This window comes from Corynebacterium sp. HMSC036D02, from assembly GCF_001836165.1.
GTDB lineage: Bacteria > Actinomycetota > Actinomycetes > Mycobacteriales > Mycobacteriaceae > Corynebacterium.
The window spans coordinates 1-54,837 of sequence record NZ_KV827693.1; the positions used below are offsets into that span (position 1 = coordinate 1).

A 54,837-nucleotide genomic window follows, 5' to 3' on the forward strand; every position below is an offset into this window, starting at 1 on the left:
GACGTGTCTACTTTCCGGGGGTCAGGCCCGGGCGCATTAGTGCATGGCTTGAGCATGCTTTCAGCGATGATGAAAGCATGCGTATTTCCCACGAAGCGATCTACAGTGCCTTATACATTCAAGGCAAAGGCAGCCTGCGAGCCGAGCTTGAAGCAGTCATGAAGACTAAAGACGTACTTATCCGCGGCGGCGCAACACGCAAGCGTCGTGCCCGAAACGCTGGCGTGTTAACCGGTCGCCCTTGGATCAAAGGTGCTGAGATCACCCACCGCAGCCCGGAAGCTGATGACAGGGCTATCCCCGGGCACTGGGAGGGCGACCTTGTCATTGGTAAAGGTGGCAAAAGCGCGCTGATTACCCTAGTAGAGCGCACCAGCCGTTACACCCTGCTTGGACACCTTCCCGATGAGCACAGTTCACACACCGTGGTCGCAACCCTGCAGGACATGGTCAAAGACCTCAACACCGAGCAGCTAAAGACCATCACATGGGACCAAGGCGCAGAAATGGCTGTCACAGCACAAGTCCAGATTAAAGACGGCTGCCAGGTGTTTTTCTGTGAACCGCACTCACCGTGGCAGAGACCAACCAACGAGAACACCAACGGCGAGAACAGGCGCAGGTTCTACAAAAAGGGCACCGACTTTGCCACCGTCACACCCGAACATGTCGCGTGGGTGCAAAATGAGCTCAACGAAACACCCCGACAAATCCTCGGCGGCGCAACCCCACGTGAAATACTCAACGAACTATTCAAGCGTGGCGCATCCACCGCTTGATTCCGCCCTGCGAGTATGCACATCCAGGTCTGCACATTTAGAACCTGCTGAACCCAGTCCAACGTGGCCAGGCCCAGGCCCGTCCAACAAAGTTTTGGTGCACGCAGCTGGGCCACGTCTGTCGGTCCTGGAGAAAAGCTGTTCTGTTCGGCTTCCTCGGCAGGGTCAGTTACAGTTACGGCTGTGGCGACTGGAGAAATTAGCGCAGACCGTCAAAGTTGGGGGCGTTGCGTTTGAGCGACACGTTTGACCTTTGGGAACTTCCCTATGAGGGGAAGACTGTCTACGTCCTGTTTTGCAGCACGGGCGATCGTTTCTGCTTTAACAGATTTAGACGACACTTTAAGCCTTTCTACTTCGGGCGAGATTCGGTCGCGGGTTGCACAGTGTTCCATACCCCGTGGATTGATGGATAAGGTGCCGGCTGCATGTCTTATACGTGAGGGGCAGGTCGTTTCGCGCGTGAAGGACGTTGATCATTCGTTGGTCTTCAGGGAGAACGCGGCGTCAGGGTGGGAAGAGGACGGCCTGAGCCACTTCTTCGCGGGCAAGACTGTAGATGTCCTTGAGCCCGGTAGTCGTGCGGCGCGGGTAAGACTCCGTGATGGCTTTAAGCGGATCGACTTTCTTCCTGTTGGCAACGAGTCAGTACGGCAGAGGCGCGTTGAATTAGCCACACATCCCCATCGCGCGGGCGCGTGGGAAGTCAGCAGGAAGTTCGCATTGGCGGCGCTGTCCTTCGTTCTTTTGTTTTTCGGGCCGGCGATTCGTGACCGCCTAGAACCAGTGATTGACCCCGTGGCTAAGCGTGTTCCGGACATGCATAGCCGGGGTGAGTTCTACGGCATGGTGTTTGAGTTCTTCCAGATTGACCATGTGATTGATTTCGTGGCGTCTCTGTTCAGTTCGATTGGCGCTGTCGTCATTCCGCTCGCAGGCTTGGTGGTGGCCTACGTTGCCGGCTGGAAGGGCGCGCGGGACACGGGCACCTGGTGGGAGGCGGCCGGGCGTGCCCTTGGAAATGAAAGCGAGCTTCCGGCCTTCGAAAGGTGAGACGAAGCCCTTAACGGTGGTTAAAGGTTCCTAATTACGGGCTCAAAAAATGGTGGGATTCAAGTGGTAGTTGAGAGGAGAATTCTCGGGGCCCTCCTGTTAAAGGATCGACAAAGGAAATGCGTGTTGCCGTCAGATGCATGGGAATCCGCATGTCTTCGGCCTCTGCCGGGAAAATCACCGGGTATATGGGATCACCAATAATGGGGATGCCTGCCTGAAGCATGTGTAGGCGGAGCTGATGGGTCTTTCCGGTATGTGGTTTGAGCGTGTATCGCGCCAACGCCGGAAGCGACCCATGCAGCATTTCGTAGGGGTTCTTATCTACTGGTTCCACGGCGGCTACTTCGGTGATGGCGTTGACCTCGCCCTCGACGATGCGCCCTTGTAGCTCCCCCGGGGTCTTCTCCATGCGGGAGCGCCAGATGGTGCCGGGGGAGACGTCGGCAAGCGGGGCGATGGCCTCGTAAGTTTTGGTGACGCGGCGCTCGGCGAACAGCGTTTGGTAGGCGCCCCGAACAGAGCGGTCCTTGGTGAAGACGAGGAGGCCGGAGGTGAGACGGTCTAGACGGTGCGCAGGCGAGAGGTCGTTGTTCCCGGTCTCCCGACGCAGGCGGACGGTGGCAGTCTCCGTGATGTGGCGGGCGCGAGGCATCGTGGCCATGAAGGGCGGCTTGTCGACGACCAGGAGGTGCTCGTCTTCGTGCAGGATTGGGATGCCGTAAGGGACGGGTTGCTCAGGAGCGGGTATGCGATAGAAGTACACCACCGCGTTGGTGGCGAGGATGCTGTCGGGGCGAAGAGGGGAACCATCTTGGCGCACAACTTCGTTGGCGTCGAATCGTGTCTGAAGAGCGGCCTCGTTGTCCTCGGGATGACGATGGCGCTGCGTGGTGATGAGATTGTGTACGAAGTCCCACGCGGTGATTGGTCCGTCGGGCACGCGAGCGTGGGTAGGGTTTAGCCCATCGCGGATAGGAAGTGGTGTTGCGCCACGCCTTTTTTGCGATATTCTTTTTCCCATGGATTTCAACTCTATTCTCGCGCCCGTCATCGATTTCTTTTCCAATGGTATCGGTGCCGTGATTCGTGACATTGTCGTGGCCGCCTACAATCTTCTTTTCCCTGCCAACGCAGATGCTGCGACCACCCCACAGGTCTAGTAATAGGTATTAGACTGAAAGTGTAAGCACTTCGAAAGGAAAGGTCATGGCAAAGGAAGACATTGTCGTCGTAGCCGTCGATGGTTCGGAAGCGTCGAAGAACGCCGTCCGCTGGGCTGCCAACACTGCGGTGAAGCGGGGTATCCCACTGCGTATCGCATCGAGTTATACGATGCCGCAGTTCCTCTACGCCGAAGGCATGGTCCCGCCGAAGGAGCTTTTTGATGACCTCCAGGCGGAAACCTTGCAGAAGATCGAGGAGGCCCGCGCCGAGGCCCACAAGGTTGCCCCGGATCTGAAGATTGGTCACACCGTGGCCGAGGGTTCCCCGATCGACATGCTGTTGGAGATGTCCAAGGACGTCACCATGATTGTGATGGGTTCTCGCGGTATGGGTGGTCTTTCTGGAATGGTCATGGGCTCGGTTTCTGCCTCCGTGGTCTCCCACGCCTCATGCCCGGTGGTCGTAGTCCGTGAGGATAACCACGTCACGGAGTCCACCAAGTATGGTCCTGTCGTCATCGGCGTCGATGGATCCGAGGTATCCCAGAAGGCGACGGATTACGCCTTCAAGGAAGCGGATGCCCGTGGCGCAGAGCTGATTGCCGTTCACACGTGGATGGATATGCAGGTGCAGGCTTCCCTGGCCGGCCTCTCCGCCGCACAGGCTGAGTGGGCTGAGGTGGAGAAGGAGCAGGCAGAGCTGCTGACTGAGCGCCTGGCTGAGTTCCAGGAGAAGTATCCGGATGTTCAGGTCAAGAAGGTTATCGCCCGTGACCGCCCGGTCCGTGCGCTGTCCGAGGCTTCCGAAGGTGCACAGCTGCTGGTTGTCGGTTCCCACGGCCGTGGTGGCTTCAAGGGCATGCTGCTTGGCTCCACCTCCCGCGCGCTGCTGCAGTCCGCACCGTGCCCGATGATGGTGGTACGTCCGGACTCGGAGTAACCATCGCATAACCCCGCTATAACGATTCGGACCCATCTATTGGATATATGGTGGGCCCGGGTCGTTTTGGTGTTTTAACGCGTACGGTGGGGGTACGTAGATAAAAGCTATTTACTGTTTAGAGAAGGAGTGAGTGACATGGGACTTGGTCTCGGTTTCTTTGGTTCGATTGTTGTTGGCATCATTGCGGGTTGGCTCGCAGAGAAGATTATGAAGCGTGACCAGGGGCTGTTCACTAACCTCATCGTTGGTGTTATCGGCGGCCTCATTGGTGGCGGTTTGCTGGCGCTCTTTAACAAGAGCGTTGGTGATAGCTGGTTCTTGATGATTATCACTGCGACCGTCGGCGCTTGTATCCTGCTGTGGATTGTGGGAGCCATTACGGGCCGCAAGAAATAATAATTCGCATACATACCGGTTTGTCTATATTGTATAGATGAACCGGTTTTGTCATGTAAGGAGAAGAAATGGCCGAAAAGAAGTCGCGACGCAATCGCCCGAGTCCGCGTAGCCGACTACTCGAATCCGCCACGCGGCTCTTTACCACCGAAGGTATTCGCGTCATCGGAATCGACCGCATTCTGCGCGAGGCAGATGTGGCAAAGGCTTCGCTCTATTCTCTTTTCGGCTCCAAGGATGCCCTCGTTATCGCATACGTCGAGGCCCTTGACGAGGAGTACCGCGCGGATTGGCAAAAACGCACCGAGGACGCCACCGACCCAGAGAGCAAGATCTTGGCTTTCTTTGACAAGGCCATCGAAGAGCAGCCAGCCATGGAGTTTCGCGGATCGCACTTCCTTAACGCGGCTGGCGAATACCCACGCCCAGAGACAGACGCCGAGCGGGGCATTGTGTCTGCTTGCGTAGAGCACCGCACGTGGATTCATTCCACCATCACGGTGCTGCTTAACACTAAGAATGGCTACCCCTCAGAGGAGCAGGCGAGCCAGATTCTTATCTTCCTTGATGGTGGCCTGGCCGGCGCGCGCCTGACCCGCGACGTTGCCCCGCTCGTTACCGCGAAGCAGCTGGCTATTCAGCTTCTGTCGGCGCCTCCGGCCGATTATTCGATTTAAGAATCTTTCGTGCCTCCGCCACAATCGCTGAGTGGCGTTTGCGGGCAGCAGCCACTTCTTCCTTGTGTTTGGGGTCTTCCTTAAGGCGCCGTTTAGCGGCCTTCTTCTCTTTTTTCTCTTCCTTATCCCGCCAGCGTCGAATGCTCTCGCGCCGTAGTTCGTGGACAGCTTCTGGTAGAGGATAACGGCGGCGCAGGATGAATTCATACACCAAGGTCTGTAGCAGGGTAAAGAGATAGGTGCAGCCCCAGTAGAAGATGATTGTCACGGGGATGGGGCCGTTCCAGGCCACTGACCACAACATCCAAGGGATCAGAATCACCATGAGTGCCATGAACCATAGCAGGCGGCGCGGTATTTTCTGATCGAAACGCGTGGTGAGGTAGCTGCGGTAGAGCGTGATCAGGGTGTTGAGGGATGTAAACACGAGCGCCGCCAGAAGCATCGGCAGGATCAAGTCGTGATGTTCGCGAGCGAAATCGGTCAGGGGGACCCCAAAAACTGTGGAGTTGCGGAATGAGGAGACGTCGTCAAGCGTGAGCATTCCTACTGGTTCATTCGTGGAACCGGAAACCCTAAGCACCACTTGGTAGAGCCCGATGAAGGCCGGAGTGATGAGAAATATGGGAAAGCATCCCACCGCAGGGTTGTGCTGAAAGCGTTTATTGAGCTCACGCTGCTGGGTCAGGATAGTAACGGCTTCTTCGACCGAATCAGCCTGGTTGAGCTGTTCGTCGAGCTTGGTCATCTCCGGGCGTATGAGAGCGCCAATGCGGCCTTGTTTTACCGAGAGCCAATTGAGCGGGGCGATGATTCCGCGGACTGTGAGTACCAAGAAGACGATGGTGAGAATCCACGCCATCGAACCGTCCAGGAAAGAAGCAAATAGTAGGTTCCAAAGTTTCATGATTCCGGAGACCGGGTACATGAAGATGCTGATCATCGCCTTTTCCTTTTCCTGCAGGGTGGTGGAGCATCTACACATTACAGGGAAGCTAAGATGCTGGTATGCCTCACCCCACTGCACGCACTCGACCGACCGTAGGTACCGTCATCGGTGAGCTTATGCTGACGGCCGGCGTGCTGTTGCTGCTTTTCGCTTTCTATGAGTCCTATTGGACCAACATTAAGTCTGGCCAGATGCAGGACCAAGCCAATGAGACGCTTGAGGAAGAATGGCACAACCCGCGTGGAGGGGGTCACGCCCCGAAGCTTGGTGAGGCCTTCGCGCGCCTCTACATACCGGCCTTTGGCTCGGATTTCGCTTTCGCGGTCCTGGAAGGTACCAACGAGGATGACCTATTGCGTGGACCCGGCCGCTACACGGAGACGCAGATGCCCGGTGAGCCGGGAAACTTTGCTGTAGCTGGGCACCGCGTGGGCAAGGGCGCTCCTTTTAATGATCTGGGAAACCTGGACACCTGTGATGCCATCGTCATCGAAACCGAAACGGAGTGGATCACCTACCGTGTTTTGCCCATTGATGGTGTCCCGGGCGACTGTTTTAGCCCAGAGCAACAGGCCAAACCGGAGTACCAGCCGGTGCAGGGCCGCCATATCACGCTGCCGGGCGATGTCAGCGTGCTCCAGCCCATCCCCGGTGCGGAGGGGGTTGAGCCCAGCGAATCCCTACTCACCCTCACCACCTGCCACCCGCAGTTTTCCAATGCGGAGCGCATGATCATTCACGCGATGGAGACCGACCGGGAAGCTAAAGCACCCGGCTCAGATGACAATGACCGCCCCGCCGTCTTGGAGGAGAACTAATGTATCGCGCACTCTGGAACTTGTTGCCTGGCCCCACCGCGGTGAAGGCGTTGTTGGCGCTGGCTCTTGCCGCGGGGGTTTTCTTCCTGCTCATGGAGGTTATTTTCCCCTGGGTAGCGGCGCAGATGCCCTATAACGACGTCGCCGTTTAGGCCTTTTACCGTTTAGGTGTTTACGTGCTTAGGTCTTTATAGACCTAAGCGGTTGATCGCTTCCTGCGCTATGAGCTGGGGTTTGAGGGTCTGCAGCTGATTCGACCACACCACGACGGCATGGTTGTCCTTCTGCACGGCATAGACCGTGTGATCCTCAAAGACACCGCGTCCGCCTGACCACCCATCGAATTCGGCGAGCTCCGTGTCCTCCACCGGTGCAGCCCAATCCACGACCGCCCGGGCCTCCTCCACGCTGGGCATCTGCCGCACCAGGACGGTGGCTTGTGGGTCCTCAGGGTAGGACCAGAACACGCAGGCGGGGGTGCTAAAGCGCTTGTCGACGCCCCACCGTGTCATCCTTTGTCCATTCGTATCGGCCACCCACTGGGTATCCAAGTAAGGGCAGTCTTCCCAGTCGCTGACCTCGGCGGTAGCGTCCGCGGGCAGGCCGTCGCCTGCGTTGAGTTCTGGCGCGGGGCTGGTGGTGTGGGCGCTGTTGGTGAGGTCCTGAGCCTCCGAGCACCCCACGGTGGCTAAGCCGATACCGATCAGGCAGGCGGCAAACGAGGGAAGTAGGCTGTGGCGCATGACGTCCACATTAGACCAGCGCTCAGTTGAATCGGATGCCCTGCGCAATGGTATTCACGTCCTGACAGCGACGCTGCTGGTGGTGGCGATTTTTACCACGGTGCGCCTACCGCTGTGGCAGGGCGTGTTGAACCTCCTGCTCCTGGTTTCCTTTGCTGTGGTTTACTTCGGGGGATCGGCTTACTTGGAGGTCCTTCCGCGCGTCGCGCGTTATGGCTGGATGGTCATCCTCACGGTGTTGTGGCTCGCTGATTTGGCAGTGGCGCCCGCGGCCATCTACCTGGTGTTTTCCCTGTACTTTGTCTACCTCTACGTGCTGGAGATGATCCCCGGTGTCATCTGCGTTATCGCGGCCACGGTGATGACCGTGCTGGTGCAGATACCGGGTGGGCTGTCCTTCGGCGGCATCATGGGCCCCGCGGTATCGGCCCTGGTGACAATCGCGATTACCTACGCCTTCCGCGCGCTGAGCCGTATGAACCAAGAATTGGTGAAGACCCGTTCGCAACTCGTGGAGTCTGAGCGCACGGCCGGAATGACGGCAGAGCGCCAGCGCATCGCCCACGAAATCCACGACACCCTGGCGCAGGGCCTGTCCTCCATCCAGATGCTGCTGCATGCCGCTGACCGTGACCTCGACCAAGAAGATATTCCCAAAGCACAAGAGCGCATTGAGCTCGCGCGGCGCACCGCAGCGGATAACCTTCATGAAGCGCGCGCCATGATTGCGGCACTTCAGCCGGCGGCACTATCGGAAACTTCCCTGGGAGCTGCCATGACGCGGATGGCGGATAACTTCGCGGCAACCGGTGGGGTCGACGTGTCTGTGGACGTTGAGGGCGATACGCAGCAGTTGCCCATGAAGGTGGAAGCGGCGTTGCTGCGGATTGCGCAGGGGGCGATGGGGAACGTCGTCAAGCATGCCCATGCCAGCAAGGCGCGGGTCACCGTGACCTATGCGCCGGATGAGGTGCGCGTGGACGTGGTGGATAACGGCCAGGGCTTTGACGTCGCGGCGGTGGAGAATAAGCCGGCGGGTTTGGGGCATATTGGTCTATCGGCCATGCGCAGGCGTGCAGAGGAGCTCGGCGGAGAAGTCGTGATTGAATCCACGCCAGGCGGCGGCACGGCGGTCTCAGTTAGTGTGCCCTTAGATAACGATGTAGATTAGGAAATTGTCCACACCGTACCAATGAGGAGGAAGCCCGTGATTAGGGTCTTGCTTGCCGACGACCACGAGATCGTACGCCTAGGTCTACGCTCGGTGCTCGAGGGGGCAGAGGATATCGAGGTAGTGGGCGAGGTAGCTACGGCTGAAGCTGCTGTGTCCGCGGCGCAGGCGGGCGGCATCGACGTCCTCCTCATGGACCTGCGTTTTGGTGCGGGCATCGAAGGCACGCGCGTGATGGGTGGCGCGGAGGCAACCGCTGCCATCCGCTACTCCATGGAGAATCCCCCCAAGGTACTCGTGGTGACCAACTATGACACCGACGCGGATATCCTTGGAGCGATCGAGGCTGGAGCGGTGGGCTACCTGCTGAAGGATGCGCCACCGGTCGAGTTGCTCGCGGCGGTACGCTCGGCGGCCGAAGGAGATTCGGCACTCTCGCCCGTGGTGGCCGATAAGCTGATGACCCGCGTGCGCACCCCGCGCACCTCCCTTACCCCGCGCGAGCTTGAAGTATTGAAGCTGGTGGCGGCAGGATCCTCCAACCGTGAGATCGGTGTGGAGCTGATGTTGTCAGAGGCGACGGTGAAGTCCCACCTAGTCCATATTTACGATAAATTGGGCGTGCGCTCCCGCACCTCCGCCGTGGCTGCTGCCCGCGAGCAGGGCGTTCTTTAAAGGTTGTTGGCGTTGCGGTACGCCAAGATGACATCGTTGGGGATCTTTCCGCGCTCAGCTACCTGATAGCCGTGCTTGGCAGCCCACACGCGGACATCGGCCGGCTTATAGCGGCGGGTGTCCTTTTTGACGGGGTGGCGGGCAGCTTTCACGAAGGGTTCCAGTGCCGCGTGGAACTTGTCGGCGTTGTCCTGGGACACGTCGAGGAGATAGTCCTTACCGTCAACGCTAAAGCGGATGACGATCAGCTCTTCCTCGCTGAGGGGCTTGTTATCGATATCGTCAAAGAATTGAGTGATTTCGCGGCGGGCCATGAATCTCCATTCTGGCTTAACAATGATGATGCGCCGCGACGGCTGCCCTCCCCGCCCGGGGGAAGGTAAGTGCGGCCTGGAGGTAAGAGCGTGCGCGCCACAAGGCTAAGCGCGCAGCTTGGACTGGATTTCCTCGTTCAGCGAGTCGATCTCTCCGGAGATGGAGCGGTGCGCGCGCTGACGCTGTTGGTCGGTCATGTACTCGGCATTGTCAATCGCGGAGTCAAGCTCGTTGAGGCGCTCCTTGACGTCGCGCTTGAAGCCAGCGGGAAGCTGCGCGTCCTTGAGGGAGTTGCGGATGCCAGCCGTGCGGGCCTTGAGCGGCGCGCCGTGACCGGAGAAGGACGCTAGCTGCTCAGCGCTGACTCCGGCCTTCTGCGCGCGCTTCTTCTCCACCTCGCGCTGGGCAGCGGTGATGCCGCGGTAAAGCAGGGGCAAAAGAAGAGGTGCTGCGGTACGCAGGGCGCCGGCATAACGCTTGACGTTGTTCTTATTAAAACGGCCCTGCTTAATGCGTTCGAGTTCCTTCTTGGCCATTTTGTACTCGTGCTTGCGGCGATTCTTCAGGCCCTTTTCCTCAGACTTGATAAGCGCCTTCTCTTGCCTAGCCAACAGCTTTTGTTGGCGGTGCTTGGCCTTATCCGCAGCCTTGACCTCTGCCTTTGCGCGGGTCTTAGCGGCCTTGATCTCAGCGCGGGCCTCACGGCGGGCCTTGCGGATCTTCTTCATAATGCCCATTGAAACGTCCTTTTATTTAGCTATCTTTAGGGTCTCGCTACAACTCTAGCAAGGTGGTCTACTAAGCTCACCTGCTGTGAAGGATGTGCTCGTTGCCACGGATCTTGTGGGCTGCCGTTATCGCTTAGTGCAGCGCCGCGCGCATCCTGAGATCCCACGCACCGCGGTGAGCCAAGCCCGGGCGGAGCGCCACGCCGCGGCCATTGATGCTGCACTTAGCCGCCTCCCCAAAAAGGGGCCGGGCCGGTTCCGCCGGATCGACCTGGAGGGGGATGATTTCGAGCGGGCGCTTGCCACGCTGGAAGCACTTGTTCGCGGCTATACGCACATTACGAACGCGGTCTTTTCGACCTCCGAATGGATGGTGCGTGTGGAGCTCCTCGTGCGTGACGGGGATAAATACAGTCCTGTCATCGTCTCCGATCACCGCGTGGCCCGCCCGCACGAGGGATCGCGCACGCTGGTTGTTCCCACCCACCGCTTGGGGTTGAGTGAGCCGCTCCCGGCGAAATACAAAATTCGACACCATGCCGTCGACGGCTACCGCTTAGCCTTGGCCGCGCGGGGTTTGGAGGAAGTGGGCCTGAACTCTGGCAGGGGCGCGGCGATTGGCCAGGACCGTAGCCAAGCTTTTGTCACGGATACCTCGCGGTTCGCTATTGATGAGGCATTGGCGCAGCCACTTCCCACTGAGCCGCGCCGCGTCAAAGAGTGCGCTTCCTGCCGCTTCTGGCCCTTGTGTCAGGAGGAGCTCGAAGCCCGCGATGATATCTCCCTCTTCCTGCCGGGCGACCGCGCTAACCCCTACCGCGAGCGTGGCATCACGACGGTGCAAGGGCTTATCGACGCCTCTCTCGGCGCCCCCTCCGCCCTCGCCGCTGCCTGGCGCGAAGACATCCCACTGTTGCGCCGCGAACGGGTTAGTGTTCCCCGAGCGGATGTCGAAGTTGATGTCGACATGGAGGCCTACCTGGATCAAGGCGCATACCTCTGGGGTGCGCTCCTGGACGGTGAGTACCATTCATTCGTTACATGGGAACCGCTCGGTGGCCGCGCGGAGGCGGAAAATTTTGCCGAGTTCTGGGAGTGGCTCATGGGGGTGCGTGCTGAGGCACATGCGGCTGGAAAGACCTTCGCAGCCTACTGCTACTCCGCCCACGGTGAGAACCATTGGATGCGCAGATCCGCCCAGCGCTTTTCTACACCGAACCTGCAGGAGGTGGAAGAGTTCATCTCCTCGGAAGAATGGGTAGATATGTTCGTCCACGTCAGGCGCAGTTTCGCCGGTACTGCGGGGCTGGGTCTGAAGACCGTGGCACCGGTTGCGGGCTTCGAATGGCCGGAAGAGTTTGACGGCGAGGAATCCGTTAATGCCCGCCGCGCCGCACTTGCCGGTGACACAGACGCGCGTGCACAGATTCTGCGCTATAACGCGGGCGATGTGCGCGCTACCCACGCCGTCCGAGAGTGGATGTCCGATGACGCGCCGGGAGTATTACCCCTCGAGCCCTAGCAGGCCCGCCTTATCTCCTGTTTGCACACCCCCAGACCTGAAACCCGCAACCTGCAGGTGGGGCGTCGCCAAGCGCTTGCCGACGCCCACCGCTCACCAGGAGGTTGCGGGTTTCAGGTCTGGGGATCTACACAATGAGGCTGATTCCGCCGAGGATGATGAGTACCGCAAGGGCCACCCAGGCCTGGTCCCAGTCTGTGGTGTTCGTCGGGGCTGGACCTTCAGCCTTCTTGAGCAGCACGGCTTTCTGGGCCTTGACCGCGCGGGCGGTGAGGATGGGGAAGACAGCCAGGGAACCAAGGCAGAGCAGCGAGGCAGCAACCATGGTGAGGGAACTAGAGGTGGCTAGCCACAGGGCGAGTCCGCCATTAACGAAGACGGAGCGCCCCAGGCCCCAGCGGTTATACTCGCGCAGGCCAGCTCGCACCGCTGAGGGGCCGCCGCCCATAGTGGTCGGGAGCATGTAGCCCATGACGCCGATGAGCAGTTGAGCGCCAAAGCCTACGACGAGCGCGAGCATGGGAATCTTTGGCTCGCTGGAGAAGAAGTGCTGGGTGGTGAAATAGATCAGACCGCCGAGCAGCCAGAAAGAGGAAAAGAGCACGGAAAGTGCCGGGAAGCTAATGCGTCCGCGCGGGTCATGGAGCACGGTGAGGACGTTGACTAGCCAGCCCTGCAGGCTGAGCGCCCAGCCCAGGCAGTAGAGGATGAGGCCTACCTGCGGAATATTCCAGATGCTGCCCACCAGAGTGGCGATGACGCCCAGGCCCAGCAGGGTAAAGCTTAGGCCCATGCGCGGATTGATTCCTTTGGTGCGCCAGATGGACGGGAACAAGATGGTGAGTGAACCGGCCGCCGCTAGACCCACGAAGCCGCCAATATTGGCGGCCACGTGCGCGATGAGCAGGCGCGGATGGGAGGGATGCGTTGCGAGGAAAGCGCCGAGACAAGCACCCACGGCAAGGAAGAGGGCTGAGGCCACGTAAGCGGCAACGACGGGACGGAATCGTTTGGATTCCGCGCGGCGCCACAACATAAAGAGGGTCATCCCGTGCCAGGACACCGCAAGAGCCACAAGTGTGGCGCCGATCTGCGTGAGTACCCAGTGCAGATCCCAGAATTCGGTAAGGAGCTGACCCACGAGGGTGAAGATAACGCCTGTGTTCAGCAGATAGATGCGTGCGAGCTGCCTCGGGCGGGCCGACATCGGAACTTTGAGCTGCACGAATTTTTCGGTGAGGTGCTGGGACCACACCACGATGCTGTTGCTGAGGATGCCCAGCGTGAAAAGGTGGATGAGGACCCAACGGTAGTTCGGGATAAAGGTATGGATTGCGCCCGCGAGAAGAAAAACCATCATCCACAGGCTGACAGGGCGGGATGCTTTCCTGTGCCACGTGCGCGGCGACCACTTATCCATAAAACACGAGTTTATCCGGTTTTTCTCACCATCCAACTCAGCAGCGCGATACCAGCGGCGAGGGCAGCGTAGACGGCGATGAAGCCGGTCCACGACAGGGAATCAAAGAGCACGCCGGCCAGCGCGCCCAGGATGGAGCTGCCGAGGTAATAGAAGAAGACATAAAGGCTGGAAGCCTCCGCACGGTCATGGGTAGCGATGTGGCCCACCCAGCCCGAGGCAGTAGAGTGCGCGGCGAAGAAGCCGATGGTGAAGAGCACGATGCCCAACAGGGTGGGGATGAGCGACCCCATGCAGAGCGCGATGCCCACGGCAAAAAGCAGGCACGACAGCAGCAAGGTGTTGGCGTGGCCCACTTGGCTAACCAGCCGGCCAGCGCGCGCCGAGGACCACGTTCCGGTGAGGTAGAAGAGGAAGACCAAGCCGGCCAAGCCCGGCGAGAGATGGAAGTGGTCGATGAGCCTGAAAGCTAGGAAGTTATAGAGGGAGACGAAGGTACCCATCGCCACGAAAGCCACGATGAACAAGGGGATAAGGCGGATATCCCGGGCATGGCGAAAAATCGCGCGCAGCTCTGATCGAAAGTGGATTTCCTTGGGCGTGAAATTCTGCTGGTAGGGCAGCAAAATAGCGGCGATAATAGCGAGGATGAGCGTGACCAGGCTGGAGCCCGCTAGAGCCCAGCGCCAGGATGTGAGCTCGAGCAGCCCGGTGGGGATGAGGCGGCCGGTGAGCCCACCGATGGTGGTGCCGGCGATATACAAGCCCATGGCGCGGGCGACGTAAGAGCTTTCCAGTTCCTCTGAGATCCAGGCCATGGCGGTAGCGGGCGCGCCGGCGATGACGGCCCCCTGGAGCGCGCGGGTGGCGATGAGGATCTCTGGATTGGGGGCCAGCGGAACGAGCATGCCGATGAGCGTGGCCGCGATGGTGGACACGAGCAGCAGTTTTCCGCGGCCGATGCGCTCGGAGATGATGGACACGGGGATGACGCAAATAGCCAGGGCACCCGTGGCCGCGGAAATGGTCATGGCGGCTTCCGTGGGGGACATGCCCATGTCCTCCACCAGGGTAGGCAGCATGGCTTGGGTGGGGTAGAGGCAAGAAAAAATTGCCAGGCCCACGAAGAGCATGGCAATGGTGGCGCGCCGCGTTCTGGTCATGCACCAAGCATGGCCTAGCGCGGATTATGTGTAAAATGTCCGAAAGTTACATAAATCATGCGAGGTGTGCATGAATCTGGAGGATGTCCGCGGAGTCGTCGCCGTGGCCGACCATGGCCTCGTCGGCGCCGCTGCCGACTCCCTCGGGCTCTCCCAATCCGCGTTGACCCGCCGCGTTCAGCGTATCGAGACGGCCGTGGGGGCCAGCCTTTTTGAGCGCAGCGGCCGACGCCTGCGGCTCAATGCGCGCGGCCGGGCCTTCGTGGACCATGCGCGGCGGATGCTCTTGTCGGAAGCCGCCGCGCGCGATGCCGTCTCCCGACTTATGGATCCGGAGCGCGGCACCGTGCGCCTCGATTTCATGCATTCCCTCGGCACGTGGATGGTTCCGGAGCTGCTCAAGGCCTATCGCGCCAGGCACCCCCACGTGGATATTCGCCTGCACCAGGGCGCGGCCCGCGAGCTCGTGGACAGAGTAGCGGCCGGCGAATCCGACTTGGCGCTCGTCGGTCCCCGGCCTATAAGCCCGGGCCCGCTGGGCTGGCACCAGCTCAAGCTGCAAAGACTCGGACTCGCGGTGCCGGAAGGGCATTGGGCTGCCGGAAGAAACAGTGTGCGCATGGAAGGCTTTCGCGATGAGCCCTTCATCGGCATGTTGCCTGGCTATGGAACACGCATGCTTCTCGATTCCCTAGCGAGCGAGGCCGGTTTTAGCCCGCGCCTCGTCTTCGAATCCATGGAGCTGACCACCGTGGCCGGCCTCGTGGCCGCCGGACTGGGATCGGCGTTGCTGCCGCTTGATGACCCGTACCTGAAAGCCCGCAACCTCATTCCCATAGAACCCGAGGCCTATCGCGAGCTGGGGTTGGTGTGGCGCGAAGGCGATGATGCCCCGCCGGTTGAGCACTTCAAGGATTTCGTGGTGGCCCGCACCGCCGAGGGCAGTAGCTTGGTCGAGGCCGATTAGCTGCCGAAGGGAAGCTCGGCGGCCAGGGCGGCGAGCGCCTCGGGGGTGGATACCTCGTGCGGCAGCCAAGGCAAGGTGTGTACCGGCTGGCCCGGCAGCTTTTCAGCGAGCAGCGCCAAGGCTGCATCCTCTGAGGAGCGGCGCTGTTGAAGAAACTCTTCCGTGCTTTCCGGAGTGCGGCGGTTGACCAGCAGTCCACCGCAGTGCACGCCATGGGAACTCAGTTCCGCGAAGAACTCGGAGGTTTCCAACACCGGGGTGCGATCCGCGGTGAGGACGAGGAAGAAGGACGTGGTGGCTTCGTCGGAAAGCACGGAGCGCAAACGCTCGAAGCGGCGGCGGCGCTTGAGCAACGTGGAGCGGATCTCCTGGTTACGGCGGTCCACCGGGTCCTGCGAGCTGGCGGATACGGCCTTCTCCGCCGAGGTCATGCCGCGCACCACCGCGCCGAACTTATCGGATTTCTCGCGCCGCGCCAGCAGTCCATCGGTATACGCGGCCATGATCTCCGGCAGTGCCATGAGCCGCGAGGTGTGGCCGGAGGGCGCGGTATCGAAGATGATGTGCTCAAACTCCCCACCAGCCTGCTGCTCTTCGACGAGCTGCGCGATGCGCTCCAACATCGCTGCCTCGTGCGTGCCAGGCGAGTGCCGGGCCAGGTCCACGTGCCGGCCGACCTCGCGGTGGAGGCGCTCCGGCATGAAACGACGCATCTGCTTGGCGACGCCCTCCAGGTGCTCCTCCGTTGCCCGCGCCGGGTCGATCTCGATGACGCTTAAGTGGGGGCGGATGGTTGTCGGGACGTCGCCAAGCGCGGTGCCAAAGATATGCCCCAGGTTGTGCGCCGGGTCCGTGGATACCAGCAGCACGCGCTTGCCTTCCTGGGCCAGGCGCAGGGCGGTGGCGGTGGCCAGCGTGGTCTTACCCACCCCGCCCTTGCCGCCAAAGAACATGATGGGGGCTAGCAACATGAGATTCCGTTCAACGGTGAGCGCTCCATGCCCATGCGCGTGTGCCAGGCATGGAAGTCTTCATACATCAGCGGCAGCAATTCCAGGGTGTAGTAGCTGGCCGGATTCGGCAGGCCGAGGGCTTCCGAGAGGACCAACAACATGAAGAGATCGTCTTCCTCCTGCTGCGCTTTGGCAAAGGAACGCCGATAAGGCGCGGAGTAGAACTCGTCCAGACCGCGCCCAAAAGCCTTCAGTTTATCGAGCATCGACCGGCAGGGGAGGCTCGATGTCTTCGTCCTTCCACACCACCTGCGGGGCCGTGCGCGCACGGGAAATGGCGGTGATAGCCTCGGCGATGACCCAGATGGCGGCGACGATGATGACGGCATCGATAACTAGCAGGAGCCAGTTTCCGGCCTGGAACAGCGTCTTGAGCTGTAGCACCGCTGCCCACAGGGACATGGCGGTAACGAAAACCAGCGGGAGCAGCACTGGCCACGTTGGGCGGCGCAGCTGGGTCAGGATGACCACGATGATGGACAGCGTGAGGCCGGCCATGAGCTGGTTCGTGGTGCCGAAGAGCGGCCAGATGAGCATGCCGCCGGAGCCGTCAACACCGGTGGAGAAGGTCAGGCCCAAAGCGCAGGCGACGGCGATGATGGTGGCCACCAGGCCGCTGAGCTTGATGTCCATGAGCTCGGCAGCCTCCGAGACCACCATGCGCTGCAGGCGCACGCCGGAGTCCATCGTCGTCGCGGCAAAGAGAACGGCCATGGTGGCCAGGATGGTGGCGGAGAGCGAAGTAGGGATGCCCAGGCCTTCGTTCATGAGGGCACCGCCGCCCTGCACGAAGGCCTCGACGCCTCCGGCATTCCATTCGTTGTAGACGGCTTCCCAATCGGCGGCGGTCTTGAAACCAGATGTGGTGGCCACGATGGTGCCGAGTGCGAGGAGTCCCTCGCCCACGGCGCCGAAGTAGCCGACGAAGCGGGCGTCGGTTTCCTTATCCAGCTGCTTGGAAGAGGTACCGGAGCTCACCACGCCGTGGAATCCAGAGACGGCGCCGCAGGCGATGGTGACGAAGAGGAGCGGGAAGATGCCTGGCGTGCTGTCCGGGACGTGATCCGACACGGTCGGAGCGACAACCTCGGGGCGGGTGACGAGGAAAGAGCCGTAGAGGATGATGAGGCCGACGAAGAGCTGCAGGCCGTTGATGTAGTCACGCGGCTGCAACAGGACCCACACCGGGAGCAAGGAGGCGATGAAGGCGTAGACGAAGAGCAGGATGATCCACACGCCGCGGTCCGGGATGCCCAGGACGGTTTCCGGGAGGGCCAGCGGGACGCGGTCACCGATGATCATCAGCGCGTAGAGCGCGGCGACCCCCACGATGGAGACGATGGTCAGGTTCCAGCGGAAACGGTAGATGGCCTGGCCGATGAGCAGGGCGACGAGGATGGCACCCCAGGTGGGGATGACGGCGGTGGGCGTCGAAATCAGCAGGTTGGAGATGACCACGGCGAAGGCCGCGTTAACCATGAGCAGCAGCAAGAAGATCACGACGAGGAAGAGCGCGCGCCCGCGGGCGCCGATATAGCGTCCAGAGAGCGTGCCGATGGACTGCCCGCGGTGGCGCTGGGAAGCCCACAGCGCACCCAAGTCATGCATTCCGGCGAAGAAGACCGTGCCGAGTGTGACCCAGAGGAAGGCTGGCAGCCAGCCCCAAATCACGGCGACGGCGGGGCCGATGATGGGAGCCGCGCCCGCAACCGAGGTGAAGTGGTGGCCCCACAGCACGTATTTGTTAGTGGGGACGTAGTCGACGCCGTCCTCCATGGTGTGGGAGGGCGTGGAAAAGCCCTCGGAGAGTTGGTACACCTTCGATGCGAGGAAGCGCGAGTACAACAAGTACCCCGCCAACATCATGGCGAGTCCGATAAACACGAGAAGTAGTGAGTTCACAAAACCACCTGAAGAGAGTCAATTGAGATGGCGCATCAGCGTTGACTCCTCAGCAAGAAAATCAAGCCTGTAATACGCATCCCTGCGTGCAGGTGGTGTGAATTATGCCATAGCTATTTTCTGAAGGTGGGTTTAATTTCTAAATCTCTATAGGGAAAGTTGGGGCGGGTGGGGCAGAAGGGGTGTAGGTCATCACCGCCCACGGTCTGCAGACGGTGATGAAAACGCGAAACCGCGCCGAGCCTCAATGAAGAGAACTCAGCGCGGTCGAAGCTACATGGCCTTAAAGGAGGCCACAGTGCTTACTTGGTGGCAGCAGCGTAACGCTCAGCAACGTCATCCCAGTTGAAGACGTTCCAGACAGCCTTGACGTAATCAGCCTTCACGTTCTTGTACTGGAGGTAGAAGGCGTGCTCCCACATGTCCAGCATCAGCAGCGGGGTGAAGTTCACAGAAATGTTGCCCTGCTGATCGGTCAGCTGCTCAATAATTAGGCGGCCAGCAACGTGGTCGTAGCCCAGAACTGCCCAACCGGAGCCCTGCAGGCCGGTAGCAACGGCGGAGAAGTGAGCCTTGAACTTCTCGAAGGAACCGAAGTCGCGGTTAATAGCCTCAGCCAGCTCGCCGGTGGGCTCGCCGCCGCCGTTCGGGGAGAGGTTCTTCCAGAAGATGGAATGGTTGGTGTGGCCACCCAGGTTGAAAGCAAGGTTCTTGGACAGTGCGCGGATAGCGTCAGCGTTAGCCTCGCCGTTGCGCTGCTCCTCCAGGGCCTCGAGCGCAGCGTTAGCGCCAGCAACGTAGCCAGCGTGGTGCTTGGAGTGGTGCAGCTCCATGATCTCAGCGGAGATGTGCGGCTCCAGAGCGTCGTATGCGTAGTCGAGTTCCGGAAGTTCGTAAACAGCCATTTGTGTCATCCTTTCTTTGGGGTACGAGGCCCCATGGTAGGGCGCGGATGAGGATTTGGCCACAATATTTTTTCTATGGGAGAGGCCCTGAACAAAAACCTGGATTGTGGGCAGCGCAGCGGAGTATAAGGGGAGGGCAAGACTAAGCGAAGGAGAACCCAGCATGTTTCTTTTCACACCAGAACCCAAGCTGGTGGCGGCGGAGGACGCCCTTCCCGGGCGCGCCGAGCCCGTCCTGGACAACCCACAGCCCCACGCGGTGCTAGGCACTCCGATTACCGGCCCGTGGAAAGAGGGACAAAAATCCCTCATCATCGCTATCGGCTGTTTCTGGGGCGCGGAGAAGATGTTCTGGGAAACTGAGGGCGTGGAGTCCACGTCCGTGGGCTATGCGGGAGGTACCACCCCTAACCCGACGTACTACGAGGTGTGCCGTGGGCTGACCAACCACGCGGAGGCGGTGCAGATTACCTATGATCCGCAGCGCGTGAGCCTGCGCGACCTTGTGGTCAAGGCCTTGGAAGCTCACGATCCGACTCAAGGATTCCGCCAGGGCAACGACGTGGGTACGCAGTACCGCTCGGCCTTTTATCCAGAGACTGAGGAGGAACGCGAGGTGATCCAGCAGCTTGTGGATTCCTACGCAGGCAAGCTTGCCGACGCCGGCTTCGGCGCCACCACCACCGAAGTCACCCTCCTCAGCGAGACGGACTCGGGGGAGTATTACCTGGCCGAGGACGAGCACCAGCAGTACCTGCACAAGGTGCCCAACGGTTACTGCCCGCACCACAGCACCGGCGTCAAGTGTGGCTAGCGCAGTGAGCGCACGTGCGTGCGGCTAGAGCTGTTTGCGTACGTGCGTGCGGAAGTCAGAAGGTTTATTGAGCTGGTCGCGCTCCACAAAATCCCGCATGCGCTCAGCTAGCTCCGGAGTGAGCTGGGTGCGCGTTTGGGATCCGAGGACGGAATCCCAGTACCAGAAGGTTTCCTCGAAGTAGTTATGCCCGTGGCCGCCCGGCACGTTGAGCGAGTTGATCTGGTCCAGTGCTACCTGCCAGAAAGTGATGAACGGGTGCCAGCGCAGGTTTTTAAAGGTATCTGCGTACAAGGTCTGCGGGGTCGGCTCGTGGATCCAGTTGGGGCGAGCATAAATGAGCTTGCTATCCCACCACACGATGGCATCGGAGGCGTGCTGTCCTATCGCCACGCGCGGGCGCTCCCAGGGACCGTAGGGTTCGCCGAAAGCATCGTGTTCCATGTGGGCGGGGACAGCGGCGAAGCGGAGGTGCCGGCCGCCGTCGACAAGCGGCAAGCGCTCCAAGGAGCCGCGTTCACGGTGCAGGCGCCGCATGAAACTGGTCATCCGGGGCGGCCCAGTGAAAACCGCACCATCGCACGCCGCCAGCAACTCTTCGACCGTCTCGTAGTTTTCCACGATGGCATAGCAGCCCAGGGATTCGCCGCTTAAGTACAGCTTGGGGCGATTGTCCTCGGGCAAGAGCTCGAGGCGGGCGTGAACGGCGGCAATGAGCTCGCGCGCAAAAGTGCGGGAGAGGTTCTTATCCACCAGGTAAGAAAACATGGAGGGCAGGTAGTCGAATTGCAAGGCCACGGTGGCGCAGTTGCCGCGCGTGAGGAATTCATAGCCACTGACCGAATAATTATTGATCCAGCCTGAGCCGGAGGGCATCTGCAGCACGATGGTGTCGCGGTGGAAGGCCCCCGTGCGGTCCATCTCCGCCACCGCGTGGCGGGCAGCGGCGTGCGGACCGCGGCCGCGGATGAGGCCGATGTAAATGCGTATTGGTTCGCGTGCTCGGTCAAAGTGCATGACCTCTTTGATGTCCTGGGCGCGGGGGCCGCGGTCGAGAAAAACCCGGCCTTGAGAGCCGACAGCCGTCCACTGCTCGTGGGACCATGGACTGCCAGAGCGCTCCGGCTCCCAGGGCATGACGGAGCCCGGATAGACGAGCTTGTTGAGGGCAAGGCCCTGGATAGTGGCCTTGCGGAGCAGCCGGCGCCAGACCATGCGGTCGCTGGCCACAGCCGCGGCGAAGCCCACCGCGCCGCCGGCTAGGGGCCAGGCAATCCACCGGGGCAGCCAGCGCTGGACCTGGAGGGAAAGCTGGGTGACGGTGAGCTGGGCTGCCTCCCCCACGATGAGCAAAGCGCCGTAGCCGGCGGTGCCCGCCACCATGCCTAGTGCGGCGGATTGCGGGCCGCGGTCATTGAGCTTGCCCACGAGGCGGGCCTGCTCCGTTTGGTTGCGCAGGGAGCGTATGCCCGCGATGAAGGTTCCGAGCCCCAGTAGGTAGTAGGAAAAGCGCCGAGTGGTAGGGCCGACGCGGTCCTGGGGGCGCCGGCCAGCGTGGTGTAGCGCGCGCTTGGCCGCGAAAGCCGCGGTGGTGGCGGCGAGGTGTCCCGCGCCTTGGCCGATGGCCACGTTGGCAGCGGTAACCCACCACGGGCGTGGCAAGAGCGACGGGGAGACAGCTGCCCAGGTCGCGACTTCGGCGCCGAAGAGCCCGGGCCACATATTTTGGGGCAGGCGCCGCCTGCCGGTCATGCGCATGCCGGGGGTGAGATCGCTGATGAGCTCCAGCGAAAAGATGGCAGCCTGAAGTCCCGTGCGGGCGGTCCTGAGGGCGATGCGGCGCGCAAGTTGACGCATGCTGGCCATTGAACCAGCTTTGGGGCGGACGTGCAGTGATGCCACTAATCAGACCCAATCGGGCGTAAAAATGTGAGATCGGACTACCGAACCTGTGAATTCGGGCGCATAACGAGCAAAACTCGGACATTAGGGGCACAATAGGAGTCATGGGAAATCATGTTGGAAACAAAGTAGTACTCATCGGCGCTGGCGATGTTGGAGTTGCTTACGCCTACGCTCTGGTCAACCAGGGCACTGTTGATCACCTGGCCATCATCGACATCGACGAAAAGAAGCTCGAAGGCAACGTCATGGACCTCAACCATGGCGTCGTCTGGGCCCCGTCCCGCACTCGCGTGACCAAGGGCACCTACGAAGACTGCAAGGACGCCTCCATGGTCGTCATCTGCGCCGGTGCCGCACAGAAGCCCGGCGAGACCCGCCTGCAGCTCGTGGACAAGAACGTCAAGATCATGAACTCCATCGTGGCGGACGTCATGAAGAATGACTTCGACGGTATCTTCTTGGTCGCCTCCAACCCGGTGGACCTGCTGACCTACGCAGTGTGGAAGGCCTCCGGCTTCCCGCACGAGCGCGTCATCGGCTCCGGCACCGTCCTGGACTCGGCCCGCTACCGCTACATGCTCTCTGAGATGGATGACGTGGCTCCGACCTCCGTCCACGCCTACATCATCGGCGAGCACGGCGATTCCGAGCTGCCGGTTGTCTCCTCCGCCAACATCGCAGGTGTCTCCCTGTCCCACCGTTCTGAGAAGGACCCGGGCTACAACGAGCGCATCGAGAAGATCTTCGAGGACACCCGGGACGCCGCCTACCACATCATCGACGCTAAGGGCTCCACCTCCTACGGCATCGGCATGGCCCTGGCCCGCATCACCCGCGCGGTCATCCAGAACCAGGCCGTCGCCCTTCCGGTCTCTGCTTACCTGCAGGGCGAGTACGGCCACGAGGATGTCTTCATCGGCACCCCGGCCATCGTTGACCGCTCCGGCGTTAACCGCGTTATCGAGCTGGCCCTCGATGAGCACGAGAAGGAGCGCTTCGAGAACTCCTTCAACACTCTCAACACCATCAAGGAAGAAATCTTCGGCTAGTGAAGATTGTCGCCCACAGGGGATACTCCGGGAAATATCCGGAGCTATCCCCTCTTGCCTTTGAAAAAGCGCTCGAGCTTCCCATTCACGGCATCGAGTGCGATATCCGCCTGAGCAGCGACGGCAAGGTGGTGGTTCACCACGATCCCACGCTGGACCGGACCACGAATGGCTCAGGTCGAGTGTCTCGCATGACATGGGAGGAGCTGCGCCGCCTCAAGATTGGCGGCGGCCAGCGCATGCTGATTCTCGACGAACTCCTCGACATGCTCGGGGAAAAGAAGCACCACCTCTACATTGAGACCAAGCATCCCTCGGGGCAGGGCGACATCCTCGAAGAACAGATGGTGCTGCGGCTGCGCTACGCCGGGCTTCTCGACGACCCCCGGATCCACATGATTTCCTTTTCCCACCGGGCCATCCGTCGAATGGCAGCGCTCGCCCCGCACGTCGACCGCATCTATCTGCGTCGCGATTGGGAGCGCCATTTCAATCGCCCAGATATCCTGTTATCGCAGCCCACAGGCTTAGGTATGTCGCTGTTGCGCGGCAAGCTCCAACCTGGTGCCATCGGCGCGCATGGTCTGCCCACGTACATGTGGACCATCGATAAACCTGAGGACATGAAGTGGGCATGGGCCAATGGGGTGGATATTCTCGCCACGAACCAACCGGAAGTGGCCCTGCATGCCATTGAGCTGTAATGAACAGGTAAGTTGTTCAGTATGGCCAAGAAGAAAAAGAAGAACGAACAGCTGCCGGAGGGCATGTCCCGCCGCCAAGCTAAGCTCGCTGCCCGCGCCGCCGAGCGCGCTGCCCTGGAAAAGGACCCTCGCCCCTTCGGTGGGCTCGCCGCTGAGGCTAGCCTCGTCGCCCTGCAGGAATTTGTTCCTTCCGCAACGGCGAAGCTGTCCGTCAAGGGCTTTGACAAGGATGTCTATGTCGCCACTGTGCTGCCTGGTGCTACCGCGGCGCTCATCCGTGAAGAGGAGTCCGGTGGTGAGGCTTTCGTGGGCCTGCAGGTGCAGTCCCACACGCACAACCCGGGCCGTGACCTGGCTTTCGCCCTGAACTGGGTGAAGAACAACGCGCCGGGCTCCACCCTGGAATCCACTGCTGCTGATGGCTCCCAGCCGGAGCTCAAGGAGCTGCTGGAGGAGGACGCCGAGCTGGAGATCAACGTCTACCAGGACTTCGCGTGGTGGATGCCGGAGGGCGCGCAAGTTCCTCCGCAGATGGCGCAGGCTCTGCAGCGCGCCAACGATTCCGTCATTGAGTCCTACCAGGTGGGCCAGGAGGCCGAGGGCTTTGTGGGCACCGCCTTCTGGGCTAACGCCGGTGGCGGCAAGGCGCACATCCGCTGGGTCCGCCCGTGCGATGACGAGAATGCTTTCCTCAACGCCCTCGCGCGCATTGCCGCTCGCGGTGAGCTCAACCTGGGCGAGAACACCAAGTTCGCCGGTGTCTTCCGCACCCACGGCCTGATCGCCCCGGTCTTTGACCTTGACCCAGAGGTTGCGCACGACTCCTACGAGGCTGAGCTGTCTCGCGTGAACAAGGCGTTGGAGGAGGAGATTTCCAACGACGCTAACCTCGACGCCGATGAGCGCAAGCAGCTGCAGAACATCAAGTCCCGTCAGGTGACGCTGCGCTAATTCTTCGGTGCCTTCGCCCCCGAGGCGCGGGTACGAAACGATCAAATAAGGCTCCAAAACCACAAGGTTTTGGAGCCTTATTTGATCGAAACGACCGGCCGAAGCCTTAGCGCATGGAGTCCCAGAGCGCTTGGGCCTCGGCGTCATCCCAGAGGACGACGTTGCCCACGACCGTGTCCTCGAAGCCGCCGATGGGAACCGTCTTCGTCTCCACGCCCGAGGCCATGGATAGCGCCACGCGGGCGAGGTGCCAGACGTGGTCCTTCTCGTTGACGATGAAGGAATCCGCGGTGTGGTTGACCAGGGAGACGGCCTTGAAGGGGTTGCCAATTGTCGAGAAGGACGTTGCCTTATCCAGCAGCGCGGCGAAGAACTCGCGCTGGCGCTCGACGCGGTCCAGGTCACCCATCGCGGTAGCGCGGGTACGCACATAGCCGAGGGCATCTGGGCCGCGGAGCTTCTGGCAGCCCGCTTGGAGGTCGATGCCCGCGAGCGGATCGTTGATGGGCTCCTTGACGCAAATCTCCACGCCGCCGACGGAATCCACGACGTTTGCCAAGCCACCCATGCCGATCTCCGCATAGTGATCGATGTGGAGGCCGGTGGCTTGTTCCACGGTTTGGGTCAGCAGCTGCGGTCCACCGTAGGTGAAGGCAGCGTTGACCTTGTCCATGCCGAAGCCAGGCACGTCGACGTAGCTATCGCGTGGAATGGAGACCAGCTGGGCCTTTCCGGATGCGGGAATGTGGAGCAGCATGATGGTATCGGTGCGGCCGACGCCTACATCGCCACCGGTACCTAGCTCCGCTTGCTGCTCTTCAGTGAGCCCCTGGCGTGAGTCTGAACCCACCAAAAGCCAGTTCGTCCCGGAGGTCTGTGCCACCTGCTCGGTGGGCAGGGCGTCAATACGGGTCAGGCGTGAATCCGTCCACAAGGTGAAGGCCACCATGAAGACGAGGGCGATGACGACAAGCCAGCCCAGGCAACCGAAAGCCTGCTTGGCCGGGTTGACCTTTTTACGACGGCTATGCGGGCGCCCCGTGGGACGCCCGCGGGACGGAGCCTGCGGGGAATAGCTGCGCGGCGGTGCGTCGGGGCTTCGCCGGTAGGCGTCGGCGGCAGGCTCCCGGGTGGGCGCGCTCTGGCGGGGCGCCGGGCGTGCGGGAGAGTGCTGAGCCATGTAGGCATCTACGTCGAAGCGGGTTTCCTCCGGCCGTGAGCGACGCGGGCTGGGACGCTGGGCGCGTGCGGAATGATGGGACGGCGTGCTGCGCTGTGTGGAGGGGCGGCGGCGCACGGGGCGGCCATAGCGATCACGCAAGGGCTGCCCGTCGGCACCAAGGACAAATTCGCCTGCGTCCTGCCCGGCAGCATGCGAAGCTCGCGGGCCAGCCGGGTCGTGGGGGCGGGAAGAGTTCGCTGAATCAGCGGAGCCCGCGCGGCGCGGCGTGCCGTGGGGCTCGCCGGCACGGCGAGCTTCGCGCTCTGGGTCGCGTCCTTGGTAGGTCATGGGGAACACTGTACCGCGAAATCACTTCCGCCCCATCTATCACACAGGGTGCGGGCGTAGTCTTTGTGGCGCCACGAACTCTTGGCCCGTGCTTAAGCCCCGAAGAGCAGTGCGTAGCCCACGAAAGCGACGGCGTCGATCAGAAAATGCGCGATGACCAGCGGCCACACCTTCCCCGTGCGGTGGAAGTACCAGCCATAGAGCACGCCCATGATGATATTGCCAAAGCCGGCGGAAACGCCCTGGTAGAGGTGATAGGAGCCACGCAAGATAGAGGAAGCAGCCAGTGTTGCGGGCAAGGCCCACCCAGACTGCCTGAGCCTGGTCATGAGCCAGTACACCACCACCAGTTCCTCCGCCCAGGCGTTGGCGAAGGACTTGATGAGCAGCACAGGAATCTCAATCCACGTATCGAAGGCCCCTGGGACGACCTCCTTGGTCCAACCGAAGTGCAACGCTACGTAATACAGTACCAACCCCGGAAGGCCAATGACTGCCGCTAGCGCTGCGCCGTGCAGGCCGTCCCGCCACTGCGGGCGGGGTGGAGAGGAAATCAAGTACAGAGCAAGCGCTCCCCACGCGAAGAGAACCGCGGCACTGCAGAGCTGGAAGGCGAGGTCGAGCAGAGTCGTCGTCGACTGCGAGGCGTTGATGGTGACCGATTGCTCGTTGAGCGGCGCCGGGTTGAGCAGGGAATCGGTCAGCCGCAACGCGGCGCGCACACCAGAAATGCCAAAGGTGATGGTGAGGACGATGAGTATTTCCGCCTGCAGGCGTGAACGCGCGTTCATGGGTGAAGCACCTGGGCGAGGCCGAGAAGGGAGGCGTCGTCAAGCGTGAGCGAACCTAAGTGCACGCCTACGGGCGGATGATCGCGCACCGGCCACGGCACGGAAATGGCGGGCAGCTGCGCTACGTTGAACAACGATCCCCACGGTGACCACCGCGTTTGCTCATCAAAGTTGGCCTGGTGATCCAGCGCCAGGAAGTGCCCGCGCCGGGGCGGATCGAAGGCCAGCATGGGGCTTAAGATGGCGTCTACTTCCCACTCTTGTGCCAGCATTTCCGGTAGCTGAGCGGCGTGGGCGCGGGCCGCGGCAAATTCGGAATCCGTGACGCGGCGGCCCTTCGCGCGGATCCATTCCGCGTAGCCTGCTGCGAAGTCAAGGCCGGCCAGCCGGCGACTAAAGATATGTTGAAAGGCCTCAAAGGTAGCCGCGGCCTGGGGATAGGGGGAAATGGCCACGGTTTCGAAACCCGCGCCTTCAAAGGTGGCGGTGGCCTCTGCGATCGCGCGCAGCATGTGCGGGGCCACCTCGGTGTTAGCGAAGAGGGGATCCGTCAGCACGCCGATGCGGGCGCGCCGGGCACGCGGGCGAAGGCCGTGCAGCGTTGCGGTATCGGCGATGCTGCGCGTGATGAAGCCCTGTACCGAGAGGTCCTCGCCGCCGGGCTTAAAACCGACGACGCCGCAGGCGGCAGCCGGCACGCGGATGGAGCCGCCACCGTCGGAGGCATGCGCGGCGCGCAGCAGACCCCGCGCCACCTGGACCGCCGCCCCGCCGGAGGAACCGCCCGGCGTATGACCCGGGTAGAGCGGATTATCCGGGTGCGGCAGGCCAACAGGTTCGGTGTCCACGCGCAGGCCCAGCTCGGGTGCGGCGGATTTGCCGATGACGAGCGCGCCGGCGTCGATAAGCTCCTGCACGAAAGGATCGGTCTCCTCCGCCACGTAGGCACGCTCGGCATGGCCAAGCGTGGTGGGAATGCCGGCGACATCGTTGAGGTCCTTGACCGAGAGAATCCAGCCGCTTAAGCGCCCGTGCGTTAGCGGCCGACGCTCGAGGTCGAGGTACGTGAAGCCGTGCTCCACAGGGCTTAGGGTCGATAGATCCTCGCGCAGCTTGTCCAGAGTGAACTCGGTGCTCTCCATGGCGGCTCAGTTTAGTAGTTGTGTGAGATAAAGTTGCTGTCATGAGCACCACCATCGCATTCCTCGGGCCCGCCGGAACCTTCACGGAAGCGGCGATGCAGCATTTCGCCGCAGATTTTGCTTCCCCCGAGGGGTTGCCGGTGAGCTCCCCGGCCGAGGCGCTGGCGGCGGTGCGCACTGGTGCGGCGGATTATGCCTGCGTGGCTATCGAAAACTCCGTGGACGGGCCGGTGACAGCCACCTTTGACGCGCTTGCCGCCGGCTCCCGGGTCCAGATCTACCGCGAGGTAGACCTGCCAGTGTCCTTCTCCATTCTGGTGCGCCCCGGCACTACCGCAGAGAATCTTCGCACCTTCTCCACACATCCCGTGGCCTACCAGCAGGTGCGCGGTTGGTTGGAGCAGAACTTGCCGGACGTGGAGTATGTTCCGGCGGCGTCGAATGGCGCGGCGGCGCAGGCCGTGGCGCGCGGGGAGGTGGATGTCGCGGCCGCCCCGGCACGGGCAGCGGAGGTCTTTGGGCTGGACTCTCTTGCGGAGAGCGTGGCAGATGTCGCGGGGGCCACGACTCGTTTCGTCCTCGTGGGACCGGCTGGAAAGCCGACCGAGCGGACCGGCAACGACAGGACGTCCGTCATCTTCACTCTGCCCAACGAGCCCGGCTCCCTGGTGGGGGCCCTGCAGGAATTCGCGCATCGCGGGGTGGATCTCTCCCGCATCGAATCCCGTCCGCTGCGCACCGTCTTCGGCAACTACCGCTTCCACGCCGACCTCATTGGGCACATTGAGGACCAGCCGGTGGCGGAGGCTCTGCGGGCGCTATGGCTGCGGGCGGAGGACGTCGTTTTCGTTGGTTCCTGGCCTTCCGTAGTGGCGCAAGGGGAGGCGCCACGGAACTTGGCGCGGTTGCAAGAGGCCGATGAATGGGTAGCGCAGGCGCGCACCGGCCAATAGTGTGGTGAAGCATGACCGGAAGAATCATCCTGCTGCGCCACGGCCAGACCTTTTCCAATATTGACCGCGTTATGGATACCCGGCCTCCGGGCGCCGAGCTCACCGAGCGCGGCCGCGGCCAGGCAGAAGATGTGGGCCGCGAGCTGGCTGAGCTGTGCGCGGGTCGCCGCGTGCGCTTTGTGTGTTCTATTGCCCTACGCGCCCAGCAGACCGCGATGCTGGCCGCCCGTACCTTCGGCGAGGCCGCCGATGAGCGCAACGTTCCCGTGGAAGTGCGGGTGGGCCTGCACGAGGTTTTCGCAGGTGATCATGAAATGAGCGGCAGCGAAGACACCCACCGCGAATACATGGTGGCACTGCGCGGCTGGCTCGACGGTGACGAGACCGCCCGGATGCCTGGCGGCGAGAGCTACGTGGATGTGCTCGAGCGCTACCAACCGGTGTTGGAGGATCTCGCTGCCGAGCTGGAGGATGATGAAGATATCGTCGTCGTCAGCCACGGCGCCGCCATTCGCGTGGTGACGAAGCATGCCTGCTGCGTGGACCCAGACTTTGCTTATACAGGTTATATGCCGAACTGCCGTTTTACCCTCATGGAGCCGCAGGGCCAGCCTTTTGGCCAGTGGACGCTCAAGCGCTGGGCGGATACAGAAGTCTAGTTCGCTTTGGCGACGGTAGGTGCCCTTCCGGGCACCTACCCCCAGCCGAGCTCGTGGAGGCGGTCTTCCTCAAATCCGAAATAGTGCCCGACCTCGTGGAAGACGGTCACCATGACTTCGTGGGCGAGCTCCTCTTCCGAGTTGCTGATGGCCTGCAACGGCTGCCGGTAAATGGAAATGGTATCCGGCAGGTAGCCGGTGTGTGAGGCGGTGCGCTGCGTGAGCATGACGCCCTCATAAAGCCCCAACAGTTCAGGGTTCTCCGGGTGTTCCTCCTCGACGAGGATGACCAGGTTGCGCATCTGATCAACGAAGCGATCCGGAATTTTATCCAGGGCCTCGCCGACCATTTCCTCAAAGCGTTCTTCGCTGACCTCGTACATGTGGTTACTTCCTGTTCAAGGGCCGGGCTTAGAGGGCCGGTGCCGCAGCTTCAGGGGTGGCGGGAGCGGCGCTCGCACCAGCTGGCTCGGCATTCTCGCCGCCCGGCTGAGCATTCGAGTCACGCAATGGGTTGCGCTTCGGCTGCTCGGTCGGTGGGGCGCCGTTAATGCTCAGGGCCTCGCGTCCCCCTGTGGCAGAGCCGGTGATCTCGGAGAAGTGGCCGTCCTTGATGTGGATCAGTGAGCAATTCACCGAACGGGAGCCACTCTCCCAGGTCTCGCGGCTCATCGCACCCCAGAAAGGTTGCAGCGTGGACTGGTAAAGGTTCTCCTCGCCGCCCAGGTAATCCATGGCGTTTTGGGTACACGTTTCGGAGAGGAACTTATCCATGTCCTCATCGCTGGGGTAGCCATTGGGGAACTTCTCGGCCAGGTTGATGACGGATACGGTCTCCAACTGGTGCGGTTCCTGGCAAGGCACGGTATTGAGCACCTGTTTATCATCCACCTTGCGGCATTCGCCGGGCTTGGCGACGACCGCCTGGTCCACCTCGCTGACCTTGCCGGTGGATTCCTGCGGTACGCCGTTGACGTCGGTCGTCTGCAGGCCGCACAGCAAGGTGCGGTCACCCTGATCCCAGGATGCGGCCGGCGGAAGGATGGAAGCGATGTCGTAGCGTCCGTTGGGATCCCATTTGCCGTTGAGGTAGCTCACCGTTGGAGCTTCGCACAGCTCATCGCGCAGAGCGTTTTGCCGTGTGATGTCCGGACGCTTGGCGTTGGGGCCGAATTCGCTGGTGGGGTAGGCGCTGAGATCCTCGCGAGCGGAGACCTCGAAGCGGTGCGGTTTATCGCAGCTGATCTGCTCAAAACCGGTGGCGGTGCCGTCCGGGGCGATGCCCCACGTCACGCACGCGCCCGCGGAGGCGGTGGTGAAGGGAGCAGCTTCGCCGTCGACGGCAGAAGGATCAGCAGCCTGGTTATCGTCGGTGCTGGAGCTAGCGGAGCCTCGTCCGGCCGAATCGGTGCCGGTTGGTTCGCCGCTGAAGAGGCCGTAGGACGCCATGAAGACGGCCGCGGCCACGGCTGCAACGAGGACGACGCGGATGGCAGAGGCGGAGCGCCACGCAGATGAAGTGCTCATAGAACTCCTCATACTACTCCCTTAACGGCCCTGGCTTCTAGCCCGCCCGGCGCCGTTCGGGGCGAGGGTGCCGCTACATACGCGCGCGGGAGACGTGTGTTGTGAGGCGGTAGCGGTCAGTGCGGTAGACCGAGGAACACCATTCAACCGGCCGGTCCCCAGAGCGGGCGAGGCGGGTGATGTGCAGCAGTGGGGTGCCCGGTGAGACGTCGAGAAGCTCGGCGATGTCTTCCTCCGCCGCCACCGCGGTGACAGTCTGCTCGGCCTCGGTGATGGGCACTTTGAAGGTGTTATCCAAGATCGAGTAGACGGAATTATAGATGTCATTTTCCAACAGCGTTGGCGCAAAAGCGGAGTTATACCAGCCATCGTCGATGGAATAAGGCTCGCCGTCGCCCAAGCGCAGGCGCCGCAGATGGGTATGCGCAACTGTGGTCTCGGTGCCGAAGAACTCACAGACCTCACCGGGCGCGGTGCTGCGCTCACCCAGCAGGATTCGCGAGGAAGCCTGCACCTTCTGGTAGCCCATCTCATCGGAAAAGGAGGCCAAGTGGAGCCGGGAGACCAGTGGGTTCGGTGCCACGAAAGTGCCCTTGCCACGCACCCGCCGCAGGCGGCCCTCAGCCACTAAGTCACCGATGGCGCGGCGCACGGTGATGCGGGAGACGCCGTAGGTTTCTTCGAGAATGCGCTCGCCGGGGAGGATGTCACCGGGTTTGAGGGTGGTTCGGCAGAGCTCGGAGAGAATATCCCGCAGCTGAGCGTGCTTGGGCACGGGGCCGTCGGTAATGATGTGAGGTGCCATGTTACCCATGATAATCCGCTGGTTATGACCAGCGCAAAGGTATGATCGTGCGCTAGACTATCCGGCGTGATTGATCTCAAGTTTCTTCGCGAAAATCCCGATGTCGTCCGCGCCTCCCAGGTAAACCGTGGGGAGGACCCCGCTTTGGTGGACCAGCTGCTCGCCGCCGATGAGGAGCGTCGCGCGGCCATTGTGAAGGCAGACCAGCTGCGTTCGGAGCAGAAGGCCTTTGGCAAGAAGATTGGCCAGGCCTCCCCCGAGGAGCGCCCAGCGCTGCTGGAGGGCTCCAACGAGCTGAAGGAGAAGGTCAAGGCGGCCGGCGAGGAAGCGGCCGCGGCCGAGGCCAAGGTAACGGAGCTGCAGTATCAGCTCTCCAACGTGGTGGAGGGTGCTCCGGCGGGTGGCGAAGATGACTTCATCGTCCTCGAAGAGGTCGGTGAAAAGCCGCAGTTCGACTTCGAGCCGAAGGATCACCTGGAGCTGGGTGAGACGCTGGGGCTTATCGACGTCAAGCGGGGCGCCAAAGTCGGCGGCGCACGTTTCTACTACCTCACCGGCGATGGAGCCTTCCTGCAGCTGGGCATGCTGATGCTGGCTGCGCAGAAAGCCCGCGAGGCCGGTTTCCAGCTCATGATCCCGCCGGTACTCGTGCGCCCGGACGTTATGCAGGGAACTGGCTTCTTGGGCCAGCACTCCGATGAGATTTACTACCTTCCGGCGGATGATCTTTACCTGGTCGGCACCTCCGAGGTGGCCTTGGCTGGCTACCACAAGGAAGAAATCATCGACCTGTCCAAGGGGCCGTTGCAGTATGCAGGCTGGTCTTCTTGCTTCCGCCGCGAGGCAGGTTCGCACGGCAAGGACACCCGCGGCATCCTGCGCGTGCACCAGTTCGACAAGCTGGAGATGTTTGTCTACTGCAAGCCGGAAGACGCCGAGGAGATGCACCAGAAGCTCCTGAACATGGAAAAGGACATGCTGGAGGCGATGGAGCTGCCCTACCGCACCATCGATATCGCGGGCGGAGACCTGGGTTCCTCTGCGGCTCGCAAGTTCGATAACGAGGCGTGGGTGCCCACCCAGGGCACGTACCGCGAGCTCACCTCGACCTCGAACTGCACCACCTTCCAGGCGCGCCGCCTGTCCACGCGCTACCGCGATGAGAACGGCAAGACCCAGTACGCCGCCACGCTCAATGGCACCCTGGCGACCACCCGCTGGCTCGTGGCCATTCTGGAGAACCACCAGCAGGCAGACGGCTCCGTCGTGGTTCCGGAGGCACTGCGCCCATTCGTGGGCAAGGACGTTCTGTACCCCGTAAACTCCTAGAAGAACGCGGCGCGCGGCGGCTCGCGCGCCGCTTACTTTTGTCCCCTCCTTGCTGCCTTCCGCCGGCGGCGAGGTCTTAAGCATTTGGAGCACTATGAGCGCTGTGGCTATCTTCCTCTACCGGCAGATCACGCACATCGGGCGCGGGGTGACTATTGCTCAGGGGCTCAAGATGCGCTTGTCCGGGGAGGAGAATATCCCGGATAAGGGCGGGGCCGTCATCGTGTGCAATCACACCGGCTACATGGACTTTCTCTTTGGGGCTTTCCTGGCGTACCGCAAGCGCCGCTTGGTGCGCTACCTGGCTAAGGCCTCTATCTTTAAGACGCCGGTGGCGGGGCAACTGTTTCGGCTGATGGGCCATGTACCGGTGGATCGTATCGATGGTGGGGCGTCGATTGTGAAGGGCATTGAGCTGGCCAAGAGCGGGGAGCTCGTTGGGGTGTTCGCGGAAGGGACGATTTCCCGCAGCTTCGAGATTCGCAGCATGCGCAATGGCGCAGCGCGGATTGCTCATGGCGCGGGGGTGCCGATTATTCCGCAGGTTATCTTTGGCTCCCAGCGCCTGTGGACGAAGGGGCAGAAGAAGCACCTGGGCCGCACGAAGACGCCTGTGCTGATTAAGGCCTTGGAGCCTTATTACACGACGGGTGACTTTGACGCGGACATCGCTGAGGTACGCCGCCGGATGCAGGAGGCCCTGGAGGGCCTGTGGGCCGACTACGAAGCGGAGTTTGGCCCGATGCCGGCCGGCGAGTTCTGGGTGCCGGCACGCAAGGGCGGCGGCGCCCCGACGTTGGAGGAGGCAGAGGCCCAGGACTCCGAGGTGGAGAGTGAGCGCTACCGCGTGCGTCGGCTGCGCGATGATCTGACAAGCCTTAAGGACCGCGTCTCCGAGGCCACGGTGGAGCTCATGCGCGACCGGATGGCGCTGATGAAGCCGGGCAGTAACGAGGAAACCGGTACTGCAGAAGCTGGAGCCGATGCCGCAGAGAAGAATCGCCCGCGTACTGCGCCGGAAACCCTCGAGTGGATCAAGGAGAACCTCAACTCGGTGGTTGAGGAAGCCATGCGCGGCGTCGGGGAAGGCCGCGACAAGGTCACGGAGGTCATGGCGCAACTGAAATCCGACGTGATGGAAGCCCAGGCCTCGATGACGGCGAGCAGCAAGGAGATTTTCGCGGGATCCGTGGTGGAGCAGGGCTTGCTGTCTGCGGCGACGCAATCGCGCATCATCGTTTCCCGCCTGCCTCACCGGGTGAAGGCTGAATACTCTGAAGCGCCGCGGGTGATTGCGGCAGATCAGAGTGCGTTGAGTATGGAGAACGGCGAGATTTCGAAGCGGCTCCAGGAGGCGCTTGTACAACTGCACCCGCAGGTTGAGGAAGTGATCGTGATTTCGCCGCAGGGCGAGGTGCTGGACGCTGCGGCTTTTGGGGATCTCCCCCAAACCTGCTGGCGCATTGCCTGCGCGGACGGGGCCGAAGGGGTGCAGTTTAACGATGCCCCTGGCGGCGCAGTGGTGACCGCGTCTTCGCCTGCGGAGGGGTTGGCAGCCGTGGTGAAGAAGATCGGCGCCGAGTCCAAGGATCTCTTGTTCTTTGCCAACGAGCCAGGGGATGAGACCTTTGCGGAGGGTGGGGAAGGCGTCGCTGTGCATATGGTGGCGCTGGAGACCGCCCCCATTGAGGTGATTAAGGCTGCCCGTGCGGTGACGTATTCCTCGGAGCGTTATGGCATGGCTGAGGTGTTGGAGGCGATGGCGCGCCTGCAACGAGAGAAGGAATAGGTCCTTATATCCCTGGACTTGTGGAGAGTTCGTGACGCCCGTTAACACCCCCGGAAGGGGGTGTTATTTTATTTTGTTAACCTATGAAGCTTCTTGAAAATGCCAGCTTACGGCAACGAAACCTACGTGTGAGTAGCGTCTCCGGAGAGAAATCCAGGTGATATATAGCATTGGCTTTGGGAGAAAACTTCTTCTTCATCCGCCTTTCGGGCAGGTAGCCGAGGTATCGGTGAGCAGGGCGCTCGTGGTGGATGAGCACGATATGCTGCGCATTCCGTCAACTGGACAGGACTTTCTGACGCCGTGCAGCGAGAGAGGAGACTCAGTCAACAATGAGCACGACGAGTATTACAAGCTTCAACCCTGAGTATTTTGAAAAGACCTGGAACGACTACTCCACCGAGGATTATGACGTCGTCATCATCGGCGGAGGTTCCGTAGGCGCCGGCGCCGCCGTGGATGCGGCCACTCGTGGCCTGAAGACGGCTGTGCTCGAGGCCCGCGACTTCGCCGCTGGCACCTCGTCGCGCTCCTCCAAGATGTTCCACGGTGGCCTGCGCTACCTGGCCATGTTTGATTTCCGCCTGGTGGCGGAGTCCCTCAAGGAGCGCGAGCTCAACATGTCCACTCTTGCACCGCACCTGGTGAAGCCGCTGAAGTTCATCTTCCCGCTGACCCACCGCGGCTGGGAGCGCGTCATGATGTTTGGCGGCTTTACCCTCTATGACCTCATGGGTGGCGCCAAGAGCGTTCCGATGCAGAAGCACCTCACCCGTAAGGGCGTGCTGAAAGTGACCCCGGGTCTTAAGGAGGATGCCGTCGTCGGTGGCGTGCGCTACTACGACACGCTTGTCGACGACGCCCGCCACACCATGACCGTCCTGCGCACCGCCGCCGAATACGGGGCCAACGTGCGTACCGGCACTGAGGTGATTGGCTTTGAGAAGGACGCCCGCGGACGCGTCACCGCTGCGAAGGTCCGCGACCTGGAAACCGGCCGCGAGGCCACCGTCAAAGGCAAGGTTTTCATCAACGCGACCGGCGTGTGGAACGACAAGATTCAGCAGATGGCCGGCGTCGAAGGAAAGTTCACGGTTCATGCCTCCAAGGGCGTGCACATCGTGGTTCCGAAGGATGCTCTCGACGCGGAAGCCGCGCTGTGCTTCGTCACCGAAAAGTCCGTGCTCTTCGTCATCCCGTGGGGTGAGTACTGGATCATCGGTACCACCGACACCGATTGGGAAAAGGGCCTGTCCCTGCCGGACCCGGCCCCGACCAAGGCGGATATTGACTACATCCTGGATCAGGTCAACCAGCGCGTGCGCAACAAGATCACCCGCGATGACATCGTTGGCGTGTACTCCGGCCTGCGCCCGCTGCTGTCCGGCAAGTCCGACTCCACCACCAACCTCTCCCGCAACCACGCCGTGGCCCGCGTGGCACCGGGCATGGTTTCCGTCGCCGGCGGCAAGTACACCACCTACCGCGTCATTGGTAAGGATGCCGTGGACCTGGCCGTGAAGGAGCTGGGTACTAAGGTGTCCGAGTCCGTTACCGAGCGCACCCCGATTCTGGGCGCGGATGGCTATCACGCGCTGGCCAACCAGGTACCGGCGCTGGCTCGCCGCTATAACCTCAGCGAAGAGCGCATCGAGCACCTGCTCGGCCGCTATGGCTCGCTGATCGGTGAGGTGCTGGCCCCGGCTGCTGAGGACGCCACGCTGCTGGAGCCGGTTCCAGGCGCGGAGAGCTACATCTGGGCTGAGGTTCGCTACGCCGTAACCCACGAGGGTGCCCTGCACATCGACGATATCGTGGCCCGTCGTCTGCGCGTGGCCATCGAGTTCGCCGACCGCGGCGTCGCCGCTGCGCAGCCGATCGCTGAATTCGTTGCCCCGCTGCTGGGCTGGGATCAGGCCGATATTGAGCGCGAAGTCTCCCACTTCACCAAGCACACCGAGGCAGAGCTCGCCGCAGAGGCAGCGCTGACCGACCGTGAGGCAAACGACATCCTCGAGCGCGCAGGAAGCGCACGAGCCACCAAGGAAGAAGCCTAAAAGTCACAGGGCCCAGCGAGAGGTGGTTTTCCTCGCTGGGCCCTTGGCCTAGGCAGATAAGAAAGGACATCTTATGACCGGAATGGATGCATTCCTGTGGGAGTTCATCGGCACTGCGCTGCTGCTCCTGCTCGGTAACGGCGTGTGCGCCGTTGTTAACCTTCGAACCTCGGGCGCACGCGGTTCGGATTGGATCGTCATCGCTATGGGCTGGGGCCTCGCGGTGTTCATCGGCGCTAGTGTTGCCGACCCCACCGGTGGCCACCTCAACCCGGCGGTCACCATCATGCTGGCCGTGAACGGTTCCCTCGAGTGGGGCCTCGTTCCCTACTACCTGCTGGGGCAGATTCTCGGCGCCATGCTTGGTGCATTCCTTGCCTGGGCTACCTTTAAGCAGCTTTTCGACGCCAACAATCTCGACGAAGCCGGCAACGTCACCGGCGCCAACAAGAACACCGGGGGCATCTTCTTTACCAAGCCCGCGCACCCGAATAACGGGTGGAACGCGGTTACCGAGTTCATCGCTACCTGCGTGCTGCTCATGTTCATCGCCTTCGGCCCAACCGGAGGAGAGCTGGGGCCGCTGAGCTACTTCGGTGTTGCCTTCGTCATCGTCTCTATTGGTCTGTCCCTCGGCACCGCCACCGGCTACGCGATTAACCCGGTCCGTGACCTTGGCCCCCGCATCATGTACGCCTTCGTCCTTCCCATTAAGGACAAGGGAGACGCCAACTGGGGCTATGCATGGGTCCCGGTAGTTGCACCGACGCTGGCGGCCGTCGCCGTTGGCCTGTTGTCCATGGTTCTTTAAACCAACCCCGACAAGGAGAAAACAATGTCTACCAAGAGCTACGTTGCAGCAATTGATCAGGGAACCACGTCTACCCGCTGCATTATTTTCAACCACGACGGCGAACAGGTGTCCGTTGGCCAGCTCGAGCACGAGCAGATCTTCCCGGAGAAAGGCTGGGTCGAGCATGACCCGGAGGAAATCTGGAGCAACACCCGCCGCGCGGTGGGTGAGGCTTTGGCCAACGGCGATATCAACGTCGAAGACATCGCCGCCCTCGGTATTACTAACCAGCGTGAGACCACCGTTGTGTGGGACAAGAACACGGGCAAGCCGGTGTACAACGCCATTGTCTGGCAGGACACCCGCACCACAGAGATTTGTAAGGAGCTCGCCGGCGACGAGGGTGCGGACAAGTGGCGCCGCCGCACCGGCCTCATCATCAACTCGTACCCGGCCGGTCCGAAGGTCAAGTGGATCCTCGATAACGTCGAGGGTGCGCGCGAGCGCGCTGAAAAGGGCGAGCTGCTCTTCGGCACCATCGATACCTGGCTGCTGTGGAACCTCACCGGTGGTGCCGACGGTGACAACGGCCAGGAGGCCCTGCACGCCACCGACGTCACCAATGCCTCGCGCACCTTGCTCATGGACATCGAGAAGCTCGAGTGGGATGAGGAACTGTGCAAGGAGATGGGTATCCCGACGTCCATGCTCCCGGAGATCCGCCCGTCCCTGGGTGACTTCCGAACCGTGCGCGAGCGCGGCTCGCTGGCCGGCGTGCCGATTCGCGCCATTTTAGGTGACCAGCAGGCCGCCATGTTCGGCCAGGGCTGCTTCCGCCCGGGTTCCGCCAAGAATACCTACGGTACCGGCCTGTTCCTCCTGCTCAACACCGGTACTACCCCGAAGTTCTCCGAGAACGGCCTGCTCACCACCGTGTGCTTCCAGCGCGAGGGCGAGCGCCCTGTCTATGCGCTCGAAGGGTCCGTGTCCATGGGCGGTTCCTTGGTGCAATGGCTGCGCGATAACCTGCAGATCATCCCGAACTCTGCCTCCATCGAGAACATGGCCCGTGAGGTTAAGGACAACGGTGGCGTCTACATCGTTCCTGCCTTCTCTGGTCTGTTCGCCCCGTACTGGCGCCCGGATGCCCGCGGCGTCATCGTGGGCCTGACCCGCTTTGCCAACCGCAAACACCTGGCCCGCGCGGTCCTCGAGTCCACGGCGTACCAGACTCGCGACGTCGCCGATGCCATGGTGGCGGACTCCGGCGTGGAGATCACCGAGCTGCGCGTCGACGGCGGCATGACGATGAACGAGCTGCTCATGCAGTTCCAAGCGGACATGCTTGGCGTGGAGGTGCACCGCCCGAAGAACGTGGAGACCACCGCAACGGGTGCTGCTTTCGCTGCGGGCCTTGACTCCGGCTTCTGGGATGATCTCAGCGTGCTGAGCTCCCAGCAAGGTGACTTCAAGGTGTGGAAGCCGCAACGCGAAAAGGAAGAAGTTGAGGCTCTCTACCGCGATTGGAAGCGCGCCATCAAGCGTTCCCTGAACTGGGAAGACGTGGACGATGACGACGTGATTGCCTAAGACCTGAACGACGCACGAGGACGCGGCCGTGACGAGTAATCTCGTGGCGGCCGCTTTCGTCGTTGGGCGCTTATCCGTGCCGTCGTGTGTCTCAACCTGACGTAGACTCGGGGCTATGGCCAATGAAGTATTCTCGGACCACGCTCCGCGCCTCATCATCAGCGATATCGACGGTACTTTGTTGGACCGAAACCACCGGGTGCCCAAGCGAAACCGCGAAGCTGTGGCCCGTGCGGTCGCCGCGGGCAGCGAGTTTGCGCTGGCAACTGGGCGCCCCTTCCGGTGGATCATGCCCGTGCTCGAGCAGCTGACCGTGCGCCCAGTCTGCGTGACATCAAATGGTGCGGTGATTTATGACTCGGCAGAAGACCGCGTGCTCTCAGCCCACGAGCTCTCACCGGAGGCCCTCGCGGAAACCGTGGAGGTGGCCGCGAAGGTGCTTGAACCTCATGGCGGCGTAGGCTTCGGTGCGGAGCGTGCGGGCGGCTCGGTCTTGGACCCGGTTGAGGAACTCTTCGTGGTGGAATCGCACTATTCGGAGAACGCGCTTTTTGAGGGCTTCGGGCTGGTGAGCGTGGGGGAGTTGGTGTCCCGACCGGCGGTCAAGCTGCTGATTCGTAATACCGCGTTCTCGGCGCCGGAACTCTACGAGCTCATCGCGCCGCACATTGATTCCGAGCTTGCCCACGTGACGTACTCGATGTCCGAGGGCGTTCTAGAGGTTGCGGCCTCCAACGTGACGAAGCGCCGCGGAGTGAAGTGGCTGGCCGAGCATCACGGTATCGCCCGCGAAGACATCGTCGCCTTCGGCGATATGCCCAACGATATCGAGATGCTTGAGTGGGCCGGGTGCGGAGTTGCCATGGAGAATGCGCATCCGGACGTCGTGGCGGCTGCAGATGCAGTGACACTGCCGCACCATCAAGCAGGTGTGGCAAAGGTCCTCGAGCGCTGGTTCTGATATCTCCGGTTGCGGGGTGTGTGGTGGTGTTTTAGTCTTTGTCGCATGGGGGATTTGGAGACTTATTTCTCCTACCGCAGTTCGGGGTTGGATCTTGTGGGGCTTGCGGTGGGCAGTGTGGATGATTTGCGCGCGCGTGGCGCTTCATTGGCTGATGCGGTGGAGTTGGCTGGGCTGCATCGTGTGTATTTTGGGTCGACGCGTTTTACGGGCAAGCAGCGCCAAGCGCGTGCGGCTGCGGTTGCCCAACGACATGATGTGGCGTCGTTGAACTTGATTGAGGCGTATACTGCCAAGGTGAAAAAGGAGTTGGATGCGTGGAATCTGCGTGTCAGGTTGGCAGGGACTCCAGCACACCAAATCCCAAAGGTAGCGAAGGAACGCTTGAAGCAGTTGCGGCCACGGCGGGTGCCTGAACCGGGGGGGCGGTTGACGTACCGGAAGGTGGGGCCGCATTCGTTGACGATTACTGATTCACCGTTGCGCATTAGTGAGATGCGCGGGACCTTGGAGTCGATTAATCCGGTTGATTTGTTGGATGCGGCAGGCCGGGTGTTCTTTGAAAAGGCGCATGGGGGCACTAAGCCTGCGGTAGCGACCAATGTGGTGGTCACCTTGGATGAGTTGGACCAGATTGTGCGGGGCGAGGGCGATGATATTGAGCTCCATCTGACCAATGGTGGGCGGATGAGCGGTCGGGAGTTTGTCACCTATAAATTTGCCGAGGTCGGGTATGTGACGTTGGTGCATCCCACGATTGGGCCGGTGTGGTTGCATCGGGTGCGGCGTTTGGCGGGGTTTGAGCAACGGTTAATGGCCAGTGCGGAGCATCCGACGTGTGCGCGTGAAGGGTGTAATAAGCCGGCGGATTATTGTCAGGTGCATCATTTGGTGCCGTGGCAGGCTGGTGGGGCGACGGATCCGCCGAATTTGACGATGCTGTGTGCCTATCACAATGGCATCAATGATGATGATCCGGATAAGCCGACCGGTGCGGGTTATGTCTTTAGGTTGCGGGGCGGGGTGGATTATGTACCACCCTGGGCGGAGCCGATTACTTCCCAGCCGGCGTACCAGGCAGCGCAAGCAGCATTGAAACAGCAGGCAAGCGGGGACTTACTCGACACAGTACCGCCGGATACCTAAACCCCAATCCCACATAAATGCCGAAGCGGAAGCCGCAAGGTGGCTCCCGCTACATCGGCGATCCCACAGTGCGCACGCTAGGCGACGGCCTGATGGCCGGAGCGCTATAAAACGGCGAGACCCCTAGCCCAACGCGGCTAGGGGTGCTCTGGGATTAGTCCGTGAAGACCTGAATCTGCTCAGTCTCCGGGTCGTAGACAATGGATCCGCCCTGGAACTGCACGCGGACTTCCTTGCCTAGGCCGGTGGGGACTTCGTCGGACGTCGGCAAGCCGAGCGTTGCCGAGTTGTTGCCAGATGCCCATTCCTTGGCGATGCGTCCCACCAGAGCGTGCGTACCGGTGTCCTCGGAACTGAGCACGACGCCGTTTTGGAAGAGCTGGTAGATGATGCCGGCCGACTCATCCGGGCCGCCAACAGCCAGACCCAGCGCTGGTCCAAAGGCGTTAAGGACTGCCGTCCACGTTTCCTTCAAACCCTCGTTCTTGCTCAGGGACAACACCTTGGTTACGATGCCCGGGATCTGCTCCACCGGCAGGCCATTAATCGTCTTATCCATGTCAACCTGCTGGTCGGAGCGAGAGTACAGGATGGTGAAGAGGGTGCCAGCCAGGCCGACTAGTGCGGTGATGGTGCTCATCGGGATTTCAGTATCGCCCAGCGAGGACGTTGCCTCCTGTGCCGGAGTGGAAGGTGCGTTTCCGGTCGGCGCGGAGCCAGAGGAGTCTGGGGTAGAGGTATTGCCGCTGCCCCAGTTCGTGGAGGTCGAACCAGACGCACCCGACTTGATGGCGCGGTACTTCTTGTGCGCCGCTTCGCGGATCTTCGGCCACTGGGCGATGGTGTAACGCCCCGGGCAGGCAGTGAAGTGAACGTCGCTGTGCCCGAAGAGGCCATAAACCGGGGCAGAGGCACCAGCAGGGTAGCGCGAGCCATTGAAGCCCTCCGAGCGGAGTGAAACGCGGGAGGACGGATCGACGCCGGAAATCGCGCCCTTCCAGCCGGCGAGGTCGGTGACAGATTCCAAGAGGGCTTCCGTCGGCTGCGCAGTCTCGTAGTTGCCGATCATGGAGATACCCCACGTGTTCTTGTTAAAACCGCCGATGTGCGCACCCTGCACAGCTTTAGCGAGCCCGCCGTAGCGGCCCTCGTAGATGGTGCCGTACTTATCCACCAGCGCGTTGTATCCGATATCGCACCAACCTAAATTCTGGGCGTGGTACTGGTAAGCAGCGCGCACCTGCGCGGCTGCTTGCGCGCGGGTGTAGTTATTGGAACCCGCGGTGTGGTGCAGCGCGATGGCCTTCACACCGTCGTCGTAGTCGGCGCCCTTGCAGCGGATATTCTCATTCGCGCCCCAGCCGGCGCGCGAAACCACGCGCGGCATGCCATCGGTCTCAGCGGTTGGCTCAATGCCCTCGCCCTCCTGGGCGTTGCCGTCCATGAAGACAGCCTCGAGGCCTTCGACGTCGCTGTTGGCCGGAAGCTCTTCGGTCTCGGCAACGGGGGCGATGTCGCCGACGTTGAAGGGGGCGTCGTCAAGCGCGGCGTCCTCAACGGGGGACTCGGTGAGTTTCTCATCCAAGTTCGACCCGGTCACCAGGTCCACGTTGTTGATGGAGACCTGCACGTCGTTGGTATCGCCCACGAAGATGAGCTCGGTGCCGTTCGTGGCGTTCGGGTCATCGTTGTTGTAGGACATCGCGTCCATGTCGTACCACTCGGACCAGGACCCGTCTGGCTGCTTCGCGCGGACGAAGGCCGCGACATCGCGCGAACCCTTCCACGTGACGGCGAAGGAGGAGAAGGTCTCATCGCGGTGGAATTGCTTGACGGCGCGGGGACCTTCGCCCTCGCCCTGGGCGGCGATGGCCGGGTCATCCACCACGACCGTTTCGCCGGACCCGAAGGATTCGGAGGCTGAGCTCACTTCGATGGGGCCGCTGCCCGCTTCCTGGGTGTGGATAAGGGTTTGGCCGCCCACGGCTGCGGCAGCAACTACAGCGATCGAGGTGACCGTAGCGATAACCGGCGTGGACCACATCGATTTCGCGGGAACAAGACGACGTTTGAGGTGCACTGTTACTCCCTAGGATGGTGTGCGCCACGAGGTTAAGAGGAGCGCAAAAAGTTAACTAACGGGACAGATGTTACGTCAGGTGTTGGAGTGAAAGGGGGTGTGACACGCGAGTTTTCTCGCTTGGGTGTCACCCGCCGTTCTATGCGCGTTACTGCTTTAAGCTGATGCTCATGACTGCATATGACCTCATCGTTGTTGGATCTGGATTCTTCGGCCTGACCGTGGCCGAGCGCGCAGCCTCCCAGCTGGGCAAGAAGGTGCTTATCGTCGAGCGCCGCGAGCACCTAGGCGGCAACGCCTACTCGGAGGCCGAGCCGGAGACCGGCATCGAGGTCCACAAGTACGGCGCGCACCTCTTCCACACGTCGAACAAGCGCGTGTGGGAGTACTGCAACCAGTTCACCGACTTCACTGACTACCAGCACCGCGTCTTTGCCATGCATGACGGCACGGCCTACCAGTTCCCGATGGGTCTGGGTCTGATTAACCAGTTCTTCGGCCGCTACTACTCCCCGGATGAGGCGCGCCAGCTCATCAAGGAGCAGGCTGGTGAGTTCGCCGTGGATGAGGCGAAGAACCTGGAGGAGAAGGCTATCGCGCTCATTGGCCGCCCGCTCTACGAGGCCTTCATCCGCGATTACACCGCCAAGCAGTGGCAGACCGACCCGAAGGAGCTGCCGGCCGGCAATATCACGCGCCTGCCGGTGCGCTACACCTTCAACAACCGATACTTCAACGACACCTACGAGGGCCTGCCCGTCGACGGCTACGCGGCCTGGCTGGAGAAGATGGCGGAGCACGAGCTTATCGACGTCCAGCTAAACACCGACTGGTTCGACGTGCGTGAGGAGCTGCGAGAGGCGTCGCCAAACGCGCCGGTGGTCTACACCGGCCCACTGGATCGCTACTTCGACTTCGCCGAGGGTGAGCTGGGCTGGCGGACGCTGGACTTCGATCTGGAGGTGCTGGAGACCGGTGACTTCCAGGGCACCCCGGTGATGAACTACAACGATGCGGACGTGGACTACACCCGCATCCACGAGTTCCGCCACTTCCACCCGGAGCGCGCCGACAAGTACCCCAAGGACAAGACGGTGATCATGAAGGAGTACTCGCGCTTTGCCGAGAAGGGCGATGAGCCGTACTATCCGATTAACACCCCGGAGGACCGCTCCAAGCTGGAGGCTTACCGCAAGCTCGCCGCCGCGGAGGCCCGCGAGAACCAGGTCCTCTTCGGCGGCCGCCTGGGTACCTACCAGTACCTGGACATGCACATGGCTATCGCGTCCGCGCTGAGCATGTTCGATAACAAGCTGGCTCCATATTTCCGTGATGGCCAAGCCATCACGCAGGAGCGCGGCCACTAGCCCGCCGCGTGCGGCCTGTACGGGTTAATCCCCGTGGCGCGCTATGCTGAGACACCTCGATGGAAGGAGGTGACGGCATGGCTCAGCGCAAGAAGAAGCGCGCAGACCGCAGCATGTGGAAGATGTCCCCGGAGCGGCTCGAGGAACACCTTAAGCTGCGCAGTCGCGCAACGCGCATTCCCGATAAGAAGAAGGAACAATCCAGGAAGGCCTGCCGGAACACCCGGCGGGCCTTTGGCCTTTCTTTGGGAGGTTTCGCCAGCGCACGGGGCCGGGATGCCGCACATAAAACTTGTCGGGCGCTCAACGATTGATTAAAGTTAACAGCAGGTTAACAATAGGCGAACAGAAAGTGAGTTTAGAGATGACTTCCCCTAACGCCCGCCGTTTCGATACGTTGCGCCACGACTTGCACGCAGATTATGGCCACGAATACACCGCGCAGGAGATTGATTCCTTTCTCGACGCCACCATTGAGCGTCACGAAGCTGGTGCGACTTTAGAAGAGTTCATTCCTGTGATGGTGGAGCGCGAGGTGCGCGAGCACTTCGGTACGCACCGCATCCACGTGCGTTTCGCCGCGGGAACCGACCACGCGCTGGCGCAGGCTGCCGTGGCGCTGACGAAGAAGTACGCCGGCGAGGCCCTGCTCGTCGATGCCGCCGTAGCCCACCCTGAAAACGACCCCGACTCCCACATGGCCCACGTGCTTCAAGAGCGCGGCATGGCGGAGCACCCGGACCGCTACGTCGAGGATCTGCGTCTGGTGACCATCCCGGATTACATCGTGTACTTGGGCCGCGAGATCCCGCGCGACGAGGCCGGCAAAGACATCAAGATCTGGGACATCGCCACGGCAGAAACCGTGGAGGAGACCCGCGAGCTGGCCGATGACCTCGGCGCCCGCGTGCTCTACATGCTCAACCGCCTGGGCATCGATCCCATCTCGGAGGATGCCGCTGTCACGGCCTAAATCAGCTGGATAAAGACTTCCTCAACGCGGTCGACACTGCGCAGGGAATCTGGAAGGTTAAGACCGGCATGGGCGATGACGTAGGCGTCGCGTACATCGGTCTTGGAGTTGCCGACGTGGATGCGAGAGAGCTGTCGCATCGCAAGCCCTGGTAGATAGTGAATATCTGCCCCCATGTCTTGGGCGACTGCGACGGTTAACCGGCCGATGTTGTTGGGCTGATCGACAATGACAAGGACCGAGGCGTTGTCGGCGAGGAATTGGCCGAAGAGCTTGCGTAGCGAGCCTTCATGCTGATTGATGCGTTTGGACAGGACTTGCCTGCCTTGGGGATCGAGGACGCAGGCGTGGTGGAAGTATTTGCCGACGTCTACGCCAATGACGAAGTCATAGGCCATGGGTGTATGCCTCCTAGCGATGAATGAGAAGTTGGATTATTTATGCTTCATCGCTGGGGTTGGTCGGACATACTTGCACTGGCATCCACATTACTGTGAGACCTCATACCACCTGGGCTGGGTCAGGTTCCTATTAGCAGTTTGAGTATGTCACTGTCTTCGGCGACATCACCCCCCGGATCATTTTCAGACAGGGACAGGAATAAGCCATACCGAAGCCAGCGACTAGTTCCACTGTCCTTTCAGACGGAGGGACCGGAAATAAACATAACCAGCCCAATCGGGTGGACAGGCTATGAATCTTCGGTGTCCTGAGGTGGAACTGCTAACAACGTAATGGGGGGAGCGGGGGCAAAGTCAATAGTTCGAGTCTGGCATAAGTTGATAAGGATTGCCTAACCTAATACTGTTTCAAGTTATGTTCCGATCGGGAATCGGCAACGGAAGCGAGGCGGCGACGATGAACAGAAAACGTGGATCGACCAGAGAACCCCTCTCCGGAGGGGGAGTCGGGGACGCGGGCCCGGACGGGACGGGCGACGGCGACGCGGTGGCGTCGCAGACGGACGACGGGCGGTTGGTACACGTCGCACCGGTCGCAGCGGGTGGCCGACCATCCACCCGCGATATGCTCGTCGCCGCCGCGATCGGCGTCGCGGGGTCTCTCGTCGTCGTGCCCCTGACCTACCTGCAGGTGTTCGCCGGCATCGCCCACGTTTATCTCGTCGCGGCGACGCTCGGGTTGTGGTTCCTGCAGTGCGTCGTTCCCCTCATCGTCGTCCGCAAGCCTGGCGCGAGCCTCATTGCGTGCCTTGCCATGGGCGTCGTGTCCGCGGCGACCACCCCGTTCGGCGTCGCCGCGATCGGGGCGCTGATCATGGAAGGATTGCTCATCGAGCTTCCATTCATGGTCACCCTGTACCGGCGGTGGACGCGTACCCAGTTCGTGGCGTCGGCGATGTTGTTCTCCGCGCTGATGGGAACGATGGCCCCGCGCGCAGTTGGCGTCGACTCGCCGACCACGCCCATGACCCTGATCAGCTTCGCCGTAGCCTTGGCATCGAGCCTGGTGTTTTTGGTCCTGGGCTTTGCCGTCGCAAAGGGGCTTCGCAGCCGCGGGGTCACCCAGTGACCGGCGGAGCACCTGCGTGCGCCGGTGCGACACGTGGGACGGCCCCGGCCCGGTTACGGGTCAGTGGCGCTGGCGTGCGGCACGCCGATGGGCGATGGGCACCCGACATGGTGGATCTCTCCTTCGACTTCGGCACGATCAATGTCATCACGGGACCCGTGGGATGCGGAAAGACGAGCCTGGCCCACCTCATCGCTGGACTGATCCCCTCGCACATCCCCATCGACCATGCCGGATCCGTGCACATCGTTGATGTCGACGGCACCGAATGCCCCGTGGACGGGGACCGAGTCACCTTCGTCGGGCAAGACCCGGCGACGCAGGTGCTCACGCTCCGAGTCGTCGATGACGTGGCCATGGCCCTCGAGTTTTCCCTCGTGGAAGCCGACATCGTCGCCAAGCGATCAGCCGCGGCCCTATCAGAGCTCGGGCTGTCAGAGCTCGCGGAGAAGGATCCGTGGGCTTTGTCGGGCGGGCAACGCCAGCGGATGGCCATCGCCGGTGCGGTGGCCAGGGCGCCGGAGGTCATGATCTTCGACGAGCCTGCGGCCCACGTCGACGAGGACGGTCGCCGGTCGCTGTTCGCCGCCATCCGTGATTTGCGGGCCCCGGGGCGCGTCATCCTGCTCATCGAGCACGACCTCCGCCCGTTCGACGGGTGGGTCGACACGGTGACGATCCTCGATGCGGACGGGAGCGTCGCCGCCCACGGAGCGCCGGATGGCATCGCGGTGAAGGACATTGCGACGACGGCCGCGACCGCCGGAACGCCGGACGCCAGTACGCCGGGCACGGGGGCGCCGGACCGTCCCGGTCCGGACCGGCGGCGAAGGTCCCGGGGAGCCGGGAATGGCGCCGATCCGGAATCGGAGGCGGATGCCGTTCCGCTGCTGGCCTTGACCGGAGCCAACGTGGCCCGGGGCGGGGAGCGGATCCTGAACGGGGCCGATCTGACACTGGAACGGGGCGAGATTCATGCCCTAGTCGGTGCCAACGGAGCCGGTAAGTCCACCTTGCTGGCGGTGCTGTCGGGCCAGATGAAGGCGGGAGCGGACCTCCGGATTGACGGCGCGTCCGCCCGGCGCGTCCCCGACGCCTTCGCGTCGTTGGCGTTCCAGAACCCCGAGCACCAGTTCACCCGCGCGACCGTCGCCGCGGAAATCGACTCCGCGCTGGCCGGCACGGACCCGCACGGACCACTCGGCGCCGATGAGCTGCGGAAACTGCGGGAAGCCTTGTGCCCCCGGGCACTTGACCCCGTCTCGCCGTTCGTCCTGTCGGGCGGACAGAAAAGACGGTTGGGCATCTTCCTGGCGGTGGCGGCCAATCGCCGTTTGCTGCTTCTCGACGAGCCGTTGGCGCATCTGGATTCGCCGAGCTCGCGCATCGTACTGGATGCCCTAGCGGAATACGCAGGGGCCGGCGGAACCGTTGTGTTCACGTGCCACGACCGCCGTGCTGCGCGAACGTGGGCGGATCGGGCGAGCATCGTCGCCGAAGGGAAGGTCGCCTGGTCCGGTCCCGCAGCCGACGTGCCGGCTTCCCCGGAGTCGTCCCGGCGGGATCGCGCACTGCCCGCGGCCGGCGCACGGACGTCCTTGGACGAAAGCCCCTGGACCAGTGGATCCGCCGCTCGAAGGCGCGCGGGGTTGAACGCCATCACGATTGTCGCGGCGGTGATGCTCGTCCTCGTCGCCGGGCTGCTCTCCGGCGGAGACGCCGTTCTCGCTCTGACGGGGGTCGCGTTCCTCGCACTCGCTGCGATCGCGGAACGTGACGTTCGGGCGACGGCGGGGAAGGTCCTCCTCGTCTTGTTGATCGGGGTGTTCTTCGGCCTGCTCGGGTGGCGCTCCGAGTTCTACGGCAGTGGGGATCCGGCGGAGGCTGTCCGCCACGGCATCCATCACGGACTGCTACTGACGGCCGTGTTTGCGGGGACGGTCCTGGTCTCCGCGTGTATGCGCGTCGAGGAGCTTTTCGACGCCATGGTGCAACGCCTCCGGGTGCCCTACACATGGTGCACCATAGCGATTTCCGGGGTGAGCATCGCGGCGTTCCTGCGCAGCGAAATCCCCCAGCTGACATGGGCGATTAGATTGCGCTCGATGCGACCGGGGCAGTCTTTCCGCTCCGGCTTCATTCGCGCGACGACGCCCGCGCGCATCGCCTTTCCCCTGTTCGTCAGCGCCGTGCGCTGCGCCGAAAAGCTGTCCCTGACCCTGGCGATGCGCAACTTCGGCCGCCATCCGCGGCGTACCTTCCGCACCGATCACCCCTGGCGAGTGCGTGACGGTTTCGCGGCCGCAGCGTCCGCCGCGGCCTTCGTTGCCGCCCTGGTGTCCGCAGTGACTTGACGGGCACCCGGAACCGGCGGGCCCCGAGCCCGCGAGCGTTTCCGAGCCTGTACGGAGACGCGCCCCACCCAGTTGCTTCAACCCTTCAGACACATCCTCCGGGTCGCGCCATGCGGGCCCGGTCCGCCCGGCACCGGCATGGCGCCGACAACCGAAAGAGGTACCAGTGAACACGATCCGGACCATCAGCGACGTGCCTCGGGACAAGGCCGATGAGACGAAGAAGGGGATCACCTTCGTCGAGAGTCGGCGGGACGTCCTCGTCCCGTACGGCCGGGTCCATGCGGAGGCGGTGGCGGCTGCGACTCGGTTGGCCGAAGCCGGCATCGGCCCGTTCGAGGTGCATGCAGACTCACTCGCCCGTGCTTGCATCGACTCAGGCACCGGGTACATCGACGTCAACGATTCGATCGACGCCCGCCGCGCAATCATGGCCCTCGACGGGGATGCTCGGCGGGAGGGGGTTCCCGTGCTCACCGGGTTCGGCCTGTGCCCAGGCTTGTCGACGGCCCTGTTGATGCTCGGGGCCTGCGCTGCGGGGGCCGAAGAGGTCCGCGATGTGCGGGTCGATCTGCGAATTGGCGCCGACCAGGAATCCGGGGCCGCGTCGGTCGAGTCGATGTTCCGGACTATTCGCGGCGGATACCGCGCGATGCTCGGCGGCGCCATCGTCGAAGTGCGGCGCAACCTGGTGTCGTCGCAAAGCGGAATCGGCTACGAATGCCCGGACATCGACGTCGTACGCGGGGTGTGCCCCTCGATCCTCGGATTTTCCTACCACGTCGCCTTCGATGCTCTCCCCGATGAGTCGGTGGAGAAGATCCGCACGTCGAGACTGTACGCGATGCCCGTCGTCTCCGGTCTGCTCGCCCGTCTCGGGGCGGCCGTGACGTCGCGGAAGGCGCGGGCGAACGGCACTCCGCAACCCGCCGAGCTGGTCATCGCACTGTCCTCCGCCGGCGCGGGCGATGCGGGGTCGGCGGCCGAGACAACCGTCGTCCGGGCGACTGGCCCGGGTTCCTACAAAATGACCGCGGCCATTGCCGCCGCCACCGTTGCGTCGGTCGCGGGGAAGCCGGTCGCGCCGGGGTGCCGGGATCTCGTCAGCCACCCCCGGCTCCTCGAACCGGTCCTCGCCTTCGCCCGCGATGCAGGCATCCATATCGAAACGCCGCATGACAACCCGACCACGGGGCCACTGCCGGCAGCGGCCCACTGCGACACCAAAGAAAAGGAGAAACGATGACGGATCAAGCTGAACGGGGTGCGGCGATCGTCGTCCGCGACCTCACGAAGAGCTACCCTATTGCGGGCACAGCCGGCACCGCGCCCGAAGGCGGGGCAGGTGCTCCGCCGGACGGCGGGCGCAAGGGAAAGCGCGGTGCCCGGATGCGCAAGCATGTGCTCGACGGCGTGAGCTTCACCGTGCCCGCCGGGTCGATCGTGTCGTTCCTCGGCCACAACGGCGCAGGCAAGACCACCCTCATCCGAATCCTGTCGACGCTCATCACCGCAGACTCCGGCGAGGTGAGCATCTTCTCGCGCGATGTGAAAGAGGACCCGGCGGGCGTGCGCGCCGACATTGCCACCACCGGCCAATTCGCGGCGATCGACGAGAACCTCACCGGCCGGGAGAACCTGGAGTTCTTCGGGCGTCTGCGCGGACTCGACCGCGCCGACGCGGCCGCCCGCGCGACGGAACTGCTCGCGCAATTCTCGCTCGCAGACAGTGCCTCGACGCTGGCGTCGGCCTATTCAGGTGGCATGCGGCGCCGCCTCGACATCGCCGCGTCGCTGTGCGTCGTGCCCAGGCTGCTGTTCCTCGACGAACCCACGACGGGGCTGGACCCGGTCAGCCGCGAAGAGCTGTGGGGCTTCATCCGGCAACTGCGGGACGACGGAATGACCCTGGTGCTGACCACCCAGTACCTGGAAGAGGCGGAGGCACTGGCCGACCACGTCCATCTGCTCAAGGACCGCCGCATCGTCGCCAGCGGAACGCCGGAGGAATTGCGCCGCGACTTCGGGTCGCACGTGCTCCGCGTGTCCTTTGCCACCACCGCCGAGGCGGAGGCGTTCGCCCGCTGCCTCGGAGGAACGTGCCTGGACGGCGCCCGCGTCGCGGGGAAGTCGGTGTCCCTCGACGTCGACCCCGGACCGCAGGTCCTCGAGGCGGTGGCGCAGGCGATGGAGGCCTCGGAAGCGTTGCCGGATTCGCTGAGCGTGTCGCCGCCCACCCTCAACGAGGTATTCATATCGATGAACGCAGGGGGTGCGGCGCGATGAGTGCGACGTCGGTCGCGGCGTTCCTCCGTCGGGATCTGCTGCTGTTGCGACGCAACACCGCGTCGCTGATCTCCATGTTCGTCGTTCCTCCCCTCTTCCTGCTGTGCCTGTACGCGGTGTTTGGGTACTCGGCAGGGCAATCCGGCTTCGGGTACCTGCGTTTCGTGCTCGGCGGCTGCCTGTTCCAGGCGGCGATGTTCACCGCCGCGGCGTCGGCGATGGCGGTGGGACAGGACGTCGAATCCGGGCTCGTTGACCGCGTGCGCGTGTTGCCCGGGGCCACAGGCGGCTATGTCGCCGGCAGGCTCGCCACCGATGTGCTGCGGATGTCCGCGTCGATCGCGGCGCTGCTGGTCGTCGCGTGGTCCTGCAGCCTCGACATGGCTCTCGGTGACGTCGCGTGGACAGTCCTGTGGTCACTGCTCGCCGCCGCGGTCCTGTCCCTGGTCACGGACGGGGTGATCCTGATGGTGCCCGCCCCGGTGTCGACAGCCTCATCGATCCAGGCGCTGGAAATGCTGCTGCTCATGTTCTCCACCGCGTTCATTCCGGCGACCGCTTTGGACGGCTCCCTGCGCGACATCGTGCGCCACATGCCTTTTTCGCCGGTGATCGAGGTGATCAGGGCGGCGTCCCCGGGCACCTTCCCGGATCACGCCGGGGAAGAGGCCGCCCTGTGGCTCGGTGTCGCGGCGGTCGTCGGAATCGTCCTGTTCATCCGCCGGTTCACCTTGAGGAGCGAATCATGATCGACGCCATTTTCGTGCATCTGCGGCGCATCGTCCATACTTGGCTGCGGCGCCCTGACTTCTGGTTCATGACGTTCATTGCTCCGCTCGTGTACCTGTTCATCGTCAACCGCATGTTCGGTGGCCTGGTCAGGCAGCTCACCGGAGAGTTCGAATTCCCGAACGCGGTCATCCTGGTCGTGACGACGTGGGCGTTCATCTTGGCCATCACGGGATCGTCCACTGTGTTCGTTGAACGCAGCAATGGCCTCCACGAGCGGTTGATCACCATGCCGGCACCGTACGCGGCCGTGCCGACCGCACGGATCATCGCCGAGTTCATCCGGATCATGGCGATGACGGTCGTCGTCGCGGCGGTGGCCGCCTTGCTTTCCGACAGCCCCCCTGAGGTGTCCTGGTGGTGGAGGATCACGGTGACCGGCGCGATGGTTGCCGCGGCGGCCGCATGCACCGGCACGTACATCGCGTTCTCCATCACCAGCCCCCAGGGATCCGTGGCCCTCATCCCGTTAATCATCGTTGCGATGTTCGTCAACACGGTGCTCATGCCCGCCGACCACTTCCGTCCCCTCCTGCGCGGAATCGCCGGGCACACCCCCGTATCCGCGGCCGGCGAGGCCGTCAACGGCACCGGGGCTGCGGGTCTGGTGGTCTGCGCGGCCTGGTTCTTTGGTATCGCCGTGCTCGCGGCGTGGGGCATCGCCGTGAAAACGAGGCCGGGGGAGTCTGCATGACGGGTACGTCCACGGGGGCATCGCCGCCGACGACGGCCCGCGAATCCGAGCATCTAACCCGAAACCGCCGCGTGGACGCGGCCCACATACCCGGAGACAGAACCAGATGAAGTCGATCGCCCAGATCGTCCAGAACAACCGCAGGCTCCTCGCGGCCTACGAGGACAAGGTCCAGCCGAGGTTCCTAAGCCGCTATGCGCGCGAACCGATGGACGTCGCTGCCGTGTACCGGAAGCTCCGTGCGCTGGATCCCGGGCCGGATGCGCCGGCCCGGGTCCTCGACCTCGGTTGTGGAACCGGGTGGCTCGCCCGCACGCTCGCCGCTGAGTCTCGCTATCGCAGGGCGAACATCGTCGGCTACGACCTGTCGCCCAATGCGATCCGCATCGCCCGCGAACGCGCCGCCGCCGACGGGCTCGGGGCCCGGACGGAATTCCACGTTGCCGACATCCTCACGCCGCTCGCGGGAGAGCCCGGCGGGGCCTGTGAAATCTGGGTGTGTGGCGCGCTCCACCAAATGAAGGATGCGGGAGCCGCGCTCGGCAGGGTCTCCGGGCTGCTCGCCGACGGCGGCATCGCTTACGTGCAGACGTTCGTCGAGGATCCCGACGTGAACGAGCGGGTCGACATGGCCGTCATGGCGAAGATGGGCCACCGGGTGTTCCGGGGCAGCGAGCTCGAGGACCTCGCCGAAGCCAACGGGCTGAAGCTGGACGGAGCCTCACGCGCCGGCATGGTGTATTTCTGCACTCTCGCGAAGAAAAGCGCGATCGGGGAGGCGGGGAAGTGAGCGCCGTGGACGGGACCGTCGGCCCGTGGTCGCTGCTCGCCCCGATCCGGACCCGGATGCGTGCGGTGGTCGCGTTGTCCGTCCTGTCGTCGGTGGCTACCGTCGCTTCGCTGGTCGGCATCATCGACATCGCGATGACGTACCCGGAGGCCCCGGTGCATCGGACGTGGTTGGCCGTGGTTGTCATCGTCGTC

54 protein-coding genes and 2 pseudogenes (1 of these 56 only partly in view) are annotated in these 54,837 nt (G+C 62.5%); 36 read left to right on the forward strand and 20 right to left on the reverse strand.

Annotation, left to right across the window (positions count from 1 at the left end; all coding sequences use genetic code 11):
• Positions 1-779, forward strand: a pseudogene (locus HMPREF2743_RS08885) (IS30-like element IS1513 family transposase); the annotation flags it as partial.
• Positions 780-1,241: 462 nt separating this feature from the next.
• Complete coding sequence (locus HMPREF2743_RS08890; RefSeq protein ID WP_246824492.1) at positions 1,242-1,832, forward strand: hypothetical protein; 591 nt, start codon at positions 1,242-1,244, stop codon at positions 1,830-1,832.
• Between the two features lie 34 nt (positions 1,833-1,866).
• Here HMPREF2743_RS08890 and HMPREF2743_RS08895 read toward each other — a convergent pair whose 3' ends face one another.
• The gene (locus tag HMPREF2743_RS08895) at positions 1,867-2,919 is read right to left on the reverse strand and encodes a pseudouridine synthase (RefSeq protein WP_083321626.1); all 1,053 of its coding nucleotides are present in this window, start codon (positions 2,917-2,919) and stop codon (positions 1,867-1,869) included.
• On the opposite strand from HMPREF2743_RS08895, the gene HMPREF2743_RS12775 reads away from it, so the two are divergent.
• From HMPREF2743_RS12775 to HMPREF2743_RS08910, 4 genes are all read left to right on the forward strand, one after another.
• Positions 2,855-2,995 carry a hypothetical protein gene (locus HMPREF2743_RS12775; RefSeq protein WP_010188455.1) on the forward strand — a complete coding sequence of 47 codons (141 nt, stop codon included), beginning with the start codon at positions 2,855-2,857 and terminating at the stop codon, positions 2,993-2,995. The genes HMPREF2743_RS08895 and HMPREF2743_RS12775 overlap by 65 nt on opposite strands.
• Before the next feature lie 46 nt (positions 2,996-3,041).
• A complete protein-coding gene (locus tag HMPREF2743_RS08900; protein WP_070525981.1) occupies positions 3,042-3,938 on the forward strand; it encodes a universal stress protein in 897 nt (298 codons plus the stop codon).
• Between the two features lie 138 nt (positions 3,939-4,076).
• Positions 4,077-4,337, forward strand: coding sequence for a GlsB/YeaQ/YmgE family stress response membrane protein (locus HMPREF2743_RS08905; RefSeq protein WP_010188457.1), 261 nt, complete (start codon positions 4,077-4,079; stop codon positions 4,335-4,337).
• Between the two features lie 68 nt (positions 4,338-4,405).
• The gene (locus HMPREF2743_RS08910) at positions 4,406-5,014 is read left to right on the forward strand and encodes a TetR/AcrR family transcriptional regulator (RefSeq protein WP_070818610.1); all 609 of its coding nucleotides are present in this window, start codon (positions 4,406-4,408) and stop codon (positions 5,012-5,014) included.
• Here the strand turns inward: HMPREF2743_RS08910 and yidC are convergent.
• On the reverse strand, positions 4,971-5,957 hold the full coding sequence (gene yidC / locus HMPREF2743_RS08915) for a membrane protein insertase YidC (protein ID WP_070525976.1): 987 nt from the start codon (positions 5,955-5,957) through the stop codon (positions 4,971-4,973). The two genes, HMPREF2743_RS08910 and yidC, sit on opposite strands and share 44 nt — an antisense overlap.
• 65 nt (positions 5,958-6,022) lie before the next feature.
• Here yidC and HMPREF2743_RS08920 point away from each other — a divergent pair, with 65 nt between their 5' ends.
• Both HMPREF2743_RS08920 and HMPREF2743_RS12780 read left to right on the forward strand, forming a co-directional pair.
• Positions 6,023-6,781, forward strand: a complete 759-nt coding sequence (locus HMPREF2743_RS08920) for a class E sortase (RefSeq protein WP_070525974.1) — start codon at positions 6,023-6,025, stop codon at positions 6,779-6,781.
• On the forward strand, positions 6,781-6,933 hold the full coding sequence (locus tag HMPREF2743_RS12780) for a hypothetical protein (protein WP_168162400.1): 153 nt from the start codon (positions 6,781-6,783) through the stop codon (positions 6,931-6,933). The genes HMPREF2743_RS08920 and HMPREF2743_RS12780 overlap by 1 nt, the downstream gene beginning before the upstream one ends.
• Positions 6,934-6,969: 36 nt before the next feature.
• Here the strand turns inward: HMPREF2743_RS12780 and HMPREF2743_RS08925 are convergent, their stop codons facing one another.
• Positions 6,970-7,524 (reverse strand): DUF2020 domain-containing protein, encoded by a 555-nt coding sequence (locus HMPREF2743_RS08925; protein ID WP_070818611.1) that lies wholly within the window; start codon positions 7,522-7,524, stop codon positions 6,970-6,972.
• Here HMPREF2743_RS08925 and HMPREF2743_RS08930 point away from each other — a divergent pair.
• Together HMPREF2743_RS08930 and HMPREF2743_RS08935 are read left to right on the forward strand one after the other, a co-directional pair.
• Entirely contained in the window at positions 7,523-8,695 is a 1,173-nt protein-coding gene (locus HMPREF2743_RS08930) for a sensor histidine kinase (RefSeq protein WP_070818612.1), read from the forward strand. The genes HMPREF2743_RS08925 and HMPREF2743_RS08930 overlap by 2 nt on opposite strands.
• 36 nt (positions 8,696-8,731) lie before the next feature.
• Positions 8,732-9,370, forward strand: coding sequence for a LuxR C-terminal-related transcriptional regulator (locus tag HMPREF2743_RS08935; RefSeq protein ID WP_010188464.1), 639 nt, complete (start codon positions 8,732-8,734; stop codon positions 9,368-9,370).
• On the opposite strand, the gene HMPREF2743_RS08940 is transcribed toward HMPREF2743_RS08935, so the two are convergent.
• Positions 9,367-9,684, reverse strand: a complete 318-nt coding sequence (locus HMPREF2743_RS08940; protein ID WP_010188467.1) for a histone-like nucleoid-structuring protein Lsr2 — start codon at positions 9,682-9,684, stop codon at positions 9,367-9,369. The two genes, HMPREF2743_RS08935 and HMPREF2743_RS08940, sit on opposite strands and share 4 nt — an antisense overlap.
• A gap of 105 nt (positions 9,685-9,789) precedes the next feature.
• Complete coding sequence (locus tag HMPREF2743_RS08945; RefSeq protein WP_010188469.1) at positions 9,790-10,422, reverse strand: DUF6474 family protein; 633 nt, start codon at positions 10,420-10,422, stop codon at positions 9,790-9,792.
• A 76-nt stretch (positions 10,423-10,498) separates the two neighbouring features.
• Here HMPREF2743_RS08945 and HMPREF2743_RS08950 point away from each other — a divergent pair, with 76 nt between their 5' ends.
• Complete coding sequence (locus tag HMPREF2743_RS08950; RefSeq protein ID WP_210383619.1) at positions 10,499-11,935, forward strand: TM0106 family RecB-like putative nuclease; 1,437 nt, start codon at positions 10,499-10,501, stop codon at positions 11,933-11,935.
• A gap of 127 nt (positions 11,936-12,062) precedes the next feature.
• Here HMPREF2743_RS08950 and HMPREF2743_RS08955 read toward each other — a convergent pair whose 3' ends face one another.
• Together HMPREF2743_RS08955 and HMPREF2743_RS08960 are read right to left on the reverse strand one after the other, a co-directional pair.
• Entirely contained in the window at positions 12,063-13,355 is a 1,293-nt protein-coding gene (locus HMPREF2743_RS08955) for a copper oxidase (RefSeq protein WP_070525968.1), read from the reverse strand.
• A gap of 11 nt (positions 13,356-13,366) precedes the next feature.
• Positions 13,367-14,518: an MFS transporter gene (locus HMPREF2743_RS08960; protein ID WP_010188474.1), complete on the reverse strand. Its 1,152-nt coding sequence runs from the start codon at positions 14,516-14,518 to the stop codon at positions 13,367-13,369.
• 70 nt (positions 14,519-14,588) lie between these two features.
• On the opposite strand from HMPREF2743_RS08960, the gene HMPREF2743_RS08965 reads away from it, so the two are divergent.
• On the forward strand, positions 14,589-15,485 hold the full coding sequence (locus HMPREF2743_RS08965; RefSeq protein WP_070818613.1) for a LysR substrate-binding domain-containing protein: 897 nt from the start codon (positions 14,589-14,591) through the stop codon (positions 15,483-15,485).
• Here the strand turns inward: HMPREF2743_RS08965 and HMPREF2743_RS08970 are convergent.
• The 4 genes from HMPREF2743_RS08970 to HMPREF2743_RS08985 form a co-directional block, all read right to left on the reverse strand.
• The gene (locus tag HMPREF2743_RS08970) at positions 15,482-16,456 is read right to left on the reverse strand and encodes an ArsA family ATPase (RefSeq protein ID WP_070818614.1); all 975 of its coding nucleotides are present in this window, start codon (positions 16,454-16,456) and stop codon (positions 15,482-15,484) included. The two genes, HMPREF2743_RS08965 and HMPREF2743_RS08970, sit on opposite strands and share 4 nt — an antisense overlap.
• The gene (locus HMPREF2743_RS08975; RefSeq protein ID WP_010188480.1) at positions 16,447-16,704 is read right to left on the reverse strand and encodes a cory-CC-star protein; all 258 of its coding nucleotides are present in this window, start codon (positions 16,702-16,704) and stop codon (positions 16,447-16,449) included. The genes HMPREF2743_RS08970 and HMPREF2743_RS08975 overlap by 10 nt, the downstream gene beginning before the upstream one ends.
• The gene (locus HMPREF2743_RS08980) at positions 16,694-18,400 is read right to left on the reverse strand and encodes a carbon starvation CstA family protein (RefSeq protein WP_070818615.1); all 1,707 of its coding nucleotides are present in this window, start codon (positions 18,398-18,400) and stop codon (positions 16,694-16,696) included. Before HMPREF2743_RS08980 ends, HMPREF2743_RS08975 begins: the two co-directional genes overlap by 11 nt.
• 302 nt (positions 18,401-18,702) lie before the next feature.
• Positions 18,703-19,305, reverse strand: coding sequence for a superoxide dismutase (locus HMPREF2743_RS08985; RefSeq protein ID WP_046647628.1), 603 nt, complete (start codon positions 19,303-19,305; stop codon positions 18,703-18,705).
• A 163-nt stretch (positions 19,306-19,468) separates the two neighbouring features.
• On the opposite strand from HMPREF2743_RS08985, the gene msrA reads away from it, so the two are divergent.
• Complete coding sequence (gene msrA / locus HMPREF2743_RS08990) at positions 19,469-20,119, forward strand: peptide-methionine (S)-S-oxide reductase MsrA (RefSeq protein ID WP_010188485.1); 651 nt, start codon at positions 19,469-19,471, stop codon at positions 20,117-20,119.
• 24 nt (positions 20,120-20,143) lie between these two features.
• Here the strand turns inward: msrA and HMPREF2743_RS08995 are convergent, their stop codons facing one another.
• Positions 20,144-21,985, reverse strand: coding sequence for an alpha/beta-hydrolase family protein (locus tag HMPREF2743_RS08995; RefSeq protein ID WP_070818616.1), 1,842 nt, complete (start codon positions 21,983-21,985; stop codon positions 20,144-20,146).
• A gap of 140 nt (positions 21,986-22,125) precedes the next feature.
• On the opposite strand from HMPREF2743_RS08995, the gene HMPREF2743_RS09000 reads away from it, so the two are divergent.
• The 3 genes from HMPREF2743_RS09000 to HMPREF2743_RS09010 are packed head-to-tail and all read left to right on the forward strand — an operon-like array spanning position 22,126 to position 24,728.
• The gene (locus HMPREF2743_RS09000) at positions 22,126-23,073 is read left to right on the forward strand and encodes an L-lactate dehydrogenase (RefSeq protein WP_010188488.1); all 948 of its coding nucleotides are present in this window, start codon (positions 22,126-22,128) and stop codon (positions 23,071-23,073) included.
• Entirely contained in the window at positions 23,073-23,777 is a 705-nt protein-coding gene (locus HMPREF2743_RS09005; protein WP_070818617.1) for a glycerophosphodiester phosphodiesterase family protein, read from the forward strand. Before HMPREF2743_RS09000 ends, HMPREF2743_RS09005 begins: the two co-directional genes overlap by 1 nt.
• Before the next feature lie 21 nt (positions 23,778-23,798).
• Positions 23,799-24,728 (forward strand): DUF5926 family protein, encoded by a 930-nt coding sequence (locus tag HMPREF2743_RS09010; RefSeq protein WP_070818618.1) that lies wholly within the window; start codon positions 23,799-23,801, stop codon positions 24,726-24,728.
• 106 nt (positions 24,729-24,834) lie between these two features.
• On the opposite strand, the gene HMPREF2743_RS09015 is transcribed toward HMPREF2743_RS09010, so the two are convergent.
• From HMPREF2743_RS09015 to HMPREF2743_RS09025, 3 genes are all read right to left on the reverse strand, one after another.
• Complete coding sequence (locus HMPREF2743_RS09015; protein ID WP_083321622.1) at positions 24,835-26,238, reverse strand: LCP family protein; 1,404 nt, start codon at positions 26,236-26,238, stop codon at positions 24,835-24,837.
• Positions 26,239-26,330: 92 nt separating this feature from the next.
• The gene (locus HMPREF2743_RS09020) at positions 26,331-27,029 is read right to left on the reverse strand and encodes a CPBP family intramembrane glutamic endopeptidase (protein WP_070818619.1); all 699 of its coding nucleotides are present in this window, start codon (positions 27,027-27,029) and stop codon (positions 26,331-26,333) included.
• Positions 27,026-28,171 carry an amidase gene (locus HMPREF2743_RS09025; RefSeq protein WP_070818620.1) on the reverse strand — a complete coding sequence of 382 codons (1,146 nt, stop codon included), beginning with the start codon at positions 28,169-28,171 and terminating at the stop codon, positions 27,026-27,028. Before HMPREF2743_RS09025 ends, HMPREF2743_RS09020 begins: the two co-directional genes overlap by 4 nt.
• Before the next feature lie 41 nt (positions 28,172-28,212).
• Between HMPREF2743_RS09025 and pheA the strand changes: the two genes are divergently transcribed.
• Together pheA and HMPREF2743_RS09035 are read left to right on the forward strand one after the other, a co-directional pair.
• Positions 28,213-29,124 carry a prephenate dehydratase gene (gene pheA, locus HMPREF2743_RS09030; protein ID WP_070818621.1) on the forward strand — a complete coding sequence of 304 codons (912 nt, stop codon included), beginning with the start codon at positions 28,213-28,215 and terminating at the stop codon, positions 29,122-29,124.
• Positions 29,125-29,135: 11 nt separating this feature from the next.
• Positions 29,136-29,783: a histidine phosphatase family protein gene (locus tag HMPREF2743_RS09035; RefSeq protein WP_070525952.1), complete on the forward strand. Its 648-nt coding sequence runs from the start codon at positions 29,136-29,138 to the stop codon at positions 29,781-29,783.
• A gap of 35 nt (positions 29,784-29,818) precedes the next feature.
• On the opposite strand, the gene HMPREF2743_RS09040 is transcribed toward HMPREF2743_RS09035, so the two are convergent.
• The 3 genes from HMPREF2743_RS09040 to HMPREF2743_RS09050 all read right to left on the reverse strand — a co-directional run bounded on the left by HMPREF2743_RS09040 (position 29,819) and on the right by HMPREF2743_RS09050 (position 32,115).
• Positions 29,819-30,166 carry a metallopeptidase family protein gene (locus HMPREF2743_RS09040; RefSeq protein ID WP_070818622.1) on the reverse strand — a complete coding sequence of 116 codons (348 nt, stop codon included), beginning with the start codon at positions 30,164-30,166 and terminating at the stop codon, positions 29,819-29,821.
• Between the two features lie 28 nt (positions 30,167-30,194).
• Positions 30,195-31,310, reverse strand: a complete 1,116-nt coding sequence (locus HMPREF2743_RS09045; RefSeq protein WP_070818623.1) for a septum formation family protein — start codon at positions 31,308-31,310, stop codon at positions 30,195-30,197.
• 73 nt (positions 31,311-31,383) lie between these two features.
• On the reverse strand, positions 31,384-32,115 hold the full coding sequence (locus HMPREF2743_RS09050; RefSeq protein WP_210400257.1) for a GntR family transcriptional regulator: 732 nt from the start codon (positions 32,113-32,115) through the stop codon (positions 31,384-31,386).
• A 66-nt stretch (positions 32,116-32,181) separates the two neighbouring features.
• Here HMPREF2743_RS09050 and serS point away from each other — a divergent pair, with 66 nt between their 5' ends.
• The 7 genes from serS to HMPREF2743_RS09085 all read left to right on the forward strand — a co-directional run bounded on the left by serS (position 32,182) and on the right by HMPREF2743_RS09085 (position 41,780).
• Positions 32,182-33,444 (forward strand): serine--tRNA ligase, encoded by a 1,263-nt coding sequence (gene serS / locus HMPREF2743_RS09055; RefSeq protein WP_070818625.1) that lies wholly within the window; start codon positions 32,182-32,184, stop codon positions 33,442-33,444.
• A gap of 94 nt (positions 33,445-33,538) precedes the next feature.
• Positions 33,539-35,233, forward strand: coding sequence for a lysophospholipid acyltransferase family protein (locus HMPREF2743_RS09060; RefSeq protein WP_070818626.1), 1,695 nt, complete (start codon positions 33,539-33,541; stop codon positions 35,231-35,233).
• 332 nt (positions 35,234-35,565) lie between these two features.
• Positions 35,566-37,290, forward strand: coding sequence for a glycerol-3-phosphate dehydrogenase/oxidase (locus tag HMPREF2743_RS09065; protein WP_070818627.1), 1,725 nt, complete (start codon positions 35,566-35,568; stop codon positions 37,288-37,290).
• Positions 37,291-37,363: 73 nt separating this feature from the next.
• Positions 37,364-38,101, forward strand: a complete 738-nt coding sequence (locus HMPREF2743_RS09070; RefSeq protein ID WP_070818628.1) for an MIP/aquaporin family protein — start codon at positions 37,364-37,366, stop codon at positions 38,099-38,101.
• 24 nt (positions 38,102-38,125) lie between these two features.
• Positions 38,126-39,673 (forward strand): glycerol kinase GlpK, encoded by a 1,548-nt coding sequence (gene glpK, locus HMPREF2743_RS09075; RefSeq protein ID WP_070523843.1) that lies wholly within the window; start codon positions 38,126-38,128, stop codon positions 39,671-39,673.
• Between the two features lie 115 nt (positions 39,674-39,788).
• Entirely contained in the window at positions 39,789-40,634 is an 846-nt protein-coding gene (locus HMPREF2743_RS09080) for a Cof-type HAD-IIB family hydrolase (RefSeq protein ID WP_070818629.1), read from the forward strand.
• Between the two features lie 45 nt (positions 40,635-40,679).
• Positions 40,680-41,780, forward strand: a complete 1,101-nt coding sequence (locus tag HMPREF2743_RS09085) for an HNH endonuclease signature motif containing protein (RefSeq protein ID WP_070818630.1) — start codon at positions 40,680-40,682, stop codon at positions 41,778-41,780.
• 154 nt (positions 41,781-41,934) lie between these two features.
• On the opposite strand, the gene HMPREF2743_RS09090 is transcribed toward HMPREF2743_RS09085, so the two are convergent.
• Positions 41,935-43,860, reverse strand: a complete 1,926-nt coding sequence (locus HMPREF2743_RS09090) for an N-acetylmuramoyl-L-alanine amidase (protein ID WP_083321623.1) — start codon at positions 43,858-43,860, stop codon at positions 41,935-41,937.
• Between the two features lie 170 nt (positions 43,861-44,030).
• Between HMPREF2743_RS09090 and glf the strand changes: the two genes are divergently transcribed.
• From glf to HMPREF2743_RS09105, 3 genes are all read left to right on the forward strand, one after another.
• Positions 44,031-45,227 (forward strand): UDP-galactopyranose mutase, encoded by a 1,197-nt coding sequence (gene glf / locus HMPREF2743_RS09095; RefSeq protein ID WP_070818632.1) that lies wholly within the window; start codon positions 44,031-44,033, stop codon positions 45,225-45,227.
• A gap of 77 nt (positions 45,228-45,304) precedes the next feature.
• Complete coding sequence (locus HMPREF2743_RS09100; protein ID WP_070597020.1) at positions 45,305-45,541, forward strand: hypothetical protein; 237 nt, start codon at positions 45,305-45,307, stop codon at positions 45,539-45,541.
• 50 nt (positions 45,542-45,591) lie between these two features.
• Entirely contained in the window at positions 45,592-46,200 is a 609-nt protein-coding gene (locus HMPREF2743_RS09105; RefSeq protein WP_070744252.1) for a three-helix bundle dimerization domain-containing protein, read from the forward strand.
• 2 nt (positions 46,201-46,202) lie between these two features.
• On the opposite strand, the pseudogene HMPREF2743_RS09110 reads toward HMPREF2743_RS09105, so the two are convergent.
• A pseudogene (locus tag HMPREF2743_RS09110) lies at positions 46,203-46,598 on the reverse strand (IS110 family transposase); the annotation flags it as partial.
• 628 nt (positions 46,599-47,226) lie between these two features.
• On the opposite strand from HMPREF2743_RS09110, the gene HMPREF2743_RS09115 reads away from it, so the two are divergent.
• The 8 genes from HMPREF2743_RS09115 to HMPREF2743_RS09150 all read left to right on the forward strand — a co-directional run.
• On the forward strand, positions 47,227-47,730 hold the full coding sequence (locus HMPREF2743_RS09115; RefSeq protein ID WP_227485914.1) for an ECF transporter S component: 504 nt from the start codon (positions 47,227-47,229) through the stop codon (positions 47,728-47,730).
• A 107-nt stretch (positions 47,731-47,837) separates the two neighbouring features.
• A complete protein-coding gene (locus tag HMPREF2743_RS09120) occupies positions 47,838-50,084 on the forward strand; it encodes an ATP-binding cassette domain-containing protein (protein WP_246824493.1) in 2,247 nt (748 codons plus the stop codon).
• A gap of 166 nt (positions 50,085-50,250) precedes the next feature.
• On the forward strand, positions 50,251-51,330 hold the full coding sequence (locus tag HMPREF2743_RS12645; protein WP_230310885.1) for a saccharopine dehydrogenase family protein: 1,080 nt from the start codon (positions 50,251-50,253) through the stop codon (positions 51,328-51,330).
• A complete protein-coding gene (locus tag HMPREF2743_RS09130) occupies positions 51,327-52,370 on the forward strand; it encodes an ABC transporter ATP-binding protein (protein ID WP_070525924.1) in 1,044 nt (347 codons plus the stop codon). Before HMPREF2743_RS12645 ends, HMPREF2743_RS09130 begins: the two co-directional genes overlap by 4 nt.
• The gene (locus HMPREF2743_RS09135; RefSeq protein ID WP_070525922.1) at positions 52,367-53,119 is read left to right on the forward strand and encodes an ABC transporter permease; all 753 of its coding nucleotides are present in this window, start codon (positions 52,367-52,369) and stop codon (positions 53,117-53,119) included. The genes HMPREF2743_RS09130 and HMPREF2743_RS09135 overlap by 4 nt, the downstream gene beginning before the upstream one ends.
• Positions 53,116-53,853 (forward strand): ABC transporter permease, encoded by a 738-nt coding sequence (locus tag HMPREF2743_RS09140; protein ID WP_070744248.1) that lies wholly within the window; start codon positions 53,116-53,118, stop codon positions 53,851-53,853. The genes HMPREF2743_RS09135 and HMPREF2743_RS09140 overlap by 4 nt, the downstream gene beginning before the upstream one ends.
• Before the next feature lie 106 nt (positions 53,854-53,959).
• Complete coding sequence (locus tag HMPREF2743_RS09145; RefSeq protein ID WP_070525917.1) at positions 53,960-54,643, forward strand: class I SAM-dependent methyltransferase; 684 nt, start codon at positions 53,960-53,962, stop codon at positions 54,641-54,643.
• Positions 54,640-54,837: the beginning of an ABC transporter ATP-binding protein gene (locus tag HMPREF2743_RS09150; protein ID WP_070744246.1), read on the forward strand. The gene runs 1,581 nt beyond the window's last position; 198 of the gene's 1,779 nt are visible here — the first part of the coding sequence; it begins with the start codon at positions 54,640-54,642; its stop codon lies off the right edge, out of view. The genes HMPREF2743_RS09145 and HMPREF2743_RS09150 overlap by 4 nt, the downstream gene beginning before the upstream one ends.

What these genes read in the sequence shown, in the direction of transcription:
- HMPREF2743_RS12775 (WP_010188455.1), top strand. Translation starts at nt 2,855, where the DNA reads ATGGATTTCAACTCTATTCTCGCGCCCGTCATCGATTTCTTTTCCAAT.
- HMPREF2743_RS08900 (WP_070525981.1), top strand. Translation starts at nt 3,042, where the DNA reads ATGGCAAAGGAAGACATTGTCGTCGTAGCCGTCGATGGTTCGGAAGCG.
- HMPREF2743_RS08905 (WP_010188457.1), top strand. Translation starts at nt 4,077, where the DNA reads ATGGGACTTGGTCTCGGTTTCTTTGGTTCGATTGTTGTTGGCATCATT.
- HMPREF2743_RS08910 (WP_070818610.1), top strand. Translation starts at nt 4,406, where the DNA reads ATGGCCGAAAAGAAGTCGCGACGCAATCGCCCGAGTCCGCGTAGCCGA.
- yidC (WP_070525976.1), bottom strand. Translation starts at nt 5,957, where the DNA reads ATGATCAGCATCTTCATGTACCCGGTCTCCGGAATCATGAAACTTTGG.
- HMPREF2743_RS08920 (WP_070525974.1), top strand. Translation starts at nt 6,023, where the DNA reads ATGCCTCACCCCACTGCACGCACTCGACCGACCGTAGGTACCGTCATC.
- HMPREF2743_RS12780 (WP_168162400.1), top strand. Translation starts at nt 6,781, where the DNA reads ATGTATCGCGCACTCTGGAACTTGTTGCCTGGCCCCACCGCGGTGAAG.
- HMPREF2743_RS08930 (WP_070818612.1), top strand. Translation starts at nt 7,523, where the DNA reads ATGACGTCCACATTAGACCAGCGCTCAGTTGAATCGGATGCCCTGCGC.
- HMPREF2743_RS08925 (WP_070818611.1), bottom strand. Translation starts at nt 7,524, where the DNA reads ATGCGCCACAGCCTACTTCCCTCGTTTGCCGCCTGCCTGATCGGTATC.
- HMPREF2743_RS08940 (WP_010188467.1), bottom strand. Translation starts at nt 9,684, where the DNA reads ATGGCCCGCCGCGAAATCACTCAATTCTTTGACGATATCGATAACAAG.
- HMPREF2743_RS08945 (WP_010188469.1), bottom strand. Translation starts at nt 10,422, where the DNA reads ATGGGCATTATGAAGAAGATCCGCAAGGCCCGCCGTGAGGCCCGCGCT.
- HMPREF2743_RS08955 (WP_070525968.1), bottom strand. Translation starts at nt 13,355, where the DNA reads ATGGATAAGTGGTCGCCGCGCACGTGGCACAGGAAAGCATCCCGCCCT.
- HMPREF2743_RS08960 (WP_010188474.1), bottom strand. Translation starts at nt 14,518, where the DNA reads ATGACCAGAACGCGGCGCGCCACCATTGCCATGCTCTTCGTGGGCCTG.
- HMPREF2743_RS08965 (WP_070818613.1), top strand. Translation starts at nt 14,589, where the DNA reads ATGAATCTGGAGGATGTCCGCGGAGTCGTCGCCGTGGCCGACCATGGC.
- HMPREF2743_RS08970 (WP_070818614.1), bottom strand. Translation starts at nt 16,456, where the DNA reads ATGTTGCTAGCCCCCATCATGTTCTTTGGCGGCAAGGGCGGGGTGGGT.
- HMPREF2743_RS08975 (WP_010188480.1), bottom strand. Translation starts at nt 16,704, where the DNA reads ATGCTCGATAAACTGAAGGCTTTTGGGCGCGGTCTGGACGAGTTCTAC.
- HMPREF2743_RS08985 (WP_046647628.1), bottom strand. Translation starts at nt 19,305, where the DNA reads ATGGCTGTTTACGAACTTCCGGAACTCGACTACGCATACGACGCTCTG.
- msrA (WP_010188485.1), top strand. Translation starts at nt 19,469, where the DNA reads ATGTTTCTTTTCACACCAGAACCCAAGCTGGTGGCGGCGGAGGACGCC.
- HMPREF2743_RS08995 (WP_070818616.1), bottom strand. Translation starts at nt 21,985, where the DNA reads ATGGCCAGCATGCGTCAACTTGCGCGCCGCATCGCCCTCAGGACCGCC.
- HMPREF2743_RS09000 (WP_010188488.1), top strand. Translation starts at nt 22,126, where the DNA reads ATGGGAAATCATGTTGGAAACAAAGTAGTACTCATCGGCGCTGGCGAT.
- HMPREF2743_RS09010 (WP_070818618.1), top strand. Translation starts at nt 23,799, where the DNA reads ATGGCCAAGAAGAAAAAGAAGAACGAACAGCTGCCGGAGGGCATGTCC.
- HMPREF2743_RS09015 (WP_083321622.1), bottom strand. Translation starts at nt 26,238, where the DNA reads ATGACCTACCAAGGACGCGACCCAGAGCGCGAAGCTCGCCGTGCCGGC.
- HMPREF2743_RS09020 (WP_070818619.1), bottom strand. Translation starts at nt 27,029, where the DNA reads ATGAACGCGCGTTCACGCCTGCAGGCGGAAATACTCATCGTCCTCACC.
- HMPREF2743_RS09025 (WP_070818620.1), bottom strand. Translation starts at nt 28,171, where the DNA reads ATGGAGAGCACCGAGTTCACTCTGGACAAGCTGCGCGAGGATCTATCG.
- pheA (WP_070818621.1), top strand. Translation starts at nt 28,213, where the DNA reads ATGAGCACCACCATCGCATTCCTCGGGCCCGCCGGAACCTTCACGGAA.
- HMPREF2743_RS09035 (WP_070525952.1), top strand. Translation starts at nt 29,136, where the DNA reads ATGACCGGAAGAATCATCCTGCTGCGCCACGGCCAGACCTTTTCCAAT.
- HMPREF2743_RS09040 (WP_070818622.1), bottom strand. Translation starts at nt 30,166, where the DNA reads ATGTACGAGGTCAGCGAAGAACGCTTTGAGGAAATGGTCGGCGAGGCC.
- HMPREF2743_RS09045 (WP_070818623.1), bottom strand. Translation starts at nt 31,310, where the DNA reads ATGAGCACTTCATCTGCGTGGCGCTCCGCCTCTGCCATCCGCGTCGTC.
- HMPREF2743_RS09050 (WP_210400257.1), bottom strand. Translation starts at nt 32,115, where the DNA reads ATGGCACCTCACATCATTACCGACGGCCCCGTGCCCAAGCACGCTCAG.
- HMPREF2743_RS09060 (WP_070818626.1), top strand. Translation starts at nt 33,539, where the DNA reads ATGAGCGCTGTGGCTATCTTCCTCTACCGGCAGATCACGCACATCGGG.
- HMPREF2743_RS09065 (WP_070818627.1), top strand. Translation starts at nt 35,566, where the DNA reads ATGAGCACGACGAGTATTACAAGCTTCAACCCTGAGTATTTTGAAAAG.
- HMPREF2743_RS09070 (WP_070818628.1), top strand. Translation starts at nt 37,364, where the DNA reads ATGACCGGAATGGATGCATTCCTGTGGGAGTTCATCGGCACTGCGCTG.
- glpK (WP_070523843.1), top strand. Translation starts at nt 38,126, where the DNA reads ATGTCTACCAAGAGCTACGTTGCAGCAATTGATCAGGGAACCACGTCT.
- HMPREF2743_RS09080 (WP_070818629.1), top strand. Translation starts at nt 39,789, where the DNA reads ATGGCCAATGAAGTATTCTCGGACCACGCTCCGCGCCTCATCATCAGC.
- HMPREF2743_RS09085 (WP_070818630.1), top strand. Translation starts at nt 40,680, where the DNA reads ATGGGGGATTTGGAGACTTATTTCTCCTACCGCAGTTCGGGGTTGGAT.
- glf (WP_070818632.1), top strand. Translation starts at nt 44,031, where the DNA reads ATGACTGCATATGACCTCATCGTTGTTGGATCTGGATTCTTCGGCCTG.
- HMPREF2743_RS09100 (WP_070597020.1), top strand. Translation starts at nt 45,305, where the DNA reads ATGGCTCAGCGCAAGAAGAAGCGCGCAGACCGCAGCATGTGGAAGATG.
- HMPREF2743_RS09105 (WP_070744252.1), top strand. Translation starts at nt 45,592, where the DNA reads ATGACTTCCCCTAACGCCCGCCGTTTCGATACGTTGCGCCACGACTTG.
- HMPREF2743_RS09115 (WP_227485914.1), top strand. Translation starts at nt 47,227, where the DNA reads ATGCTCGTCGCCGCCGCGATCGGCGTCGCGGGGTCTCTCGTCGTCGTG.
- HMPREF2743_RS09120 (WP_246824493.1), top strand. Translation starts at nt 47,838, where the DNA reads ATGGTGGATCTCTCCTTCGACTTCGGCACGATCAATGTCATCACGGGA.
- HMPREF2743_RS09130 (WP_070525924.1), top strand. Translation starts at nt 51,327, where the DNA reads ATGACGGATCAAGCTGAACGGGGTGCGGCGATCGTCGTCCGCGACCTC.
- HMPREF2743_RS09135 (WP_070525922.1), top strand. Translation starts at nt 52,367, where the DNA reads ATGAGTGCGACGTCGGTCGCGGCGTTCCTCCGTCGGGATCTGCTGCTG.
- HMPREF2743_RS09140 (WP_070744248.1), top strand. Translation starts at nt 53,116, where the DNA reads ATGATCGACGCCATTTTCGTGCATCTGCGGCGCATCGTCCATACTTGG.
- HMPREF2743_RS09145 (WP_070525917.1), top strand. Translation starts at nt 53,960, where the DNA reads ATGAAGTCGATCGCCCAGATCGTCCAGAACAACCGCAGGCTCCTCGCG.